The sequence below is a fragment of the Roseovarius sp. MBR-154 genome (genome assembly GCF_053628595.1).
The window spans coordinates 108,050-163,711 of record NZ_JBRJGR010000005.1; the positions used below are offsets into that span (position 1 = coordinate 108,050).

60 protein-coding genes (2 of these 60 only partly in view) are annotated in these 55,662 nt (G+C 63.9%); 33 read left to right on the top strand and 27 right to left on the bottom strand.

Annotated elements, in window-relative coordinates; translation table 11 throughout:
• The 3 genes from nirK to ACSSV4_RS08640 all read left to right on the top strand — a co-directional run.
• On the top strand, positions 1-51 hold the end of the coding sequence (gene nirK, locus ACSSV4_RS08630) for a copper-containing nitrite reductase (protein ID WP_454274731.1). 1,167 nt of this gene lie to the left of the window's left edge; only the last 51 of its 1,218 coding nucleotides appear in the window; the start codon falls outside the window, past its left edge; its stop codon occupies positions 49-51.
• A 14-nt stretch (positions 52-65) separates the two neighbouring features.
• Complete coding sequence (locus tag ACSSV4_RS08635; protein WP_454274732.1) at positions 66-818, top strand: SUMF1/EgtB/PvdO family nonheme iron enzyme; 753 nt, start codon at positions 66-68, stop codon at positions 816-818.
• A 154-nt stretch (positions 819-972) separates the two neighbouring features.
• The gene (locus ACSSV4_RS08640) at positions 973-1,557 is read left to right on the top strand and encodes an exopolysaccharide biosynthesis protein (RefSeq protein ID WP_454274734.1); all 585 of its coding nucleotides are present in this window, start codon (positions 973-975) and stop codon (positions 1,555-1,557) included.
• Positions 1,558-1,564: 7 nt separating this feature from the next.
• Here the strand turns inward: ACSSV4_RS08640 and ACSSV4_RS08645 are convergent, their stop codons facing one another.
• The 5 genes from ACSSV4_RS08645 to ACSSV4_RS08665 form a co-directional block, all read right to left on the bottom strand.
• Positions 1,565-1,750 carry a DUF3008 family protein gene (locus ACSSV4_RS08645; RefSeq protein WP_454274735.1) on the bottom strand — a complete coding sequence of 62 codons (186 nt, stop codon included), beginning with the start codon at positions 1,748-1,750 and terminating at the stop codon, positions 1,565-1,567.
• Between the two features lie 68 nt (positions 1,751-1,818).
• A complete protein-coding gene (locus ACSSV4_RS08650) occupies positions 1,819-1,959 on the bottom strand; it encodes an entericidin A/B family lipoprotein (RefSeq protein ID WP_454274736.1) in 141 nt (46 codons plus the stop codon).
• 82 nt (positions 1,960-2,041) lie between these two features.
• Complete coding sequence (locus ACSSV4_RS08655) at positions 2,042-3,793, bottom strand: sensor histidine kinase (RefSeq protein ID WP_454274738.1); 1,752 nt, start codon at positions 3,791-3,793, stop codon at positions 2,042-2,044.
• Entirely contained in the window at positions 3,790-4,344 is a 555-nt protein-coding gene (locus tag ACSSV4_RS08660; RefSeq protein WP_454274740.1) for an RNA polymerase sigma factor, read from the bottom strand. The genes ACSSV4_RS08655 and ACSSV4_RS08660 overlap by 4 nt, the downstream gene beginning before the upstream one ends.
• Positions 4,341-4,526, bottom strand: a complete 186-nt coding sequence (locus tag ACSSV4_RS08665) for a NepR family anti-sigma factor (protein WP_454274742.1) — start codon at positions 4,524-4,526, stop codon at positions 4,341-4,343. Before ACSSV4_RS08665 ends, ACSSV4_RS08660 begins: the two co-directional genes overlap by 4 nt.
• A 110-nt stretch (positions 4,527-4,636) precedes the next feature.
• On the opposite strand from ACSSV4_RS08665, the gene ACSSV4_RS08670 reads away from it, so the two are divergent.
• Complete coding sequence (locus tag ACSSV4_RS08670; protein WP_454274744.1) at positions 4,637-5,455, top strand: response regulator; 819 nt, start codon at positions 4,637-4,639, stop codon at positions 5,453-5,455.
• An 85-nt stretch (positions 5,456-5,540) separates the two neighbouring features.
• Here the strand turns inward: ACSSV4_RS08670 and ACSSV4_RS08675 are convergent, their stop codons facing one another.
• Positions 5,541-5,711: a DUF1328 domain-containing protein gene (locus ACSSV4_RS08675; RefSeq protein WP_454274746.1), complete on the bottom strand. Its 171-nt coding sequence runs from the start codon at positions 5,709-5,711 to the stop codon at positions 5,541-5,543.
• Between the two features lie 170 nt (positions 5,712-5,881).
• Between ACSSV4_RS08675 and ACSSV4_RS08680 the strand changes: the two genes are divergently transcribed.
• Together ACSSV4_RS08680 and ACSSV4_RS08685 are read left to right on the top strand one after the other, a co-directional pair.
• Positions 5,882-6,211, top strand: coding sequence for a DUF883 family protein (locus ACSSV4_RS08680; RefSeq protein WP_454274748.1), 330 nt, complete (start codon positions 5,882-5,884; stop codon positions 6,209-6,211).
• Between the two features lie 3 nt (positions 6,212-6,214).
• On the top strand, positions 6,215-6,586 hold the full coding sequence (locus ACSSV4_RS08685) for a phage holin family protein (RefSeq protein WP_454274749.1): 372 nt from the start codon (positions 6,215-6,217) through the stop codon (positions 6,584-6,586).
• Here the strand turns inward: ACSSV4_RS08685 and ACSSV4_RS08690 are convergent.
• Entirely contained in the window at positions 6,583-6,990 is a 408-nt protein-coding gene (locus tag ACSSV4_RS08690; RefSeq protein ID WP_454274750.1) for a hypothetical protein, read from the bottom strand. The two genes, ACSSV4_RS08685 and ACSSV4_RS08690, sit on opposite strands and share 4 nt — an antisense overlap.
• Before the next feature lie 69 nt (positions 6,991-7,059).
• Between ACSSV4_RS08690 and ACSSV4_RS08695 the strand changes: the two genes are divergently transcribed.
• Complete coding sequence (locus ACSSV4_RS08695) at positions 7,060-7,791, top strand: Crp/Fnr family transcriptional regulator (protein ID WP_454274751.1); 732 nt, start codon at positions 7,060-7,062, stop codon at positions 7,789-7,791.
• Here ACSSV4_RS08695 and ACSSV4_RS08700 read toward each other — a convergent pair.
• The 3 genes from ACSSV4_RS08700 to ACSSV4_RS08710 all read right to left on the bottom strand — a co-directional run bounded on the left by ACSSV4_RS08700 (position 7,772) and on the right by ACSSV4_RS08710 (position 10,208).
• Positions 7,772-9,451 carry a mechanosensitive ion channel family protein gene (locus tag ACSSV4_RS08700; protein WP_454274752.1) on the bottom strand — a complete coding sequence of 560 codons (1,680 nt, stop codon included), beginning with the start codon at positions 9,449-9,451 and terminating at the stop codon, positions 7,772-7,774. The two genes, ACSSV4_RS08695 and ACSSV4_RS08700, sit on opposite strands and share 20 nt — an antisense overlap.
• A 65-nt stretch (positions 9,452-9,516) precedes the next feature.
• Positions 9,517-10,008 carry a pyridoxamine 5'-phosphate oxidase family protein gene (locus ACSSV4_RS08705; protein ID WP_454274753.1) on the bottom strand — a complete coding sequence of 164 codons (492 nt, stop codon included), beginning with the start codon at positions 10,006-10,008 and terminating at the stop codon, positions 9,517-9,519.
• The gene (locus ACSSV4_RS08710) at positions 10,008-10,208 is read right to left on the bottom strand and encodes a CsbD family protein (protein ID WP_454274754.1); all 201 of its coding nucleotides are present in this window, start codon (positions 10,206-10,208) and stop codon (positions 10,008-10,010) included. The genes ACSSV4_RS08705 and ACSSV4_RS08710 overlap by 1 nt, the downstream gene beginning before the upstream one ends.
• 142 nt (positions 10,209-10,350) lie before the next feature.
• Between ACSSV4_RS08710 and ACSSV4_RS08715 the strand changes: the two genes are divergently transcribed.
• A complete protein-coding gene (locus tag ACSSV4_RS08715) occupies positions 10,351-11,406 on the top strand; it encodes an AI-2E family transporter (RefSeq protein WP_454274755.1) in 1,056 nt (351 codons plus the stop codon).
• A gap of 4 nt (positions 11,407-11,410) precedes the next feature.
• Here ACSSV4_RS08715 and ACSSV4_RS08720 read toward each other — a convergent pair whose 3' ends face one another.
• The 3 genes from ACSSV4_RS08720 to ACSSV4_RS08730 all read right to left on the bottom strand — a co-directional run bounded on the left by ACSSV4_RS08720 (position 11,411) and on the right by ACSSV4_RS08730 (position 14,453).
• Positions 11,411-13,003 carry a phospholipase D family protein gene (locus tag ACSSV4_RS08720; RefSeq protein ID WP_454274756.1) on the bottom strand — a complete coding sequence of 531 codons (1,593 nt, stop codon included), beginning with the start codon at positions 13,001-13,003 and terminating at the stop codon, positions 11,411-11,413.
• Between the two features lie 258 nt (positions 13,004-13,261).
• On the bottom strand, positions 13,262-14,263 hold the full coding sequence (locus tag ACSSV4_RS08725; RefSeq protein WP_454274757.1) for a YihY/virulence factor BrkB family protein: 1,002 nt from the start codon (positions 14,261-14,263) through the stop codon (positions 13,262-13,264).
• A gap of 10 nt (positions 14,264-14,273) precedes the next feature.
• A complete protein-coding gene (locus tag ACSSV4_RS08730; protein ID WP_454274758.1) occupies positions 14,274-14,453 on the bottom strand; it encodes a PLDc N-terminal domain-containing protein in 180 nt (59 codons plus the stop codon).
• Between the two features lie 236 nt (positions 14,454-14,689).
• On the opposite strand from ACSSV4_RS08730, the gene ACSSV4_RS08735 reads away from it, so the two are divergent.
• Positions 14,690-15,814, top strand: coding sequence for a PRC-barrel domain-containing protein (locus ACSSV4_RS08735; protein ID WP_454274759.1), 1,125 nt, complete (start codon positions 14,690-14,692; stop codon positions 15,812-15,814).
• A gap of 111 nt (positions 15,815-15,925) precedes the next feature.
• Here the strand turns inward: ACSSV4_RS08735 and ACSSV4_RS08740 are convergent, their stop codons facing one another.
• The 3 genes from ACSSV4_RS08740 to ACSSV4_RS08750 form a co-directional block, all read right to left on the bottom strand.
• Positions 15,926-17,584 (bottom strand): SLC13 family permease, encoded by a 1,659-nt coding sequence (locus ACSSV4_RS08740; RefSeq protein WP_454274760.1) that lies wholly within the window; start codon positions 17,582-17,584, stop codon positions 15,926-15,928.
• A 17-nt stretch (positions 17,585-17,601) separates the two neighbouring features.
• Complete coding sequence (locus tag ACSSV4_RS08745) at positions 17,602-17,772, bottom strand: hypothetical protein (RefSeq protein WP_454274761.1); 171 nt, start codon at positions 17,770-17,772, stop codon at positions 17,602-17,604.
• Positions 17,773-18,048: 276 nt separating this feature from the next.
• Positions 18,049-19,092: a LysR family transcriptional regulator gene (locus tag ACSSV4_RS08750; protein ID WP_454274762.1), complete on the bottom strand. Its 1,044-nt coding sequence runs from the start codon at positions 19,090-19,092 to the stop codon at positions 18,049-18,051.
• Between ACSSV4_RS08750 and ACSSV4_RS08755 the strand changes: the two genes are divergently transcribed.
• From ACSSV4_RS08755 to ACSSV4_RS08780, 6 genes are all read left to right on the top strand, one after another.
• On the top strand, positions 19,091-19,561 hold the full coding sequence (locus ACSSV4_RS08755) for a TRAP transporter small permease (protein WP_454274763.1): 471 nt from the start codon (positions 19,091-19,093) through the stop codon (positions 19,559-19,561). The genes ACSSV4_RS08750 and ACSSV4_RS08755 overlap by 2 nt on opposite strands.
• Positions 19,562-19,723: 162 nt before the next feature.
• Positions 19,724-20,839 (top strand): TRAP transporter large permease, encoded by a 1,116-nt coding sequence (locus ACSSV4_RS08760; RefSeq protein ID WP_454274764.1) that lies wholly within the window; start codon positions 19,724-19,726, stop codon positions 20,837-20,839.
• 39 nt (positions 20,840-20,878) lie between these two features.
• Positions 20,879-21,895, top strand: coding sequence for a TRAP transporter substrate-binding protein DctP (gene dctP, locus ACSSV4_RS08765; protein WP_454274765.1), 1,017 nt, complete (start codon positions 20,879-20,881; stop codon positions 21,893-21,895).
• Between the two features lie 59 nt (positions 21,896-21,954).
• The gene (locus ACSSV4_RS08770; protein WP_454274766.1) at positions 21,955-23,049 is read left to right on the top strand and encodes an NAD(P)/FAD-dependent oxidoreductase; all 1,095 of its coding nucleotides are present in this window, start codon (positions 21,955-21,957) and stop codon (positions 23,047-23,049) included.
• Positions 23,030-23,323 (top strand): 2Fe-2S iron-sulfur cluster-binding protein, encoded by a 294-nt coding sequence (locus ACSSV4_RS08775; protein ID WP_454274767.1) that lies wholly within the window; start codon positions 23,030-23,032, stop codon positions 23,321-23,323. The genes ACSSV4_RS08770 and ACSSV4_RS08775 overlap by 20 nt, the downstream gene beginning before the upstream one ends.
• Complete coding sequence (locus ACSSV4_RS08780; protein ID WP_454274768.1) at positions 23,320-24,726, top strand: FAD/NAD(P)-dependent oxidoreductase; 1,407 nt, start codon at positions 23,320-23,322, stop codon at positions 24,724-24,726. The genes ACSSV4_RS08775 and ACSSV4_RS08780 overlap by 4 nt, the downstream gene beginning before the upstream one ends.
• Positions 24,727-24,817: 91 nt before the next feature.
• Here the strand turns inward: ACSSV4_RS08780 and ACSSV4_RS08785 are convergent, their stop codons facing one another.
• Genes ACSSV4_RS08785 through ACSSV4_RS08800 form a run of 4 tightly spaced genes read right to left on the bottom strand, consistent with a single transcriptional unit; the run spans position 24,818 to position 29,095 of the window.
• The gene (locus ACSSV4_RS08785; protein ID WP_454274769.1) at positions 24,818-25,609 is read right to left on the bottom strand and encodes a dimethylarginine dimethylaminohydrolase family protein; all 792 of its coding nucleotides are present in this window, start codon (positions 25,607-25,609) and stop codon (positions 24,818-24,820) included.
• Between the two features lie 14 nt (positions 25,610-25,623).
• Positions 25,624-27,222 (bottom strand): 5-guanidino-2-oxopentanoate decarboxylase, encoded by a 1,599-nt coding sequence (locus ACSSV4_RS08790; protein WP_454274770.1) that lies wholly within the window; start codon positions 27,220-27,222, stop codon positions 25,624-25,626.
• Positions 27,219-28,406: a pyridoxal phosphate-dependent aminotransferase gene (locus ACSSV4_RS08795; protein ID WP_454274771.1), complete on the bottom strand. Its 1,188-nt coding sequence runs from the start codon at positions 28,404-28,406 to the stop codon at positions 27,219-27,221. Before ACSSV4_RS08795 ends, ACSSV4_RS08790 begins: the two co-directional genes overlap by 4 nt.
• Before the next feature lie 2 nt (positions 28,407-28,408).
• Positions 28,409-29,095 carry a TetR/AcrR family transcriptional regulator gene (locus ACSSV4_RS08800; protein ID WP_454274772.1) on the bottom strand — a complete coding sequence of 229 codons (687 nt, stop codon included), beginning with the start codon at positions 29,093-29,095 and terminating at the stop codon, positions 28,409-28,411.
• Between the two features lie 56 nt (positions 29,096-29,151).
• On the opposite strand from ACSSV4_RS08800, the gene ACSSV4_RS08805 reads away from it, so the two are divergent.
• From ACSSV4_RS08805 to ACSSV4_RS08885, 17 genes are all read left to right on the top strand, one after another.
• A complete protein-coding gene (locus tag ACSSV4_RS08805; protein ID WP_454274773.1) occupies positions 29,152-29,931 on the top strand; it encodes an ABC transporter ATP-binding protein in 780 nt (259 codons plus the stop codon).
• Between the two features lie 30 nt (positions 29,932-29,961).
• Positions 29,962-30,738 carry a transporter substrate-binding domain-containing protein gene (locus tag ACSSV4_RS08810; protein ID WP_454274774.1) on the top strand — a complete coding sequence of 259 codons (777 nt, stop codon included), beginning with the start codon at positions 29,962-29,964 and terminating at the stop codon, positions 30,736-30,738.
• A gap of 9 nt (positions 30,739-30,747) precedes the next feature.
• The gene (locus ACSSV4_RS08815; RefSeq protein WP_454274775.1) at positions 30,748-31,500 is read left to right on the top strand and encodes an ABC transporter permease; all 753 of its coding nucleotides are present in this window, start codon (positions 30,748-30,750) and stop codon (positions 31,498-31,500) included.
• On the top strand, positions 31,497-32,321 hold the full coding sequence (locus ACSSV4_RS08820; RefSeq protein WP_454274776.1) for an ABC transporter permease: 825 nt from the start codon (positions 31,497-31,499) through the stop codon (positions 32,319-32,321). The genes ACSSV4_RS08815 and ACSSV4_RS08820 overlap by 4 nt, the downstream gene beginning before the upstream one ends.
• Positions 32,322-32,564: 243 nt before the next feature.
• Positions 32,565-33,038 (top strand): 50S ribosomal protein L15, encoded by a 474-nt coding sequence (gene rplO / locus ACSSV4_RS08825; protein WP_454274777.1) that lies wholly within the window; start codon positions 32,565-32,567, stop codon positions 33,036-33,038.
• 112 nt (positions 33,039-33,150) lie between these two features.
• Positions 33,151-34,515: a preprotein translocase subunit SecY gene (gene secY / locus ACSSV4_RS08830; protein WP_454274778.1), complete on the top strand. Its 1,365-nt coding sequence runs from the start codon at positions 33,151-33,153 to the stop codon at positions 34,513-34,515.
• Positions 34,512-35,117 carry an adenylate kinase gene (locus tag ACSSV4_RS08835; protein WP_454274779.1) on the top strand — a complete coding sequence of 202 codons (606 nt, stop codon included), beginning with the start codon at positions 34,512-34,514 and terminating at the stop codon, positions 35,115-35,117. The genes secY and ACSSV4_RS08835 overlap by 4 nt, the downstream gene beginning before the upstream one ends.
• Positions 35,118-35,289: 172 nt before the next feature.
• A complete protein-coding gene (gene rpsM, locus ACSSV4_RS08840) occupies positions 35,290-35,658 on the top strand; it encodes a 30S ribosomal protein S13 (RefSeq protein ID WP_454274780.1) in 369 nt (122 codons plus the stop codon).
• Between the two features lie 15 nt (positions 35,659-35,673).
• Entirely contained in the window at positions 35,674-36,063 is a 390-nt protein-coding gene (rpsK, locus tag ACSSV4_RS08845) for a 30S ribosomal protein S11 (RefSeq protein ID WP_454274781.1), read from the top strand.
• Positions 36,064-36,177: 114 nt separating this feature from the next.
• Positions 36,178-37,194 carry a DNA-directed RNA polymerase subunit alpha gene (locus ACSSV4_RS08850; RefSeq protein WP_454274782.1) on the top strand — a complete coding sequence of 339 codons (1,017 nt, stop codon included), beginning with the start codon at positions 36,178-36,180 and terminating at the stop codon, positions 37,192-37,194.
• A gap of 136 nt (positions 37,195-37,330) precedes the next feature.
• Positions 37,331-37,750: a 50S ribosomal protein L17 gene (rplQ, locus tag ACSSV4_RS08855; RefSeq protein ID WP_454274783.1), complete on the top strand. Its 420-nt coding sequence runs from the start codon at positions 37,331-37,333 to the stop codon at positions 37,748-37,750.
• Positions 37,751-37,912: 162 nt separating this feature from the next.
• Positions 37,913-39,289: a trypsin-like peptidase domain-containing protein gene (locus tag ACSSV4_RS08860; protein ID WP_454274784.1), complete on the top strand. Its 1,377-nt coding sequence runs from the start codon at positions 37,913-37,915 to the stop codon at positions 39,287-39,289.
• Positions 39,286-40,596 carry a replication-associated recombination protein A gene (locus tag ACSSV4_RS08865; RefSeq protein ID WP_454274785.1) on the top strand — a complete coding sequence of 437 codons (1,311 nt, stop codon included), beginning with the start codon at positions 39,286-39,288 and terminating at the stop codon, positions 40,594-40,596. Before ACSSV4_RS08860 ends, ACSSV4_RS08865 begins: the two co-directional genes overlap by 4 nt.
• A 213-nt stretch (positions 40,597-40,809) precedes the next feature.
• Entirely contained in the window at positions 40,810-42,420 is a 1,611-nt protein-coding gene (locus ACSSV4_RS08870; RefSeq protein WP_454274786.1) for an ABC transporter substrate-binding protein, read from the top strand.
• Between the two features lie 205 nt (positions 42,421-42,625).
• Positions 42,626-43,582, top strand: coding sequence for an ABC transporter permease (locus ACSSV4_RS08875; protein ID WP_454274787.1), 957 nt, complete (start codon positions 42,626-42,628; stop codon positions 43,580-43,582).
• A gap of 12 nt (positions 43,583-43,594) precedes the next feature.
• Positions 43,595-44,833, top strand: coding sequence for an ABC transporter permease (locus ACSSV4_RS08880; protein WP_454274788.1), 1,239 nt, complete (start codon positions 43,595-43,597; stop codon positions 44,831-44,833).
• Positions 44,834-44,838: 5 nt separating this feature from the next.
• Positions 44,839-46,521, top strand: a complete 1,683-nt coding sequence (locus tag ACSSV4_RS08885) for an ABC transporter ATP-binding protein (RefSeq protein ID WP_454274789.1) — start codon at positions 44,839-44,841, stop codon at positions 46,519-46,521.
• A 588-nt stretch (positions 46,522-47,109) separates the two neighbouring features.
• Here the strand turns inward: ACSSV4_RS08885 and ACSSV4_RS08890 are convergent.
• The 7 genes from ACSSV4_RS08890 to ACSSV4_RS08920 form a co-directional block, all read right to left on the bottom strand.
• Positions 47,110-47,403, bottom strand: a complete 294-nt coding sequence (locus ACSSV4_RS08890) for a ribbon-helix-helix domain-containing protein (protein ID WP_417727901.1) — start codon at positions 47,401-47,403, stop codon at positions 47,110-47,112.
• 119 nt (positions 47,404-47,522) lie between these two features.
• Positions 47,523-47,912, bottom strand: a complete 390-nt coding sequence (locus ACSSV4_RS08895; RefSeq protein WP_454274790.1) for an MAPEG family protein — start codon at positions 47,910-47,912, stop codon at positions 47,523-47,525.
• 14 nt (positions 47,913-47,926) lie between these two features.
• Complete coding sequence (locus tag ACSSV4_RS08900) at positions 47,927-48,727, bottom strand: phosphodiesterase (RefSeq protein ID WP_454274791.1); 801 nt, start codon at positions 48,725-48,727, stop codon at positions 47,927-47,929.
• A gap of 177 nt (positions 48,728-48,904) precedes the next feature.
• Positions 48,905-52,345, bottom strand: coding sequence for a pyruvate carboxylase (locus ACSSV4_RS08905; protein ID WP_454274792.1), 3,441 nt, complete (start codon positions 52,343-52,345; stop codon positions 48,905-48,907).
• Positions 52,346-52,525: 180 nt separating this feature from the next.
• Positions 52,526-52,942, bottom strand: coding sequence for a helix-hairpin-helix domain-containing protein (locus ACSSV4_RS08910; protein WP_454274793.1), 417 nt, complete (start codon positions 52,940-52,942; stop codon positions 52,526-52,528).
• A gap of 147 nt (positions 52,943-53,089) precedes the next feature.
• Positions 53,090-53,389 (bottom strand): hypothetical protein, encoded by a 300-nt coding sequence (locus ACSSV4_RS08915; RefSeq protein WP_454274794.1) that lies wholly within the window; start codon positions 53,387-53,389, stop codon positions 53,090-53,092.
• A gap of 70 nt (positions 53,390-53,459) precedes the next feature.
• Positions 53,460-54,608 carry an alpha-hydroxy acid oxidase gene (locus ACSSV4_RS08920; protein ID WP_454274795.1) on the bottom strand — a complete coding sequence of 383 codons (1,149 nt, stop codon included), beginning with the start codon at positions 54,606-54,608 and terminating at the stop codon, positions 53,460-53,462.
• Positions 54,609-54,708: 100 nt separating this feature from the next.
• On the opposite strand from ACSSV4_RS08920, the gene ACSSV4_RS08925 reads away from it, so the two are divergent.
• A protein-coding gene (locus ACSSV4_RS08925) for an ATP-dependent helicase (RefSeq protein WP_454274796.1) crosses the window boundary here: on the top strand, positions 54,709-55,662 show its 5' end (the start). 1,467 nt of this gene lie beyond the right edge of the window; 954 of the gene's 2,421 nt are visible here — the first part of the coding sequence; its start codon is at positions 54,709-54,711; the stop codon falls past the right edge of the window.

The following is a 55,662-nucleotide window of genomic DNA, read 5'->3' on the forward strand; positions in this document are numbered from 1 at the left end:
GACAATCAACTGATGGAACAGGTTGTGCCGCCCCGACCCTTCGCTGCGTAACAGGAACGCATGTCATGACGACCGCCGCTGCCACCACTCACGCCTACCCGTTCGGACCCTCCCTTCGCCTTGCGGCTCTGGGTCTTATTGCGGCGGTCATCGTCGGGGGCGCGCTGTTGCAGCGCGCCCCCGATCCGATCTTTCTACCCCACATGGCCGATCGCCCGGTCCTGCTGGCCGACGGTCGCGCGCTTTATGTGCAACGCCATGAGGTCACGATCGCGGAATGGGCGCGCTGCGTCGCGCAGGACGCCTGCGCGCTGAGCGTCCGCGCCCGCGCCGATCAGGATCCCGCAACCACGCCCGCGACCGGGCTGAGTTATATCGACGTGCAGGAATACATAACCTGGATCAATGACGCCACAGGGCATGCGTTTCGCCTGCCCACGGCCGTGGAATGGCATGCCATGGCCGCCTCGGTGCTGCCGGACCAGCCGGACCCGATCTTCTCGGATCCGTCGATGACATGGGCCTCGAGCTATCTGACTGAGGGCAACGCCCCAAGGGCGCTCAAACCCCAGGGCAGTTTCACGGTCTCGCCCGAGGGCATCGCGGATCTTGACGGCAGTGTCTGGGAATGGACGCAGTCGTGTTACGTAGGGGTCAGCGAGGGCATGGACCCGTCGCGCTGTCCGGCGTTCTTCGTCGGCGGGGAACATGTCGCGGCGATGTCCTATCTGGAGCGTGATCCGGCGCGCGGCGGCTGCGCCGTCGGCACGCCGCCTGCGCATCTGGGCATGCGGCTGGTCGCGGATGACCCGTTCTGAGCCGGACGAACTGCCGAGGCGGCAACTTGCACCCATGTCCTGATGAACGGCGTTGCACAGGGCCTGTGATCGCCCGCCGGTCTGAACGGCAGGGAACCCGCTGGCGCGTGCTGCGTTGCGTTGTCAGGCGTTCACGACTGGACTGGAGAATGATGTGCGTTCCCTTGCCGAACCGCGCACCGCAAGTGATGTGGTCAAACAGGCGCGCAACGCGCTTGTTGGCGAGGTGTCAAGTGTCGGCGAGGTGATCGACGCGCTCGGAGTGGCAAGCTACACGCCGCTCCTGATCGTGCCATCGCTGGCGCTGGTCTCTCCTCTGAGCGGGGTGCCCGGACTTTCAAGCGCCTGCGGGGTGCTGATCGCGACTGTGTCGCTGCAACAGATCCTTGAACGCCCCCGACTTTGGCTGCCAGGATGGCTGCGCCGCGCAACCATAAGCACCGAGCGCGCACGCGGGGCGATGCGGTGGTTCACCCGGCCCGCGCGATGGCTCGACGCATTCACCAGACGGCGCCTGCATGGGCTTGTGACGCCGCCGCTGGCGCGGTTGCCGCAGGCGATTTGCCTGATATTCGGGATGGTGATGCCGCTGCTGGAATTGATCCCGTTCACCTCGTCCATCCTGGGTGCCATTATCGCCATCATGGCAACGGGCATGTTCATGGGGGACGGGTTACTGGTGTTGATCGGCCTGATGCTCGCGACCGGGGTGACGGGCGGACTTGTCGCGCTGCTCTGAGCCGCGCTCAGGTTTCCTTGCGCTCGGGCAGATCGTCATGCGACGTTGAGGCGAGATCCTCAAGCTCCGCCTCGGTCATCGTCTCGTACATCTCTTTCGAGGCGCCTTGCAGATCCGAAACGCGGGTCTCTCCGCGCTTGGCCGCGAGGGCGGCTCCGGCGGCTTTCTGTTGGGCTTCGGATCGGGCTGGCATTGACGGATCCCCTTGTTGCGTAACAGAAAAACGGCCCGCAGGGTGTGCCTGCGGGCCGGTCATGACTTTTAATCATCGGCATCTCTGGCGGTATCGGAAATCGCATCGCCGGTGCTCTGGATATCTTGCCCGGCCCCTTCTATCGTCTCGCAGGCGCTGACGGCCGCGAAGGCGATGAGCGAGAGAAGCGAAATGCGTGCGCGTATCATGGTGACCTCCACTGTCATTGCTGGGGAATAAACGCCGCACAGGCCCGGATGGTTCCCGGGGAACGCCCTGTTTTTCAGATGCTCAGATGTCCTCGTCGCGGTCTTCGTGCCAGGCAATCGGAAACACGGCATGCAGTTCGAAACGGTCGGGCAGGTCATGGGTTTCCAGCGTGCCGTTGAGTTGGGTGGCAAAGGATTTGATCAGGCGGGAGCCAAGCCCGGTGCTGCCGATCTCTTCACTCAAGGTGTCGCTACCTTCGGTTGCGCGTGAATTGACGATGCTCAGACACAGCATGCCATCGTCCTGCGCCTTCAGGGCGATGTTGATCCACGCTTCGCCATCCGCGCTGACGCCGCAATACTTGACCGCGTTCATTGCCGCCTCGGTCGCCAGCAGCGACAGCGGCACCGATTGATCAGGGTTGATCTCGACCGGGTCGAGTTCAGTCGTCACGTTGATCCGTTGTCCGCTTTCGGAGAGTGTGCCGACGATGACAAGTTGCTGGATGATATCCTCGAGCAGCTTGTCGGCCCGCAGGAGCGACAGTTTGCGCGCGAGATAGAGGTAACGGTGAATCGCCGAGAGCGCCATCACCCGGTCCTGCACCCGGCGCAACAGACGCTGCGCCTCGGCGCTGTCGGTTGCGCGGATCTGCATGTTCATCATGCTGGAAATCAGTTGCAGGTTGTTCTTGACCCGGTGATGCACCTCGCGCAGCAATACGGTCTTTTCCTGCAGATCCTCTTCGCGGCGGCGGTCCTGTTCCGACAGGCGCCGCGTCATCGCGCGGAACGCATCGGCCATGACCTCGAGTTCCTCTGGCGCATCATCGAGCCGCGCGTCGCCAAGATCGTCATACCCGCCGCTGGCATAGAGCCGCATCCACGAGCGCAGGCGCCGGACGTGGCGGATCACCAGACGGTGCACGCCGACATAGGCCACGGCGATGGTGATCGCCCACATCGCAAAGGGGAAATAGAGCGCCAGTGCCTGTTCCAAGATCGGCATCTGGATGCCACGCCCCTGCGGCATCCAGCTGCCGAGGACAAAGACCTGACCCGAGACGATGGACGAGACGGCGAAATCGCGGGTTTCGCCCTCTCGGCTCTCGCCGCGAAAGGTCTGACGCCCGGAGGCGGCAAGATCCTGAAGGCTCCGGTCGGCGGGCAGAACAGAGCGCCGATTCTCGGTGAAATCCTCGGTCGCGATGATATCGCCATTGGCCTTGAAGAGGACCAGATTGACGGTTTCGCCTGCCTGCGACAGCGCTCCGTTGAGCGCGGTGACCGGCACGGCCACCCAGACCGTGCCGACAAAACGGCCGTCGTCGATGACCGGCACGGTGACGCTGAACGTGGCGATTCCGCCGAGGAATTCGAGCGGGCGCAGCAGCACCGACTCGCTCTGTTGGTCGATTTCCGGAAGGGCGTCGAGAGGGCTTTCGGTGTTGGCGCTGACGTCCTTCGAGGCGCAGATCAGGCCGCGCACGTTGTCGCGGTAGCCGGCGAAGGCAAAATTGTCGGATCGTTCCACGACCTCGGACATGACCGCGCCACAGGTATCGCCAGAGGATTGCAGCGCCGAGATCTGAACCGCCAGCGTCTCGGCGGAACTGATCGCCGAGCGGATGACCTCGCGGCTTTCGTCGACCGCTTGCTGCGTGCGTTGCAGGAGGGCGGCCTCCGAGAGCGACTGACGCTCCTGCAGGACGTTGGTGGTCTGGTAGAGGGAAATCAGCCCGAGCGGCAGGATGGCGAGGCTCAGAACGAGGATCAGCTGTGTGGCGAGGCGGGGTTTGAGCGCGCGGCGGGGCAGCGCCGGGCGCGCGCTCATGCTGCGGGCTTTCCTTGCACGACGGCCAGCGTCGCCCGGTCGGTCATTTCAAGCTCGTCCTCGTCGTCGAGATGCATCAACTCGGCGAGACGCTTGCGGGCGCGGTTGGTGCGGCTCTTGATCGTGCCCACGGCACAGCCGCACATCTCGGCGGCATCCTCGTAGGAAAAGCCCTCGGCGCCGACCAGCACCAGCACCTCGCGCTGCTCGTCAGTGAGCTTGGCAAAGGCCGCGCGGAAATCGGTCATCGCGAGGTGTCCGTCATGGGCGGGTTTTTCCGACATCTGCCCGGCCAAGGTGCCGTCCGGGTCCTCGATCTCGCGGCGGCGCTTGCGATAGAGCGAATAATAGGTATTGCGCAGGATCGTGAAAAGCCAGGCGCGCAGGTTGGTGCCGGTCTGGAACTTGTCGAAATTGCCCCATGCCTTGACCACTGCATCCTGCACGAGATCATCCGCCGTCGCGGGATTGTGCGTCAGGCTCATCGCGAAGGCGCGCATGGCTGGCAAATGCTCGACCAGCTCGTTTCTGGGATCGGAACTGGAGGTCACGACTCATCCTTTGGGGATTGCCCGGAATGCTCTTGGGGTTCATCACTCTCCTGCGCGCGCAATTGGTCGAGCAGTTGCGAGAAACGGTCGGGCAACGGCTCTTTCACCGTGTCCGAATAGACGCGCCGGAGATTGTCATCGATCTGTTGTTGCAATCTTGAGGTCCTGCGTTTGTTTGTCATCGTGCTGCTTTTTCTGTCATGCTCGAGCGGGCAGTTTTTTTGCCCGCAGGGGAACCTAACACGCCAGAACGCGTTTGGTTCCATCAACGACAACTTTTTTTGAGGATGCCATGACGCAAACCCAGAGCCAGCCTTACCTCGCACAGCAGATCGCGGAAGAGCTTCCCTATCTGCGCCGCTATGCGCGGGCGCTGACCGGCAATCAAAAGACCGGCGATCACTATGCGGTGGCCACGCTTGAGGCGCTTCTGGCCGACAAGAGCCTGTTCGAGACGGGCCTGTCGCACAAGGTGGCGCTGTTTCGGGCCTTTCACCAGATCTGGGTCTCGTCCGGCGCCCCGGTGGAAGAGACTGGCGAGGCGCTTGATGCCGAAGCCCGGGCGCAACGGCGGCTCTCGCGTCTGACGCCCAACACACGCGAGGCGCTGTTGCTGCACAGCATCGAGGGGTTCCAGACGAGCGGTATCGCCAGCATTCTTGACGTCAGCCCCGACGAGGCGCGCGAGTTTCTTGCCATCGCGCATCGCGAAATGTCAGGCGACATTCGCGGGCGGATCATGGTGATCGAGGATGAGGCGATCATCGCCATGGACATCACCGCCATTGTCGAGAGCATGGGCCACGAGGTGACCGGCAATGCGCGCACCCGCGACGAGGCGGTGACGCTCGCACGGCGCGACCCGCCGGACATGATCCTTGCAGATATCCAGTTGGCCGACAGATCCTCGGGCATCGACGCGGTGAACCATATTCTCGAAGAAATCGGCGAGGTGCCGGTGGTGTTCATCACCGCCTTCCCCGAACGTCTGCTGACCGGCGAGCGGCCCGAACCGGCGTTTCTGATCACCAAGCCCTATTCCGAAGAACAGGTGCTGTCGGCGGTAAGCCAGGCAATGTTCTTTACCAGCACCGAGACGTTGCAGGGCTGATTGCCTGCGCACGAGAGTCTAGAAGGCCCCACACCAGCGAGGTGCGGGGCCTTTTTTATGGGTTTGGTCCATGAACCGATCCGGATCAGGGCGACCGTCCCTTGAGAGCGCGGACGACCATCGCTACGACGAAGAGCACGAGGAAGATCACGAAGAGGATTTGAGCGATGCCCGCCGAGGCCGAGGCGATCCCGCCAAAGCCGAAAAGGCCGGCGATAATTGCGACGACCAGAAAGATGAGTGCCCAGTAAAGCATGAATGTCTCCATTGTTGCTGTGTCGTTGCCTTGACAACCCGCGAGCGAGGCAAATGGTTCCGAGGAGTCCCCGGGATGAGCCCGCAGCCCGGATTCCCAATGGTTTTCGGGAACATCCCCGTCGCGAGCGCGTTGGCGAAGTAACGCAACACGAAACGGAGGGCCGCAGAATGGCACAATCGAGAACCACCGACGCATCGCCGCAAAAGGATATCGAACATCTCTCGGAGCAGATTGCGACGCTCAAGCAGGACATTGCCGATATCTCGCAGACGCTGTCGGGTCTTGGCAGGTCGTCACGCGACGCGGCCGCCGATCAGGCGCGCCAGAGCGCAGCCGACCTGCGCGATGCGGGCGAGCGGTACCTGCACAACGCGCAGTACCGGGCCGAGGAGATGGGACAACAGGCCGCCGATCAGGTGCGCAATCAGCCTGCGGCGGCGGTCGGACTGGCCGTTGGTCTGGGCTTTCTGGTTGGGTTCATGACCGGGCGGAAGTGACCAATGGCTGGTTTACTTTCGACCATGGGCGCGCGTCTGCGCAATGCGGCGCGCGCCACCGCCTTCAGCGTCATGGGCGTGATCTTTGGCTTGGTGGGGCTTGGGTTTCTGACCATGGCGCTTTGGATCGTGCTGGCGTTGCATGGAGGCGTGCTGATGGCCCATATGGTCATCGGCGCGTTTTACTTCATTCTTGGACTATGCCTGATGGTGCTTGGCGCGCAGGGGGGCGGCACAGCCGCGCCGCGCGAGCAGACGCGGTCGCGCGAGCAGACGCCGCCGCCAGAACCAGCCAAGGATCCGCTGGTGCAGCTTGCCGAGGGATTCGCAATGGGCATGCAGGCCGGACGGGCGATGCGCGAGCGGCGTGGCTAGCGCCACCGCCCGATCATGCCCATCAGCGCCTCGCGGAGCATCTCGTCGGTGAAGGGGCGCACAAGCATGCCCCAGCCAAGAGCCTGCGCGTGATCCGCATCATCCTCGCCGATGGTGAGGATGACATGCGCCCCATGCTCGGCCAGACGCCGGTCAAGGCCGAGTGCCGTCACCTGCTCCAGGCGCATTTCCAGAAACGCGGCGGAGATGCGCTGCTCTGCGCTCAGGAGCGGTGTGATTTCGGTCGCATCGCTTACATGGATGGTGCGGCACGGGCCCATATCGGCGAGCGAGCCGATAATATCCTCAGCAATCAGAGCATCACGCTCCATCACAAGAAAAACGGGTACTGCGGGATTGGGGGATTCGGGCATTGCTTTGTTCATCAGGTCAATATCTGTCATGTGCGGAGTGTGACACATAGATCGCCACTCCGCATTTAACTGTGACATACTGGAAGAGGAAAATTCTCGATGGCGACATCTTGCCGAAACTGCCCGCTGCGCAAGTTGCCGCTCTTCGACTCGATGAGCGACAACGAAGTGGATTTCATGGAGAATTTCAAGAGCGGAGAGTTGGCCGTCGAACCGGGAACGACGCTGATGCTGGAGGGCTCGAACAGCCCCCAGCTCTATACCGTGCTGGAGGGGATGGGCCTGCGCTACAAGACCATGGCATCCGGCGCCCGGCAGGTTCTGAACATCGTCCTGCCCGGCGATTTTGTCGGATTGCAGGCCGGCGTGATGAAGGAAATGCAGCATTCGGTCGAAGCCACGACGGCGATGACACTCTGTGTTTTCGAGCGCAAATCGCTCTGGTCCCTGTTTCGGGATCAACCGGCGCGGGCCTATGATCTGACATGGATCGCCGCCGTCGAGGAGCATTTTCTCGGCGAGAGCCTGGCGCTGCTCGGGCATATGAGCGGGATCGAGCGGGTCGCGCGCGCCTTGGTGCGGCTGCATGACCGGGGCGTGGCGCTCGGCCTTGCAGAGGGCGGGACCATGCCTCTGCCCTACCGGCAACAGGATCTTGCCGACGCGCTTGGCCTGTCGCTCGTTCATACCAACAAGACGCTCAAGCAATTGCGGGAGGATCGCGTGGTGGTGTGGCGGAACGGAACGCTGCGGATTCTCGACTATGAGCGCTTGTACGAGGTTGCCGGTGTTGAAGGCACGCGCGACGTGATCACGCGTCCGTTGATCTGACCGCCTGGTCCCCTGCCGCCACGTCGGCCGTGCCGCCTGCGATACGCTCTTGCGGCCACCATTCAGGGTGGCGCTCGCGGATGAAGCGCAACAGCCCCTCGCGCAGCCGCATTTGGGTCACCCAGCCGGTCGAGGGATCGGGCGACATCGCGTAGAACGACAATTCCATGCCTTGCACGGTGTGACCGGTGACATAGCAGGAGATCTGATCATGCTCGATGACGCCCTCGTCTTCTCGGGCCAGTTCCTGGAACCGGTCACGCAACACGTCGCTATCGGCACTGTGATCGAGCCGGAGGCGGACGGTATGCATGATCCGCGCATCCTTGACCGACCAGTTCTCGAACGGCTTGGAGACGAAATAGCGCACCGGCACGATGATCCGCCGCTCGTCCCATGTGCGCAGCCGCATGAAGGTGTAGAAGATGCTCTCGACATAGGCCCAATCGCCCTCGAAGAGTACGCTGTCGCCAATCCGCACCGGCTTGGCCAGCGCAATCTGGAGCGAGGCCAGAATATTGCCCAGCACCGCCTGCCCGGCGATGCCCAGAAGCACCGTCAGCACACCTGCCGAGGCCAGCAGGGTCATCCCGATGGATTCAAAGAGGTTGAGCTGGGACAGGACGTAAGCGGCTGCAAAACCCACCATCAAGAGCACGATGATTCGTCGCAGCGCGTAGATCGAGGTATAAAGCTCGCGCTGGTCGAGACTGCGTGTGTCGTCGATATCGCCCACATAGCGCAGCGTGACGCGATCAAGGATTGCATCGACAATGCGCAACGCCGCCACCCCCACGCCCCAGGCCATCATGATGACGAGCAAGGGTTGCACCACGCTTGTGACCGGGCCGGAGAACGAGACCGCGAGGCTGAGCACGCCCTGCGCCAGCACAGCCACCGCGAACAGCGCGAGCGGAAAGCCTGCGCGCGCGAACGCATGTTGCAAGAACCGGTAAGGCGCCTTGCGCGAGAGCGCGGTGATGATCGCGTTGACCGACCAGCCGATGCCGATGAGCAGGCCGAGCATGATCGGCAGGCCGATCCATTCCCAGATCCGCAGCCCACCCAGCTGTTCCTTCATCGGGTCGGGGATGTATTGCTCGAAGGCGCGCGGCCCGTAGGCGTCGTGCAGGGCTGCGACATCCTCGACGGTCTGCGGCGTGAAGAGCCAGACCGGCTCGGTGTCCTCGCCCGACTTGTAACGCGCAATGCGGATTTCGTAGGCGCGGCCGTTCAACTCGAAGAGCTTGATCCCCAGATCGCGGCGCACCTCGCCGGGGGCGTTGCCCTCGCCAGCGGATGGCTCAACCTTGGCATCGGGACGCGCGGGCAGGTCGGACCAGTCGACCCAGACACGGCGGTCGATCACCTGATAGAGGTGCTGTGCGACGCGTGCTGCCCGGTCGGGCTGACGCTCGGGGTCAATGCCCGAAAGATTGAGAACATGCGCCGCGACCGTAAAACGGTTGGCACCTGCGTTTGCGATAAAGGCGCGCATCGCCGCGCGCGGCGTCGAGCGATCGAGATCGTCAGGCACCGGGCCGAGGCCTTCGTTCAGTACCTCGGCGGAATACCAGGCGTCGGATTCGTCCTGCGCCACGGCAGCCGTGCAGAAGAGGGCCGTGGCGCAAAGGATCAGCAGGCGGAACAACGATACCATGAGAGCCAAACGCCCGGCCGGACGAATGGTTCCCTCCTGGTCGCGTGCCAGCCCGGCCTTGCCTGTCAGGGCAAGCCGACCACCTCATGGGTGCCCAGGTCGGGCCGTGCCTTGGGGCCAAAGGCGGAGCGTGCGATTTCGGCGGCGAATTGCATGCCGCTCGCCTCGACAGTCCAGATCTCAGCCTCTTGCGGCGTCAGTTCCAGAAGCACCGCGTCCGATTCCTCTGGCCCGCCCTCGAAAAACGCCGAGGCAAAGACACTCCACAACTCGTTGAGCTTGTCGCGATCGCGGCTGACCGCGACGGGGCCGCTAATCCAGGCGTAAAAGCGCTCGTCCGGAGTCTGGAAGGTGAACTGCGCACGGCCTGTCTCGGCCCCGGTCTGCGCCAACTGGTTGTCAGCGGCGCAGAGGAACCAGATCGAATTGCGCGCCGCGTCGGCATGGGGCGTCATCGGACGCATATGGAGCCCTGCCCCTTCGATACCCATCATGCCGGCGGTCTGGTCGTCCAGCCGCGTCCAGAGATCCTCTTTGAGCGCGCTTTGATCGCGCATCAGGACACCCTCCTGGACCAGTCGTCGATTTCTTCTTCGGCCTCTTCCTTGCTGCGCCCGTATTTCTCCTGGATGAGGCCGACAAGCTTTTCACGCTCGCCCTTGACCCGCTCCAGGTCCTCGTCGCTCAATCTTGCCCATTCGACGCGGGCATTGCCCTTCAGTTGGTTCCATTTGCCTTGGACTTGTTCCCAGTTCATGGCACTTTCCTTTCTGTTGCTGCGGTCTGTGCGGGGAACGCGGTCGTCCGGTGGTTTGTTCCGCGCGAATCTGCGGGAACAAGCTGCGCGCGGCGCGCGTTGGTCTCGCATGCTCAGTCCTCATTCCACTGGTGATCCGATCGTGCGGGTGGCCGTCATCGTGATCGCTGTGACGCTCGGGTTCGGGACCCTCAAGCTTGGGGCTGACATTTTTGCACCCATGGTTCTTGGGGTCGTGACAGGCGTGATTCTCGCGCCGATGACGGATGTCTTCGAGCGGTGGGGGCTGCCTGCCGGGCTTGCGTCGGCGATCATGCTCATCCTAGGCGTGTCGGTGATCGCGGTGATCGGGATTCTAGTGGAACCGCTGATCTGGCGGATGGTCGAGCATCTGCCAGTCATCCAATGGGAGTTGCGCGCCATCATCGGAGAGTTTCGCGGTCTCATCCGGGGTCTTGACGCGGTCAACCGCGAGGTCGAGGAGGCGCTCGGCACCCAATCCTCCGGCATTGGCGGCAACAAGGGCGCAGGCGAGTCGATGCCGACCCTGACCAGCACGCTGTTGCTGGCCCCGCTGGTTCTGGCGCAGGTGCTGATCTTTGGCGGGACGCTGTTCTTCTTCCTGCTTACGCGCAAGGGCATCTACCAGTGGCTGTCACGCTGGATCGGCACCTCTCGGGATACCGAGATCATTCAGTCCCGCTTTGCCACTGCCGAGCGATTGGTGGCGCGCTATTTCCTGACGATTACCATCATCAATACCGGCCTCGGCATAGCCCTCGGCACGGCGCTCGCGCTTATTGGCATGCCAGCGGCGATCATCTGGGGGATCGCGGCCGCGCTGCTGAATTTCATCCTTTATGCCGGACCGATGGTTGTGGTGGCCGGGCTCTTGCTTGCGGGGCTGATCGTCTTTGACGGGATCATGGTCGTGGCACCGGCGGCGATTTTCCTGATGATCAACATGATCGAGGCGCAGTTCGTGACGCCTGCCATGGTGGGCAAGCATATCTCGGTCAACCCGCTTCTGGTGTTCGTGTCGTTGGTGACCTGGCTCTGGATCTGGGGGCCGATCGGCGGGATCGTCGCGATCCCGGTTCTGGTGATGGTGCTGGTGATGCTCGACATTTTCGAGATCGACAACGAGATCGGGGCCGACACGGCGATGTCGCAGGGCACTGCCGAAGATACCGGTTGAGCGGTCAGACGACCTCTTCCGGCATGCCGGGGACCGGTGTGGCGATGTCGCGCGCCGCGTCCGAATCGTAGCGCACCAGAAAGCCCTGCCGCTGGCAGGGCGGCAGCGCACTGTTGCTTTCCACAAGCTGCCGCCAGTGGTCGAACGCGGTTTGCGGATCGAGACAGGCTGCGCTCGAATGTGGCGGCAGCCAGTGCCCCATGACGCGACGGCGCAACTCTTGCACATGCTCTGGCTGGTCGAGGTAGAGTCCGGCTTCGGTGTCCCACCGCATGCTGCGCCCGTTGAGATTGGCAGAGGACAGGATCGCCCCGAAATCGTCGAAGATCGATACCTTGGAATGCACGTAGATCAGCGGTGCGTCTTCCAGCGCGTCGCGCCCGTCGCTGTCGGTCTTGCGGGGCTGCACCGGGGAGACCACAAGAAACCGGTCCGAGCCGAACGCCCGTTGCAGCCGGGTCAGGCAGCGCACCTGCTGATATTCGCCATAGCGCAGGTCGAGGCCCTGATTGCTGTCAAAGGCGGCATCCTCTGGTGCGGCGGGCAGAACCACGATCAGCCGCAGGCCAGGACAGGCGCGGGCCCGCCGCTCCAGCGCGCGCGCCAGCGGCAGATGCCGCAGGAATTGCGTTTCCAGATAGATCAGATGACGTGACCGGTTGATCGCTTCGAGATGGCGGGTCTCGATCTCGCGCAGCATCGTTTTGGGGGCGAGACGCAGCGGCATGCCGCGCCGACGGCGCGACAACGTGCGCAGAAAGCCGGGCGCGGCGGGGGGGGGCGCCGACCGCCCCGCGACGCTGTCGAGAAAGCTCTCCAGATGCGCCTGCGCGGCCTGCGCAACGGGGCCCGTGGCCATTGCCTGGATGTCATGCCATGTGCGTTCGGCGGCGCGGCGGTGGCGCTTGGTGTCATAGCGCCGCTCATTCAGGTCGAGCCCGCCGATATAGAGCGTCTCACGGTCGAAGACGGCCATTTTCTGATGATGCGTCGCCGGATAGAGATCGACCGGGCGCAGTGGAAAGCAAAGCCGCCCGTTGCTGTCCTCGTAACAGATTTTCTGCAACCGGGGCGTTTCGATCCGGAAGCGTTGGCGCTCCGCCTCGCTCATCTCGGTCCATGTCCGGGCCAACTGGTTCATCTTGTGGCGAACGATCGGATAGAGAACCAGTCGCGGCAGGGTGCCGGTGCGCGCATCGTGCAGTGCCAGCGTGAAGTTGATCAGCGACGGATTGCGCGTCAGTTCACGCACTGCCGCGATCTGGCGCAGCGTGCGCCAGGCCACCTGATGCAGTTCCGGCGCGGCCACCGGATCGAAGTCAGAGGTCACCAGGCGCACCGCCACGCCGCGATCCAGCGTGTGCACCAGCAGGTCAATCCAGGTGGTGCCGATCTCTTGCGCCTCGGGAGAGCGTAGCCGGGTGGCAAGGTCAATCACCCGGAAACTGGCGATGATCTCGGTTCTGGCTTCAAGGAAGGCCCGCTCGAACGCCGGGTAGGCCTCTTCGGCGGTCACCAGAACATCGAACCGGTCGACGCTCGCTCTGGTGGCGGGCTTCGGATGGGCGTCTGGCGTGGTGTGCGATGCTTTTTCCATGTTCTCGCTACAAGGTGTTGCTTGCCTTCTGCACGTCCAGAAATCTTTTCTCACGCGGCCCGGACGATCCTGCTTTTAAAAAGCCCCCGTCCTGCTGGGGACGGGGGCCAGGCACCCGATGGTATCGGCGGGTGGCCCAGGCTCACCGGGAATGGGGACAGGGATGAGCCTGGACAAACCAGCGTATGTGGCGCTGGCTTCATTAGGCCAACTGCGCAGGGCGGAAAAAGTTCCCCGTGTGGCGCGGGTTTCCGGGCCTCAGGGCGTCGTGTTTCGCGGCTCAATGATTTCCGCCGGATGCAGTTTCCCCTCGCTGTCCGCCACATGATCGGCAACGAAGGCATCGCGTTGACCTGCCGGCCGGGGCTCACCGATAGTGGTGTCGCAAGCCGTCTCCAGCTCGATCTCGGCATTGAGCAGCGCGCCCAGAAGCACGACATAGGCGCTGAGATAGAACCACAAGAGCAACGCGATCACCGCCCCGATGGAGCCGTAGACCTCGTTCAACGATCCGAAATTGCGCAGGTAGATCGAAAACGCGAACGATCCTGCCGCCCAGGTGACAAGCGCGATGACCGCGCCCGGCGTGATCCAGGGCACCTGCGCGCCGCGCCGGTTCGGGGCGTGGCGATAGAGCAACCCGATGGAGAACAGCACCACCCCCAGCAGGATCAGCCATTTCAGCGCGCTGATCAGCGCCTCCACACCGAAGGGCAGCACCAGCAGCGACAGGACGATGGGCACCAGAATGACCGCGGCGAAGGCGATGATCGCGACGCCGATCAGCAACAGCGTGAGCCCGATGGCGACGAGATAGCGCGTGACCGGATTGCGGCGATGCTCTTCGCGGTAAACGGCGTTAAGCCCTCGCACCAGGGCCGCAACACCATTGCGCGCGGTCCATACCGCCAGCAGGAGAGAGATGATGCTGGTAAGTTGCAGCGTCGAGGCGGTCGAGCGGATCAGCGCCTCGATCTGATTCTCGACGATGCCATAGGCGGCCTCTGGCAGGAGCTGTTGCGCCATTCCGAGCTGGTTCGCGATGGTCTGCGGATCGGCGGCGATTCCCCAGATCGCGATCAGCGCCGCTATGGCGGGAAAGATCGACAGCATGATGTAGAACGCCACACCGGCGGAGATCAGACCCAGATTGCGGCTGTCGGAGGCATAGATCACCCGGCGCAGGATGCGCCACCAGGCGCGCCGATTCAACTGCTTGGGCCGGGTCGCGTCTCTTGAGCCGTCCGATGCTTCGCTCATCGCTGCGCGCCTATACCGAGCGCGGCCCGGCGACAAGCCAGATGAGGAAGCCCAGAAGCGGCAGCAGCAGGATCAAGAGCACCCAGAGCACCTTCTTGCCGGTACTCTCCGCCGATCCTACGACAGACACGATCGCCCAGACGTCGAGGATCAATAGAATGATCCCGCCAATTCCTGTCACTTCGAGCATGGTGTCTCCTTTTTTTGCGTTCCGATCATTCACGCGTCCTGGTTTGGGCCCTGTAGAACCGGGCGTATCCGCGTCGCGCGCCCATGGTCAACGCCCCTGGAACTGGTCTGGTTCCCTCAGAAAATCCGGAAAATTTTCGGAGGCGGATGAAACCTTTGGGGTCTCGCGAGGGTTGTAGTCCCGAAGCACCGGGCCGCACCGGTGTCGACGGAATACAACCCTGAAGGAGCAAGATCATGAAACGTTTTCTCGCAACCACAGCCATCGTGGCCCTCGCGGCCGCGCCCGTGATGGCCGAGACGCATTCGGCCAATGAGAGCGGTGCGAACACCGGCACATCTGCCGAAATGTCCCAAGGCCAAACCGACAGTGCTGCAAAAACCGACGTGAGCGCCAAGGTCGGTAATATGAATGTTCGCGCCTCCGACATGATCGGTCAGGCGGTCTATATCCGCAATGCCGAGGCGTCGGATCAAGAGATTCCGGACAGCGCCAGCCAACCCGCCGACAACTGGGAGCAGGTGGGCGAAATCGGTGATGTCATCCTGACCAAGGACGGCAAGATCGACTCCGTCACGCTTGACGCGGGCGGCTTCCTCGGGATCGGCGAAAAGCAGGTCAGCACAAGCATGGACGAGCTGAAGTTCGTCGCATCCGAAAACGGTGAGAATGCCGAAGCGGATGCCGAGGCACAACAGGAGTTTTTCGTCGTGTTCACCGGTGATCGCAGTGCGTTGGAGGACCGTAACGAAGTCGACGAGCAGAGCCTGCGCGACAGCGGCAACAGCTTCTGGAGCGACAGTTCCGACGAGCAGCAGCCCAACGAAAATTCCGACGCTCGCGCGAGCACTGAAAACACCGGCAACGCGACCGGCGAACAGGGCAGCACCAACGCCTCTGATCAGGCCACTCAGAACGCGTCTGACGATGCTGCAGTGACCGGTCAGGACGGCGCCGACAACACGGTCGGCGCCACTGGTTCGGATGCCGGTAACACTGCCGCCGAGCAGGGCACGCAGGGCGCGGCTGACAATGCCGAGATGACTGACGGCCAGGTCGGTGAACTGACCGCCGATCAGCGCGGTGCGCTGACCGCAGAGGATCTGCAAGGGCTTTCGGTCTATGGCACCGGTGATGAGAGCATCGGCGAAATCTCGGACTTGGTCGTCAACGACAATGGTGAAATCTCGCAGGTGATTATCGGCGTCGGCGGATTCCTCGGGATCGGTGAAAAGTCGGTCGCGATTCCCTTCGAAGAGATCACGCTGCATGAAGGTGGCGAAGAGATGACCGACACGCTGCGTGCAACGACGAATTACAGCAGCGAGGAACTTGAAGGCATGCAGGAGTGGGAAGGCTAAGGTCTTTTCAACTGTGGATCGAATTCAGGCCGGGCTCTGCAGAGCCCGGCCTTTTCGCCTGTCCAGGGACCGCGACCGCGATCAGCCGCACCCCCGGACAGGTCGGGCGGATCACAGCGGCCAGACGAACAGCAGCACCGGAACGCTGACCAGCAGGACCAGCCCTTCCAGCGGCAGGCCAAGTCGCCAGTAATCGCCAAACCGGAACCCGCCCGGGCCGAGGATCAGGGTGTTGTTCTGATGCCCGATCGGTGTCAGGAACGCGCAGGAGGCCCCGATCGCCACGGCCATCAGGAAGCTGTCGGGATTGACGCCCAATGTCCCCGAGATACCGAGCGCGATGGGACACAGAACAGCGGCCGTGGCCGCGTTGTTCATCACATCCGACAGGAACATCGTGGTGACCAGCACCACGACCAGCGCCGCGACGGCATTGCCCTGCGCGATGGTCTCGACCAGAAACCGCGCCAGCAGGTCGGCGGCCCCCGTGCTCTGCATCGCGCCCGCGACCGGAAGCAGCGCCGCCAGCAACACGATCACCGGCCAGTCGATGGCGGTATAGACCTGCCGCAGCGGCACCGTGCGCAGCACCATCGAGGCCAGCACCCCGAGCGCGAAGGCCACCGCTGCCGGCAGCAGCCCGAAGGTGACGATCCCGATCGCGCCTAGCATGATCGCGCCTGCAACAAGCGCCATGCGCTTGTCGGGAATGCGCAGGTCGCGTGCGCCCAGAGGCACGCAGCCGGTGTCATTGACAAAGCCCGACACCGCATCCGACGCGCCCTGCACCAGCAACAGGTCGCCAGATTTCAGTTTGAGCGTCCGCAACCGGGTGCGCGGCGCACGCCCGGCGCGCGACACGGCCAGCAGATTGAGCCCGTAACGCGTGCGCAGTTGGATAGCCCTCACGGAGCGCCCGACAATGGTCGAACCGGGCAGCACCGCCAGTTCACGCAGCACGATCTCATCGTCGCGTGTCGGGCTGTCCTCCTCCGCGTCTTCCGTGTCATCGGGGTCTTCGGATTTGGCCGTGGTCTCTTCTGCGCTGTCCTCTTCCTCCTCCGACGATGCATTCTGTTGCTCCAATTCGATGCCGAATACCGACACAGCCTCGGCCAGCGTATCGACATCGGCCTCCATCACCAAAATGTCTCCGGCGCGAATGCGCCGCCCACCATGCGGCGCGGTGATCCGAACCTCTTTGCGCACAAGCCCGACGATCTGTGAATCGCTTGTCTCGATCTCGCGCTCGAAGCCGCGCAGGGTCAGACCCACGGCCTTGCTTTTCGCAGGCACGCGCAGTTCCGTGAAATAGGCCCCGGTGTCGAAGCTCTCACCGGCTGCGGCGGTGCGCGTCGGCACCAGCCGCCAGCCGACAAGCCCGACGAAAGCGACCCCGGCCCCCGCAACTGCCGCCCCCACCGGACCAAAATCGAAGATCGCGAAATGCCCCAGCCCCGCTTCGGCCCGAAACCCCGAAACGATCAGGTTGGGCGGCGTGCCGATCAGCGTCGTCATTCCGCCCAGAATGGTGCCGAAGGCCAGCGGCATCAGCATCTGCCCAGGGGTCAGGTCGAGCCGGTCTGAAGACTGCACCGCGACTGGCATCAGGAGTGCCATCGCGCCGAAGTTGTTCATGAACCCCGACAGCGCGGCCCCCAGCCCCATCAGCGCCAGCATGCCGGTCAGCCGCCCTGCATCGCGCCGCAGCAGGCTGCGCGCCAGCCAGTCCACCGCACCGGTGTTCTGCAAACCCTGGCTGAGGATCAACACGCAGACCACTGAGATCACTGCGGGGTGGCCAAATCCCGAAAAGGCGTGTCCGTCGGAACCAGTCCGGCGATCACGCTTGCCAAAGGCGCCGCAAGCGCCACCGCGTCATGCCGAAGGCGGCCCCAGAGGAACAGCCCCATCGTCGCGCTGAGGATCGAGTAGATGAGCATCTGGTCAGGGGTCACGCGGGTAGCCCTTCACGAAATGTCGTGTCGCAGGGTCCATAGCCGCGGAACATATCCCGACCTGCAAACTCCACCGCGGATTCTCGTTGCCGCGTCAAATCCGCGTCGCGAATTGAAAATCCCGCACGCGAGTGCCGACACGAGCCTGCGCCCCGATTTGTGCCTTGGCCCGCGCTCGGTTCCGGGATTCAAGCAGACGGCGGACGAGACCAGCCACGCCGCACGGGTAAGCCCGCAGGAAGGCAGCGGGCGTCCATGCCAGGAGCGGGGGCACGGTTACAGCAAGGCGTCACCGATTTCAGACTGCATCTGGACGACGGCTGTCCTGAGTTCGGCGATAAACGCCTGGCTCACAATGGATTGCGCGGCATATCCCGGGGTGAGGATCGAGACACTGTTCGAGATCCGAGGCCGGAAACGCCGGATCGCCAGTCGTCCCGAGGACGGCGCTTGCAGGTTGCCATAGGCCGTGATCATGTCGCAGACCATCACGCAGACGCCAGCGGCGACAAACTGCAAACCGGGCAGAAAGGTGCGCAGCTCCAGCCGCTTGTTGAACCGGCATCCGGCATGACGAAAGGCGGCTTCGGTCTGCACCGCCGTGGTGTGGTCGTCGAAGAGCACCGCCATCGGGCGCCCCGCGAGGTCTTGGGGCGTGACCACATCGACCTGCGCCAGGGGGTCATCAACCGACAACACGCACACGCATTCCAGATCATAGTCGGTTTTCAGGATGGACGCGCGTGGTTGCGGCGTTTCGGAAAACCCGACGTCAAATTGCTGGGATGCGATCAGGTCCTCGATCACGTCCGAGGACCGCATGATGAGGGACATATCCAGGTCGTCCCGCCCCTTCAGGAATCGCGTCATCAGGCGGGGCAGGAAGACGCTGGAGGCCGCGGGATGGCAGGCAACCTGCAACTTGCCGGATTGCAGCGCGCTGATCCGTTCGAGCGTGCGTTCCGTGCGTTCGACACGCCCCAGGATTTCCTCGCATTCTTCGAGAAAGAAATGAGCCTCGGGGGTCGCTGACAGCTTGCCGTGGGTGCGCAGGAACAAGGGAAAGCCAAGCTGATCCTCAAGCGTCTTCACCATGGCCGAGACGGCAGGTTGGGTACGGCCGACGCTCCGGGCGGCTTCGCTGATCGAGCCGGAGCGCATGACCTCGCGGAAGGTGGCGAGCTGGCGGAGAGAGAGGTACATTTTACCCATAAAGCAGATTGATGGAATCAAAGATATAATCAAATTGAATTTATATATCTTGTCCAGTGTAATCGTTTGAAAGCCGGTGCGACGAGACACCGGAGAGGGGGACGCCATGGATACATTCGCGAAATACCTGCTCACGGCGCTGATCTGCGTGGTGGCGCTGGGTCAGTTCGTGCAGGTGGTCACGCGCTATGTGTTGCAGGTGCCGGTGATGGGGCTGGAAGAGACGATGCTCTATCCGGCGCTCTGGCTCTATATCCTGGGCTCGGTCAATGCCTCGCGCGAGAACACCCATATCCGCGCCAATGTGCTTGAAATCTTCGTCAAGACCGAGCGCGGGCATACGATCCTCGCCATCGTGGGCGAGGTGATCAGCCTGATCATTGGGCTGTGGCTGCTCAGTTGGGCGTGGGACTACACGCAATACGCCTGGCGCGTCTGGCGCGAGAGCCCGACGCTTTATATCCCGACCTTCTATTCCGACATCGCGCTGCTGGTCGGACTGGGGCTGATGATGGCCTATACGGCCTTGCATCTGGTGGCACATCTGCGCCGTCTGTCCCTGGGAGCGCCGTCATGATCGAGATCGCCCTTTTGGCCATTGCCCTCTTGGTGATCACGCTGACGCTGGGCGTGCCGCTGCCCTACTGTTTCGGCGCGGCGCTGATGGTGATGTATTTTTTCGGCGACGTGACCATGAAAGGCATGATGCTCTGGGGGGTTTCAGCAACTTGGCAACCCGGTGCTGCTGGCCATTCCGCTCTTTGTGCTTGCCGCCTCGCTGTTGCGCTTCGTCAACGCGTTCATCGGCCATGTGCGGGGCGGGCTTGGCGTGGTCGCCGCCGTCTCCTGCGCGGTGATCGGGGCGATTTCGGGTTCTGGCCTCACCGGCATTGCCGCCATCGGCCCGCTGCTGATCCCCGAGATGGAAAAGCGCGGCTATCCGCGCGAATACGCCACCGCGCTGATTGCCAATTCGTCGATCCTCGGGCTGCTCATTCCGCCGTCGGTGACGATGATCGTCTATGGCTGGGTGACCGACACCTCGATCCTCGCCTGTTTTCTGGCAACGCTCGGGCCGGGTCTGCTGATCATGGTGTCCTTTTCTGTGATCAACCTCGTCATGGCGCGCAAGTTCCCGCTGGTGCTCGACGACAAGCCGTCGTTTTCGGAGCTGTCGGGCGAGGTGGCGCGGCGCGGCTTTCATGCCTTTCCGGCGCTGCTGAGGCCGGTGATCATCCTTGGCGGCATTTATGGCGGGATCATGACGCCGACCGAGGCCGCCGCTGTCGCGGTGATCTACGCGGTGCCGGTGGGATTCCTGATCTACAAGGGTCTGCGTCTGGAAAACTTCCTGTCGGCGGGGCGCGAGGCCGCCACTGCCGTGGGTGCGATCATGATGATGATTCTTTTCTCGATGATTCTGTCCCAAATGTTCGTCTACGAGAGCATCCCGCAGCAACTGGTGCAGGGCATCTTCTCGATCACCGAGAACAAGGTGCTGCTGCTGATCATGATCAACATCCTGCTGCTTCTCGTCGGCATGGTCGTCAACGATGTGACCGCGATCATCCTGATCGCGCCGCTTCTGCTGCCCTTGATGAACGCCATCGGGGTGAGCCCGGTGCAATTTGCCGCGATCATGGGGGTCAACACTGCCATGGGAGGCGTCACGCCGCCCTATGCCTCGATCCTCTATCTCGGGGCGCGGATCGGCAAGGTGAAGGTGACGAAGGTGATCCCGCCCGCGATGAAGCTCATTCTCTTCGGCTACGTGCCGGTGGTGTTCCTCACCTCGCTCTGGCCGGACATGTCGCTCTTTCTGCCACGCTTCTTCGGATATGACGTGGCCCCCTGAAGCCAACCCGACACTGAAATCAACACGGAGGATTACCGAATGAAACATACCATGCTGGCCACCGCTGCCGCCGCGCTCATGGCATTCACGCCCATGGCCGAGGCGCAGAACCTCAAGATGAGCCATGTCCGCCCCCAAAGCGCGACCATTGACGTGGAACTCAACGCCTTTGCCAAGGCTGTGGGCGAGGCCACCGGCGGCGATGTAAGTGTCAATATCTTCGCCGCCTCGGCGCTTGGTGACTATACCACGGTGCAGGAGCGCATCAGCGTGGGTGCCATCGACATGGCCACACAGCCCGCTGCCACTGCCGCCGACCGGCGGATGCAGATCAGCTCCTTCCCCTATCTGGCGGGCAACTGGGAGCAGGCCCGCGCGGTTTACGGCCCCGGTGGCGTGGTGCGCGAGGTGATGGCCGGGCTTTATGCCGAGCAGGACATCACCATGCTGGCGGCCTATCCGGTCTATTTCGGGGGGATCTCGCTCAATGTTGGGAATCCGAATGCCGGGTCGGTCGAGCCCAACGGCATCAAGGTGCGCGTGCCCGGCATCAAGAGTTTTCAGCTGACCGGCGAGGCGCTGGGCTACATCCCGTCGCCCATTCCCTTCTCCGAGGCGTTCACCGCCGTGCAGACCGGCGTTGTAGACGGCGTGATCGGGTCGGGGGCCGAGGGCTATTACGCCTCGTTCCGCGACGTGACCAAGACCTATATCCCCGCCAACACCCATTTCGAGGTCTGGTACATGATCATCTCGAACGAGAGCCTTGCCGGGCTGTCAGATGAGGATCAGGCCGCGCTCAAGGAACAGGCGGCGGCGTTCGAGGAACAGGCGGCGGCGTTCGAGGCGACCCGCTGGGAAGTGGCCGAGGCCGATCAGGTGCGCAACGAACAGCGGCTGGTGGATGACCTGGGCGCGACCGTTGTTGAATTGAAAGACGATCAACTGGCCGCCATGGCCGCCAAGGCGCGCACCGATGTCTGGCCGCAGGTGCTCGAGGATGTGGTCGCCGACTGGGGTCAGTCGATCCTCGACAAGGTCGCGGCGAGCAACTGAGCCAAGAGACGACAGGGCGGCGCGGTCCGCTCTGTCAGCCCAAGCCGGGAAAGCAATCCATGAGCAGCGATTATGTCATCATTGGCGGCGGGGTCGTCGGCCTATCGACCGCGTGGGGCCTCTTGCGGCGCGGGCTGCGGGTGACGGTGCTGGATGGCGATGACGGCTCGTTCCGCGCCAGCCGGGGGAATTTCGGGCTGGTCTGGGTGCAATCCAAGGGCGTGAACCAGCCGCGCTATGCGCAATGGTCCCAGACCTCCGCCGCCGCCTGGGGCGATTTCGCCGCCGAGTTGGGCGACGCCACGGGGCAAGACCTCGGGCTGGAGCAGAAGGGCGGCTATGATTTCCATTTCTCCGAGGAGAGCCTTCAGGCGACGGTGGAGAAATACGAGGTGCTCAAGGAAAAACTGGGCGGCGATTATCCGTTCGAGGTGCTGGGCCACAATGCGCTCCGCAAGGAAGAGCCGCATATCGGGCCCAAGGTGGTGGGTGCGATTCTGCATCACCAGGACGGTCACGCCAATCCGCTGCGCCTGCTGCGCGCGCTGGCCGCCGATGTGCGGCGCATGGGCGGGCGGCTACTGACCGGCAAGACGGTAACGGATGTGATCAAGCCAGACGGCTTTCGCGTGACCTGCGACGATGGCACGGTGGTCGAGGCGGGCAAGCTGGTGCTCTCTGCCGGGCTGGGCGCGGCGCAGTTGGGGCCGAAGCTGGGCTTCAAGGCGCAGGTGAGGCCACAGCGCGGGCAGGTTCTGATCACCGAGAAGCTGCCGAAGATCATCAACCGCCTCTCGCTCATTGCGCGGCAGGTGGATGAGGGCGGCATTCAGAACGGGGCCACCAACGAGGAGGTGGGCCTTGATGACCGGGTGACGCAGCCGGGCCTCTCGGGCCTCGCCGCGGAGGCGATCGCGGCCTATCCCGCATTGGCAAAGGCGCAGCTTGTCCGGTCCTGGGGGGCGCTGCGGGTGCTCTCGCCCGACGGATTGCCGATCTATCAGGAAAGTGCCGAGATGCCCGGTGCCTATCTCGTGACCTGTCACAGCGGCATCACGCTGGCCGCAGCCCATGCGCGGATTTTGCCCGACTGGCTGGAGGGCACCAGTGATGCGCCTGATCTGGAGGTGTTCGGTGAAGCCCGCTTTTCTTGAGATTGACCCTGAGGGGCCCAGGGTGCCGGTGCGCTTTGCCGGTGAGATGCTGATGATGCCCGAAGGGGCCAATCTGGCCGCGGCCCTGCTGGCGGCCGGGGTGACGGTGCTGCGTCACACGCCAGTTTCGGGCGCGCCGCGTGCGCCCTATTGCATGATGGGGGCCTGTTTCGATTGCCTCATTGAGGTGGAGCGCACCGTGCGGCAGGCCTGCATGATGGAGGTGACCGAGGGGCTGGAGATCGCCCGCCCGCATGAGGGGGGGCACGCATGACGCGCTATGATCTGGCCGTGATCGGTGCGGGGCCTGCCGGAATGGCGGCGGCGGCCACTGCGGCGGAGGCGGGGCTGTCGGTCTGCGTGCTGGACGAACAGCCGCGCGCGGGCGGGCAGATCTATCGTGATGTGGAACGCGCGGCGGGGCCGCGTGGCGATATTCTGGGCAAGGATTATACGCAGGGCGCGTCGCTGGTGGCGGGCCTGCGCGCGGGTGGGATCACGCATCTTGCAGGCGCGGTGGTCTGGACCATCGAGGAGGATTTCAGAATTTCCTACACCCAGGGCGGGGCGGCGGCGCAGATCGAGGCGGGCCGCGTGCTGCTTGCGACGGGCGCGCTGGAGCGCCCCATGCCGCTGCCGGGCTGGACCTTGCCGGGGATGATGACCGCGGGCGCGGGACAGATCCTGCTCAAGCAATCGGGCGTGCTGGCGCGGCGCGCGGTGCTGGTGGGGGCGGGGCCGCTCCTTTACCTCATCGCCGCGCAGATGGTACGGGCGGGCACGCCGCCAATTGCGCTGATCGAGACGCAGACGCGCGCCGACCTAATCCGCGCCGCGCGGCATATGGGCGGTGCACTGCGCGGCTGGCGTTACCTGCTCAAGGGGCTGGGCCTGCTGTCCGAGATCATCCGCGCAGGCGTGCCGCGCTATACTGGCGCGACCGCGATCGCCATCGAGGGCGCGGGGCGGGCCGAGGCGGTGACGTTTGCCTGCCGGGGGCGCGCCCGCCGCATCGCCTGCGATACCGTCTTCCTGCATCACGGGGTGGTGCCCAACACGCAGGCGGCGCGGTCGCTGGATGTGCGCCATGTCTGGAACGCGGCGCAACACGGCTTCGTGCCGGTGCTCGACGAGTGGGGGCAGAGCGATGTGAAGGGGATTCTGATCGCGGGCGATGGCGCGGGGATCGGCGGCGCCAAGGTGGCCAAGATCGCCGGGCGGCTGGCCGCGCTGCAGGTGGCCGGGGAGTTGGAGCGTATCGACCGCGCCACCCGGGACCGGCGTGCCGTCCCGCTGCGCGCGGCCAAGGCGCGGGAACTGGCGGCGCGCCGCTTTCTCGACAGGGCCTATCCCCCGGCGGCGCAGGCGCTTGATCCGGCGGATGCCACCGTGATCTGCCGCTGCGAAGAGGTGACGGCGGGGGCGATCCGGGGCCATGCCAGGCTGGGGTGCCTCGGCCCGAACCAGGCCAAGGCGTTCGGGCGCGCCGGGATGGGGCCCTGTCAGGGCCGCTACTGCGGTTTGACCGTCACCGCGCTTCTGGCCGCAGCGCATGGCAGAACGCCTGACGAGACGGGCTACTACCGCGTCCGCCCTCCGCTCAAGCCGGTCACGCTGGGCGAACTGGCGGCCATGGACGCCCTTGACCGGGGCACGCCAGAGCAGGCGGGCGACTGAGCGAACCGATCGACACCGGTCAACGCGCCTGCGCCGAAAGATTCGCGCCCGCGTCGGGCAGGTTTGGCGGCCATCTCCGCCGCCGGGTCCGTCAAGCCGGATTGAACCTCAGCGACAGGCAGGACATTCCGCCATCGAGCTTCGCGCATTCGCTGTTGTTGATCTCGACCAGCGTATACCCGGCCCGATCAAGCCGCTCGGCGGTTCGGGGAAAGCCACCCGGCATCAGAACCACGTCGTTGAACCTGATCGTGTTGGCCGCGGCCTCTTCGCCCTCGGCGGTGTAGAACAGGCGACAGCCCTCGAAGCAGCCCGCCGCGGCGAGCCGTTCGGTGGTCAGGATGGTCTCGGCATCGAGAAGCGAGCAGTCGGTCTTGAAATGCAGGATATCGGCGGGCGTCTCGACCTCGCGCAGCCTGTGGCCCCAGTCCGCGACGATGCGCGCGAGTTCGGCCACGCCCGCCGCGTCGGTGCGCGCCGACCGGCCCACGAGAATTTCGCGCCCGGTCACCAAGATGTCCCCGCCCTCGACATATCCCGGCCCGTCGATGTGCCGCAGTTCGGTGAAATGCGTGACCAGTTCCGGCACCATCTCGGCGGCCTCGCCCAGGCGCGACGGGGCCCCGGGGCGCAGGATCACCACCCCCTGCGGCAGGCAGAGCGCGGTATCCTCGACGAACATTGCGTCGGGATAGCCGCTCAGCGGCGGCAGAACCGTGACCTCGGCCCCGGTGGCCCGCAGCGCCGCGACATAGGCGTCATGATCAGCCTGCAACCGGGCCATGTCCGGCGGTCCGATATCATGGGCGCGCAGTCCGTCCACGGCGCTTGCGGCGGGTTGCCGCGTGATGGCATGGCTGAAGTGACAGGTGGGATCGGTCATGGGCGTTGCTCCGGTTAGCGGGTCATCTTGGCGGTGCGGATCTCGATGATTGATGGCCCCCGAGTGTCGGCGGCGCGGCGCAGGGCCTCGGCCAGTGCGTCGGGTGTCTCGGCGCACAGGGTGTAGGGCATGCCGCAGGAGGCCGCCACCAGCGCGAAATCCGGCGGCGTCGGATCGCAGCCGACGACCTCGATCCCGGCACCCTCCATCGAGACCGCGATTTCGCCATAGCCGTGATTGTTCCAGATCAGGAAGATCACCGGCAGGTTTTCATCGGCGGCGGTCATCAGTTCGGGCAGGACGAACTGCGCCCCGCCGTCGCCGGTGATGCACAGCACCGGCGTGTCCGGGCAGGCCAGCGCCGCGCCGATGGCGGCGGGGATACCGTAGCCGAGGGCACCATAGCCGGTGGCGGCGTTGAACCAGCCGCCGGGCCGGTCATGGTCGTAATAGAGGTTGCCCGCATAGATCAGCTGCGTGGAATCCCCGACCATCAGGGCGTTCGGCAGCACCGCACGGGCCGCGTCCAGAAAACCCACCTGAGCCTGCTGTTCGGCGGTGAGGCTGGCAAAGGCCCGCGCGCGGATGTCCTGCGCGCGCTCGGCACCGCTCTGCCCTCGCGCCTTGTGGTCCTCGAGCGCCGCGAGCAGGGCCGCAACGCCCGGCGCGGCGGCACTGTGCAAGGTCAGGTCGGCGGGGTGCCGGGCAAGTTGCGTGCGGCAAATATCCATGCGGACAAGGCCCGGAAACCGTGGCAAGCTGCCGGTGAAGTCCATGTCGTAATCGGTCTGCCCGAGTTCCGTGCCGATGGCTAGCACGCAGTCGGCGGCTTCGATCAACTCCCGAACCGGCGGCAGGCTGGGGCTGGCGGGAATGACCAGCGGATGCCCGTGCATGTGGCCGCGCGCGTTGGTGGTCAGCACCACCGGCGCATCCAGCCGTTCGGCCAGCTTGCGCAGATCACCGGCCGCCGCCGTGGCCCCTCCGCCGACCACAATGACCGGCCGTTCGGCGCGGCGCAGGCGATCCGCCGCCGCCGCGATCCGGTCCGTCGACTCGCTCGGCTGTTGCGGGGCTGAGGGGGGCGGCATGGCGACGTCATGCGTCTGACCGGCCACATCCAGCGGCACCTCGATATGGGTTGGTCCCGGCCGCCCCTCGGCCATGCGGGCAAAGGCGCGATCCACGGCATCTGCAAGGCCGACGTCGGTTGTCACCCGGGCGCTGTCAAGCGCCACCGTGGCCGCGAGCGCCGACTGGTCGGGCAGTTCATGCAGATGGCCAAGCCCCTTGCCGAGACTGGACAGGACATTCACCCCGGATATGACAAGCATCGGCACGCTGTCGGCCCGGGCCTGCGCCATCGGGGTGAGCGTGTTGGTCAGCCCCGGGCCGGTGATCACCAGCGCCACGCCGGGCTTGCCAGAGGCGCGCGCATAGCCGTCGGCCATGAAACCCGCGCCCTGTTCGTGCCGTGGCGTGACATGGCGAATGGGTGAGGCGGCAAGCCCTCGGTAAAGCTCGACCGTATGCACACCGGGAATTCCAAACACCGTATCCACGCCATGCGCCTCAAGCCGCCGCACCAGCGCCTCGCCGATTGTCCGTGTCATGCCGAGGCTCCTGCGTGGTGGCGGGCATGCGCGACAATCCGGTCGCAGGCCGTGTCAAAGCGGGCGTCGTCCACGGTCAGCGCGACGCGAATCCAGTGATCGAGCCTTGCCCCGAAGGCGCTGCCCGGCATCACGGCCACGCCTGCACTCTCAAGCAGATCGAGGGCATAGGCATGGCCGCTCATCCCGGTCTTCTCGACATTGACCATGGCGAACATCCCGGCCTTGGGCGCGTGCACCTCCAGAGTCCGCTCCGCGCTCAGCCGGGCGTGCAGCCGTGCGGCGCGCGCGGCAAAGCGGGCGCGCATGCCCGCCGCCACCCCGGACTGCGTGCTGACCGCCGCCGCCGTCATGTCGGCGATGAAGGGCTGGTTGCCGAACAGCATCGTTTCCGACAGGGCCAGCAACCGCGCGCCAAATTCGGCCGGTCCGATCGCCCAGCCGCTGCGGAAGCCCGGCGCGGCATGCGACTTCGAGATCGACGACACCACAACCACCCGGTCGGCCAGTTCGGGGATCGACAGCGGGGAATGGAATGTCTCGCCGTCAAAGACCAGCTCTTCATAGACCTCGTCCGCGATGATCCACAGGTCATGCTCTTGCGCCAGCTTGCCGATTGCCCGCAGATCCGCGCGCGACAGGATCGCCCCGGTCGGATTGTGCGGCGTGTTCAGCAGGATTGCGCGGCTGCGCGGCGTGATCCGCGCCGCGATATCCTCGGGGCGGATGCGAAAGCCGTTTGACGACGACAGCGGCACCGGCACCATCGCCGCTCCGGTGGCGCGGATCACGCCCTCGTAGGTGGCATACATCGGGTCGCCGACCAGAACCTCGTCGCCGGTTTCGGCCAGCCCCATCAGGACCGCGAAAAGCGCCGTCTGGGTGCCGGGAAAGCACAGGACCCGGTCGGGTTCGATCCGGGTTGCGGTGCTCTGCGCATATCTTTGCGCAAGTGCGGCACGCAGATTGTCCTCGCCGCGACCGTCGGAATAGCCGGTGCGCCCGCGCCGCAGCGCGTCAACGGCCACATCGGTCAGCGCCTGCGGCGTCGCGACATCGGGTTCGCCGATTGTCAGTTCGATGATGTCACGGCCATGGGCGGCCAGTTCCCGGGCGCGGAAATGGACATCCCACTTGGCGCCCCCCAACCCCGCGAGGCGGTCGACGATGCCTGCATATTTCATCTTCACAAGTCCTCTGTATCTTCAAGCGGCAGCCCGACCAGCGCCCCGACCGAGCGCAGCCCGATGGCCGTCAATTCCCCTTGGGCGAACGCGTCCGGCAGTGCGCCGCCCTCGATCCACAGCCCGTCGATGACGGCGTTGCAGGCGATGGCCAGTCGGCGCGTTTCGGCCTCTGTATGCGGTCGCCCCGCATGCCGCAGCGCGTCCGCGATCAGCGATTCGAGACGGTCACGGAAATAGCAGTAGGTGCGCTCATGCGTCTTCACCAACTGCGGATCCTGCATCGCCCTGCCCAACAGCGCCGCCCAGAGCGAAACCCAGTCGCGGTTCAGCACCGGCGGCGACAGCGACGAGATCACGAAGGCCGCCAGACGCGCCCGGGGCCCGGGCTTGTCGCTCGCCTGCCAGACGGCATCGGTCATCCGGCTCATGTGATAATCATAGGCCGCCGCGACCAGGCTTTCCTTGGAGCCGAAGTAATGCCGGATCAGCCCCTGCGTGACTCCGGCCTCCTGCGCGATATCGCGCACCGTGGACGCGCGCACACCCTTCCGCGCAATCAGCGACAACACTGCAAGGATCAGCTGCTCGCGCCGCTGCGCGGGCAATTCGCGGGTGAACTTGCGCTGATCGGCACTCATGCGGGCGGCGGCCTTGTGATGGAAGATGACCAAACTATACACTTGCATAATTACGCGCCCTCTGCCTAACTACAAGCTGAAAATGCAACATCGGGACAGTTCCTTTGACTGCGAATCGCACCGCAGACGGCGAGCCAGCCGCAATACAGGTCATTGACCTGCGAAAGAATTTCGGCTCTGTCGAAGTCTTGAAGGGGGTGTCTCTCGACGCCCGCAAGGGGGATGTCGTCGCCATCATCGGGGGCAGCGGATCGGGCAAGTCGACCCTCTTGCGCTGCACCAATTTTCTGGAGACGCCGACCTCGGGACAGATCATCGTCGATGGCGAGGAAGTTGCCATGCGCGCGGATGGACGCCCCGCCAACCGGCGTCAGATCGAACGCATCCGCAGTCGGCTGGGCATGGTGTTCCAGAGCTTCAACCTCTGGACCCACCGCACATTGCTGGAAAACGTGATCGAGGTTCCGGTCCATATGCTGGGGATGCATCGCGACGCGGCGACGGCACGCGCCTTCGAACTGCTCGACCGTGTCGGGCTGCGCGACAAGGCCGACACCTATCCCGCCTACCTGTCCGGCGGCCAGCAACAGCGCGCCGCGATTGCCCGCGCGCTGGCGGTCGATCCGACGGTGATGCTCTTTGACGAACCCACCAGCGCGCTTGACCCCGAACTGGTGGGGGACGTGCTGCGCGTGATCCGCGATCTGGCGAACGAGGGCCGCACCATGTTGCTGGTCACCCACGAGATGAAATTCGCGCGCGAGGTCGCAAGCCATGTCGTCTACCTCTCCGAAGGCCGCATCGAAGAACAGGGGCCGCCGGAGCAGCTGTTTGCCAACCCGCGCTCCGAGCGGTTGCAGCAGTTCCTGCAAACAGTTCACTGAAAACCAACCAAACCAACAGGAGATAGCCAAATGAAACTCATGAAATCCCTCGCTGTCGCGACCCTTGCCGGGGCGCTTGGCGCTGGCGCTGCCGTGGCCGAAGAGGTCAAGATCGGCATCGCGGCCGAACCCTATCCGCCGTTCGCCTCGCTCGATGCCTCGGGCGAATGGGGCGGCTGGGAAGTCGAGATCATCAACGCCGTCTGTGACGCCGCCGAGCTTGACTGCGTGATCACCCCGGTCGCGTGGGACGGCATCATTCCCTCACTGACCGGCCAGCAGATCGACGCCATCATGGCCTCGATGTCGATCACCGACGAGCGCATGAAAACCATTGATTTCAGCGATCCCTACTACAACACCCCGGCAGTGATCGTCGCCGACAAGTCGATGGATATCGCACCAAGCGCCGCCTCGCTGGACGGCAAGATCCTCGGGGTTCAGGCCGCGACCACGCACCAGGCCTATGCTAACGCGCATTTCGCCGATGCCGCCGCCGAGATCCGCGTCTACCAGACCCAGGACGAGGCAAACCAGGATCTGGTCTCGGGCCGCATCGACGCGATCCAGGCCGACAGCATCGCGATGGGCGAATTCGTCAATTCCGACGCCGGCGCCTGCTGCGAGATCAAGGGCGCGGTGCCGAATGACGAAAGCATCCTCGGCAAGGGGGTCGGCGCCGGCCTGCGCAAGGGCGACGACGACCTGCGCGAGACGATCAACGCCGGTATCGCCAAGATCATCGAAAACGGAACGCACGACGAAATCACCGCGCGCTATTTCGATACGAGCATCCTGGCCGAGTAGAGCCCGGACTTGGATGCCCTGATCGACGCCCTCGGACTGACCGAAAGTCTGAAACTGCTGTCCCTGTCCCCGCCGGGCTGGGGCAGCAACCTTCTGCGCGGGTTGCTGCATTCGCTCCAGATCGCCTTCGGGGCGTTCGGCCTCGGCCTGATCATCGGGCTGTTCGGGGCCTGCGGCAAGCTTTACGGCGGTCCGATCCTGCGCGATCTGCTCGCCATCTATACCACGGTGATCCGGGCGGTGCCGGAGCTGGTGCTGATCCTGATCCTCTATTACGCGGGCTCCGACCTGATCAACAAGGCCGCCGAAGCCATGGGCTATGGCCGGGTCGAAATCAACGGTGTGGTCGCCGGGATCTGGGTGCTCGGGCTCGTTCAGGGCGCCTATGCGACCGAGGTGCTGCGCGGCGCGATCCAGGCGGTGCCGCCGGGCCAGATCGAGGCGGCGCGCGCCTTTGGCATGCCGCCGCTGCTGCTGATGCGCCGGGTGACGATCCCCGCGATGATGTCCTTTGCGACGCCGGGGCTCGCCAATCTCTGGCTGATCGCCACCAAGGACACGGCGCTTCTGGCCATCGTGGGCTTTAACGAACTGACCCTCGAAACCCGCCAGGCCGCCAGCAGCACGCGGGCCTATTTCACCTTCTTTCTCGCCGCCGGGGCGCTTTACCTGATGGTGACACTGGGCTCCGGCGTCGTCTTCGGCTGGATCGAGAAATGGTCCCGGCGCGGCCAGCCATCGCTGCGGGAGGGTCGGCGATGACCGCCCTGCGCCCGCTGTTGAAGCCGCACCGGCTGATCCTGATGGGGATCTTCGCGGCCTTCGTGATCTGGTGCGCCTTTGCCCTGCGGTGGGACTGGCTGCCAAAATATGCGCCGCTCGCGATTGAGGGGCTGTGGACGACGATCTGGCTGCTTGTCGTCACCTCGGTGCTGGGCATGCTGCTCGCCATACCGCTTGGCATGGCACAGGCGATCGGCCCCTGGTATCTGTCGGCACCGGCGAGGGGGTTCTGCACCATTATACGGGGCACGCCGCTGCTGTTGCAGATCTGGCTGTTCTATTACGGTCTGGGGTCACTGTTCCCGCAATTCCCCGAGATCCGCAACAGCGAGCTTTGGCCCTATCTGCGTCAGGCGTGGCCCTATGCGGTTCTGGCGCTGACCCTGTCCTATGCCGGGTATGAGGGCGAGGTCATGCGCGGGGCCTTCTCAGGCGTGGACAGGGGGCAGTTGGAGGCCGGGCGCGCCTTTGGCATGTCGCGCTTTACCATCTTCCGCCGGATCTGGCTGCCGCTGGCGGTGCGCAACGTGCTGCCTACGCTGGGCGGCGAGACCATCCTGCAACTCAAGGCCACCCCGCTGGTCGCGACGATCACGGTGATGGAGATCTACTCCGTCTCCTCGCGGGTGCGGGCGGAAACCTTCATCGTCTACGAGCCGCTGTTGCTGCTCGCAGTGGCCTACTTGCTGGTGGCGGGGGTCATAACCCTGCTGTTCAGCCGCTGGGAACGGCGCGGCACGCGTGCCGACCTTTCCGGAGCGACCACCGCCGTAGCCGAAAAAGCCGTCAGACAGCCATAAAGCGCCTCGGGCGTGCGGATAGCGCGCTGCCCGACGCCTCCATTTCGCCAGGCATTTCAGGAGTTGAGGGCACCGCGTTGACGGGGCGCAAGCCGCCAATGGGTTGGCAACTCGGCCCTTGATCCCGGGGCGGGCCGGGTCTATACGCCCACGGTGGCCATAAGGGCCCGACTCAATCTTTCACGCAAGCCGCGTTCGGCCGCTCCCGTCGCTGGGGGCCGCATCCGGCAAGGAGAAGCGACAATGAAACTGCATGAACTGCGCGACAATCCAGGCGCAACCAAGACCAAGAAGCGTATCGGCCGTGGCCCGGGCTCGGGCATGGGCAAGACCGGTGGCCGGGGCATCAAGGGTCAGAAATCCCGCTCGGGTGTGGCCATCAAGGGCTATGAGGGCGGCCAGATGCCGCTCTATCAGCGTCTGCCCAAGCGCGGCTTCAACAAGCCGAACCGCAAATCCTTTGCCGTGGTGAACCTCGGCCTGATCCAGAAATTCATCGAGGCGGGCAAGATCGACGGCTCGGCCCAGATCACTGAGGATGTGCTCGTAGCCTCGGGCCTCGTGCGGCGCAAGCTTGACGGTGTGCGCGTTCTGGCCAAGGGCGAAGTGACCGCGAAGCTCGATATCGCCGTGACCGGCGCCTCGAAGTCGGCCATCGACGCGGTCGAGAAAGCCGGGGGCACGCTTTCGGTCACAACAGCGCAGGCCGCTGAATAAGAGGTTGTGAGCGGGCCTGCGCCCGCTTACATAGTCCTCGAGTTTTCCTTTTGACGCCGCCTGAGCTGGAAAACAGCCCTAGGCGGCGTTGTCACATGAAAGAGACCCGCGAATGGTATCTGCAGCAGAGCAAATGGCGGCCAACACGAGCTGGTCCGCGCTTGGCAAGGCCACCGAGTTGCGCAAGCGCATCCTCTTCACGCTGGGGCTTTTGATCGTCTATCGGCTGGGCACCTTCATCCCGGTGCCGGGAATCGACGGCGCGGCGCTCCGCGAATTCATGGACGGCGCGCAGGCGACGATCGGCGGCATGCTTTCGATGTTCACCGGCGGCGCGCTTGGCCGAATGGGCATCTTTGCCCTGGGTATCATGCCCTATATCTCGGCCTCGATCATCGTGCAGCTTCTGACGGCGATGGTGCCGCAGTTGGAGCAGCTCAAGAAAGAGGGCGAGCAGGGCCGCAAGAAGATCAACCAGTATACGCGCTATGGCACTGTGGGTCTGGCCACATTGCAAAGTTACGGCCTCGCGGTCAGCCTGCAATCGGGCGACATGGTCACCAATCCAGGCCTCTTTTTCATCGCAAGCTGCATGATCACGCTGGTCGGCGGCACGATGTTCCTGATGTGGCTGGGCGAGCAGATTACCGCGCGCGGCGTCGGCAACGGTATCTCGCTGATCATCTTCGTCGGCATCATCGCCGAGATTCCGGCGGCCCTCGCGCAGTTCTTTGCCTCGGGGCGCTCGGGCGCGATCAGCCCGGCGGTGATCGTGGGCGTGATGCTCATGGTGGTCGCGGTGATCGCCTTCGTGGTGTTCATGGAGCGCTCTCTGCGCAAGATCCATATCCAGTATCCCAAACGCCAGGTGGGGATGAAGGTCTATGACGGCGGCTCGTCGCATCTGCCGGTCAAGGTCAACCCGGCGGGCGTGATCCCGGCGATCTTTGCCTCGTCGCTCTTGTTGCTGCCCGCCACCATCGGCACGTTCTCGGGCAATCAGACCAATCCGATCATGTCCACGATCATGGCCTATTTCGGCCCCGGTCAGCCGCTCTACCTGCTGTTCTTCGCGGGCATGATCATCTTCTTCACCTATTTCTACACGTTCAACGTGGCCTTCAAGCCCGATGACGTGGCCGAGAACCTGAAGAACCAGAACGGGTTCATTCCCGGCGTGCGCCCGGGCAAGCGGACCGAGGAATATATCGAATACGTGGTCAACCGCATCCTCGTGCTCGGCTCTGTCTATCTGACGGCGGTCTGTCTTCTGCCCGAGGTGCTGCGCAACCAGTTTGCCATTCCGTTCTATTTCGGCGGCACCTCGGTGCTGATCGTAGTCTCGGTGACGATGGACACGATCCAGCAAGTGCAAAGCCACCTGCTTGCGCATCAATACGAAGGGCTGATCGAGAAATCGCAGCTCAGCGGCAAAGGTCGCAAGAAAGGCCGTCGCAAGGGAGGGGCACGTCGATGAACATCATTCTGCTGGGGCCGCCGGGGGCGGGCAAGGGCACGCAGGCACAGATGCTGGTCGAGAGCCGCAGCATGATCCAGCTTTCCACCGGCGACATGCTGCGCGCGGCAAAGGACAGCGGAACCGAGATGGGCCGCATCGTGGCCGACGTGATGGCGCGCGGCGATCTGGTCACCGACGAGATCGTGATCGGCCTGATCCGCGAGAAGCTTCAGGGCGACAAGCGGGGCGGGTTCATCTTCGACGGCTTCCCGCGCACTCTGGCACAGGCCGATGCCCTTGGCGATCTTCTGGAAGAGCAGGGCGAGACACTTGACGCCGTGGTCGAGATGCGCGTCGATGACGAGACGCTGGTCAAGCGCATCGTGGGGCGTGCCGCCGAAGCGGCGGCTGCCGGGCAGCCGGTGCGCGCGGACGACAACGAGGACAGCGTGCGCCATCGCCTGATGGAATATTACAAGAAAACCGCGCCGCTGATTGGCTATTACCATGCCAAGGGGCAGCTTGCCTCGGTCGACGGGATGGGCAGTATGGATGAGGTCAAGGCGGCGATTGCGGCGGTACTTGACAAATCACCGAACGGGGGCTTGACGCCCCCTTAATTTCCCCATAACCAGCCCTATCTCGTGCGCGAGATTGATTCTCGCCGGGTCGGTCCCGGCCCCGAATCGACAATCCGAATTCAGCTGCGGCCCGGAGCGACAAGCGCCTCGGGCTTACGTTGTGAAAAAAGGTTCTGGAGCTACGGAACCGCAACGAAAAAGGAAAAGACACTTGGCACGTATCGCCGGCGTTAATATCCCGACTTCCAAACGGGTCCCGATCGCCCTTACCTACATCACCGGAATCGGCCACTCTTCGGCCAAGGCCATCTGCGATGCCGTGAACATCGACGCCTCGCGTCGCGTCAACGAGCTGTCGGATGCCGAAGCTCTGGCCCTGCGCGAGTACATCGACGCGAATTACACCGTCGAAGGCGACCTGCGTCGTGAGACGCAGATGAACGTCAAGCGCCTGATGGATCTCGGTTGCTACCGTGGCCTGCGTCACCGCCGCAACCTGCCGGTGCGTGGACAGCGGACCCACACCAATGCCCGCACCCGCAAGGGCCCGGCAAAAGCCATTGCCGGCAAGAAGAAATAAGGGAGGGCAGTCTAGATGGCACGCGACACCAAACGCACCAAGAAGAAGGTTTCCAAGAACATCGCCACCGGCGTTGCTCATGTGAACTCGTCCTTCAACAACACCAAGATCCTGATCTCCGACGTACAGGGCAACGCGATCGCATGGTCCTCTGCCGGGACTTGCGGGTTCAAGGGGTCGCGCAAATCGACGCCCTACGCCGCGCAGATGGCCGCAGAAGATGCGGGCAAGAAGGCACAGGAACATGGCATGCGCTCGCTTGAAGTCGAGGTTCAGGGGCCGGGCTCGGGCCGTGAATCGGCGCTGCGCGCGCTGGCGGCTGTCGGCTTCAACATCACGTCGATCCGTGACGTGACGCCGATCGCCCATAACGGCTGCCGCCCGCCGAAGCGCCGTCGGGTCTGATAAAACACCTCTCAAAGCGGGGCCGCGCAGTGGCGCGGTCCCCTTTTCGTCATTTTACATCCTCGGGCGTTCTGGACCTTTGGACATGAGGACAGGACAGGAATGGAGGGACGCATGATCCACAAGAATTGGGCTGAACTGATCAAGCCGACACAGCTTGACGTGAAACCGGGCAATGACCCGCTGCGTCAGGCGGTTCTGGTTGCCGAACCGCTGGAGCGCGGCTTTGGTCTGACCCTTGGCAATGCGCTGCGTCGCGTGCTTCTGTCGTCGCTGCAAGGTGCCGCGATCACTGCCGTACAGATCGACAACGTGCTGCACGAGTTTTCCTCGGTTGCCGGTGTGCGCGAAGACGTGACAGATATCGTGCTCAACCTCAAGGGTGTGGCGATCCGGATGGAAGTCGAGGGGCCCAAGCGCCTGTCGGTCAACGCCAAGGGTCCGGGTGTCGTGACCGCCGGCGACATTTCCGACAGCGCCGGGATCGAGATTCTGAACAAGGATCATGTGATCTGCCACCTCGACGAGGGCGCCGATCTTTACATGGAACTGACGGTCAACACCGGCAAGGGCTATGTCGCGGCGGACAAGAACAAGCCCGAGGATGCACCCATCGGCCTGATTCCGATCGACGCGATCTATTCGCCGATCACCCGCGTCAGCTATGACGTGCAGCCGACGCGTGAGGGCCAGGTGCTCGACTATGACAAGCTGACCATGAAGATCGAGACCGACGGTTCGATCACGCCCGACGATGCCGTGGCTTTCGCCGCGCGCATCCTTCAGGATCAGCTGTCGATCTTCGTCAACTTCGACGAGCCGGAGTCGGCGGGCCGCGAGGCCGAGGATGACGGGCTGGAATTTAACCCGCTCCTGCTCAAGAAAGTGGATGAGCTGGAACTCAGCGTTCGGTCGGCCAACTGCCTCAAGAACGACAATATCGTCTATATAGGCGATCTGATCCAGAAGACCGAGGCGGAAATGCTGCGCACGCCGAACTTCGGCCGCAAGTCGCTCAACGAGATCAAGGAAGTGCTCTCGGGCATGGGCCTGCATCTCGGCATGGATGTCGAGGACTGGCCGCCCGACGATATCGAGGACCTCGCCAAGAAATTCGACGAGGCCTTTTAAGCCGCATGTTTCAGCCATCCTGCCGATCGCGTGCAGGGTGGGTGAAACTCCGCGACCCCGGGCAATCCCGCCCCAAGGAGAGCGGCTGACACGCATCAGACCGCCGGACAAAGCAAAAACGCTTAGGAGATAGAAAATGCGTCACGCAAGAGGATACCGCCGCCTGAACCGTACCCACGAGCACCGCAAGGCGCTGTGGGCGAACATGGCCGGCTCGCTCATCGAACATGAGCAGATCAAGACCACCCTGCCCAAGGCCAAGGAACTGCGCCGGATCATCGAGAAGATGGTCACGCTCGGCAAGCGCGGCGATCTGCACGCGCGCCGTCAGGCCGCTGCACAGCTCAAGCAGGACATCCACGTTGCCAAGCTCTTCGACGTGCTCGGTCCTCGTTACAAGGAGCGCCAGGGCGGCTATGTCCGGGTGCTCAAGGCCGGGTTCCGCTATGGTGACATGGCGCCGATGGCGATCATCGAATTCGTCGACCGTGACGTCGATGCCAAGGGGGCCGCTGACCGCGCCCGCGTTGCCGCCGAAGAGGCCGCAGAAGAATAAGCCACGCCAGATTTGGCCCGGCCCTGACCCCCGCCCTCACCGGCGGGGGTTTTGCGTCTGTGGGATTGAGTATTTGGACCAAGAAGAAACGCAGCGGGCTTGCATCGCCCGGGCGTGCCGCGCATATCTCGGGCGACCCGCCGACACCCAGGGAGGCCCCTCTTGATCCGCATCCTGTCTCTCGTCCTGACCCTGCTCGCGGCCCCGCTTGCCGCCGAGATGCGCGTGCCGATGTCACAGGCCGAGATCCAGACCGGGTTTGTGCCGGTGGTGAAGCAGGCCGCCCCGGCGGTGGTCAACATCTATGCGAGCCGTATCGTCGAAGGCCGGCGCAGCCCGTTCCGCAACGATCCGTTCTTCGGGCGGTTCTTCAACGATTTCGGGGCGTCGCGGCCGCGTGTGCAGAACTCGCTCGGGTCGGGCGTGGTGCTTGGGGCGGATGGCATCGTAGTGTCGAATTACCATGTGGTCGGCGAGGCAACAGATATCCGCGTGGTGCTGAATGACGGGCGCGAATATGCCGCGCGGGTGCTGCTGGGCGATGAGGAGGCGGATCTGGCGGTGTTGCAGGTCGAGGAGGCCCCGGATCTGCCCGCGCTGCGGCTGCGCGACAGCGACAGCGTGCAGGTCGGCGAGTTGGTGCTGGCGATTGGCAATCCGTTCGGCGTGGGCCAGACGGTGAGCAGTGGCATCGTGTCGGGGCTGGCGCGGTCGGGCACGGCTTCGGGCAATGCGCGGGGCTATTTCATCCAGACCGATGCGCCGATCAACCCGGGCAATTCGGGCGGTGCGCTGGTCGATGTGAACGGGGATCTGATCGGGATCAATACGGCGATCCTGTCGCGCTCGGGTGGCTCGAACGGGATCGGATTTGCCATCCCTTCTGCCCTGGTGGCGCAGTTCGTCGAACAGGCGCGCGCCGGGCATGACGCCTTTCAACGGCCCTGGGCCGGGCTGGGCGGGCAGCCGGTGACGCCCGACATGGCCGAGGGGTTGGGCCTGACCCGGCCCGAGGGGATCGTGATCTCGCAGGTGCATCCCGCGAGCAGCTTTGTCGGTGCGGTCGAGCCGGGCGACGTGATCGCCGCGGTCGACGGGCAGCCGGTGAACAGCCCCGCCGAGATGGTGTTTCGCATGTCGCTTGCGGGGATCGGTGACAGCGCGCGCCTCACCCGGCTGCGGGATGGCGAGGCGGAAGAGGTTGACGTGCCGATGATCACTGCGCCCGAGGTGCCGCCGCGCAACCGGCTGGAAACGGGCCGTCATGCTGCCCTGCCGGAGATGGCGCTCTCGACCATCAACCCGGCGGTGATCGACGCTTACGGCCTGCCGCTGATGGCCGAGGGGGTGATCGTCGACGACCCCGGGCCCTATGGCGCGCGGGCGGGGCTGCGCCCCGGTGACATCCTGCGCGAGATCAACGGCATCGCCGTCAGTGACAGCGCCACGGCGGTCGAGGCGCTGGAGCGGGCCTCGCGCACGCTCAGCATCGAGGTAATGCGCAACGGGCGGCGCATGGCGCTGCGGTTGCGGCTGTGAGCGATCTGTTCGATACCGGCGACACGCCTGCCCCCAAGGGGGCGCCGCGCCCGCTGGCGGACCGGCTGCGCCCGCGTGCCCTGTCGGAGGTGATCGGGCAGGATCAGGTGCTGGGGCCCGACGCGCCGCTTGGCGTGATGCTCGCGTCGGGCAGTCTGACCTCGTTGATTTTCTGGGGCCCGCCCGGTGTGGGCAAGACCACCATCGCGCGGCTGCTGGCGGATGAGACCGACCTGCATTTCGTGCAGATCAGCGCGATCTTTACCGGCGTGCCGGAGTTGCGCAAGGTGTTCGAGGAGGCCAAGCACCGGCGCGCGAACGGGCAGGGCACGCTGCTCTTCGTCGACGAGATCCACCGGTTCAACAAGGCGCAGCAGGACGGGTTCCTGCCGCATATGGAGGATGGCACGATCCTTCTGGTCGGGGCCACGACCGAAAACCCGTCGTTTGAGTTGAACGCGGCGCTGCTCAGCCGGTCGCAGGTGCTGGTATTGACGCGGCTCGATCTGGCGGAGCTCGAACGCCTTGCGCAGCGGGCCGAGAAGGATCTGGGCCGGGCGCTGCCGCTTGACGGTCCGGCGCGTGAGTGCCTGCTGGAAATGGCCGATGGCGACGGGCGCGCGCTGCTCAATCTGATCGAGCAGGTGGCGGCGTGGAAGACTGACGGGAAACTGGGGCGCGAGGCGCTGGCCGCGCGGCTGATGAAGCGGGCGGCGAAATACGACAAGTCGGGCGATGAGCATTACAACCTCATCTCGGCGCTGCACAAATCGGTGCGCGGCTCTGATCCCGACGCGGCGCTCTACTGGCTGGCGCGGATGCTGACCGGGGGCGAGAACCCGCGATACCTGGCGCGGCGCATCACCCGGATGGCGGTGGAGGATATCGGCCTTGCCGACCCGCAGGCGCAAACGGTCTGCCTGCATGCCTGGGAACTCTATGAACGCCTCGGCAGTCCCGAGGGCGAGTTGGCGCTGGCGCAGGCGGTGACGTATCTCGCGCTGGCGCCGAAATCGAACGCGGGCTATGCCGCCTACAAGGCCGCGATGCGCGAAGCCAAGAAGAGCGGCAGCGAGCCGCCGCCCAAGCATATCCTGAACGCCCCGACCAAGCTCATGCGCGACGAGGGATATGGCGCGGGCTATGCCTATGACCACGATGCCGAGGACGCGTTTTCGGGGCAGAACTACTTTCCCGAGACGATGAAACGTCCGGTTCTCTATCAGCCCGTGGAGCGTGGTTTTGAGCGCGAACTCAAGAAAAGACTCGATTACTTCTCACGTCTGCGCGAGCGGCGCGGGGGGTAAAACCGGATAGCTTCTGAAAAAGCCTCAGAATTACTGACCTTTAAAACTTCGCCGTTTTTCGGATTAGAGTCTGGAAAGCCGAGGGATTTCGTGTTTTCTTTTCAACATGTCGTATTTGAGCATCCTGACCAAGGGTCAGCAAAGGAAGCTTTCGGAGAGGGCCGCAGTTGTGGTCGCTCCAAAGACAGATCAACAACAAAACAGGGAAATCTCATGACAAAGAAAACCGACAAGGTCCTTCTGGACAGGCTGGCCGACGCCGCGCGCAGCGGCGATATCTCGCGCCGGTCGTTCATGCATTTCGCCGCCGCCGCCGGGATGACCGCCTCGGCCGCGACCGGGCTTTGGGGCACATCGGCCGCCGCGCAACCCAGCCGGGGCGGCACATTCCGCTGGGGCGTGCATGACGGCAACAGTTCCGACACGCATGATCCGGGCACCTATGTGACCCGGCAGATGATCTTTCTGGCCCATACGCATCGCAGCTATCTGACGCTGATCGAGCCCGACAACTCGCTCGGGCCGGATCTGGCGACAAGCTGGGAAGCGACGCCGGACGCCAAGGAGTGGACGTTCGAGCTCAATCCCGATGCGTCCTTCCACAGCGGCAAGCCGGTGACGGCGCAGGACGTGATCGACAGCCTCAACCACCATCGCGGCGATGCGTCCACCTCGGCGGCCAAGGCGCTGTTGACGGATGTGACCGATATCAAGGCCGATGGCGAGAATGCCGTTGTCATCTCTCTGGCGCGCGGCAATGCCGATCTGCCCTGGCTGATGACCGACTATCACTTTGCCATCTGCCCGTCGAACGGCGATGGCTCGATCGACTGGAAATCCGGTGACGGCTCTGGTCCCTACAAGATCGAGTCGGGCGAGTTCGGCATTCAATGGGCGCTGAGCCGACATGACGGCTGGCATCTGGACGGGGCCTATTTCGACGCGGTCGAGATGCTCATTCTCAACGATCCGAACGCGCGTCAGACGGCACTTGTGACGGGCGATGTGAACTGCGTCTCGCTGATCGAGCTCAAGACGCTGGCGCTGCTGGAGCGCAACCCCGACATCAAGGTCGATAACATCCCGTCGGGTGGCGCGATCACGATGCCGATGCATTGCGACACGGCCCCGTTTGATGACGTCAATGTGCGCAACGCGCTGAAGCTCGCGATGAACCGTGACGAGATCATTGAGAAGATCTCGTTCGGGGCGGCGACCAAGGGCAACGACTTCCATCTCTCGCCGGTGCAGCCCTATTGGCCCGACGATATCCCGCAGCGCGAATACGATCCGGACCAGGCGAAATCGCTGCTCAAGAAGGCCGGGCATGAGGGGCTCAAGGTCAACATGTCGGTGGCCGACAGCGTCTATACCGGCGCGGTGGACATGTGCGTCCTTTATGCCGAGCAGGCCAAGGCGGCGGGTATCAACATCAATGTCGTGCGCGAGCCGAACGATGGCTACTATTCGGACGTGTGGTTGAAAAAGCCGTTCTGTGCCGTGTCCTGGGGCGCGCGCCCGACGCCGGACGTGATGTTCACGCTGGCCTACAAGGATGACGCCGCCTGGAACGAGAGCCGCTGGCAGAACGAGCGCTTCAACGAGTTGCTGCTTCAGGCCAAGGGCGAGCTTGACGACAGCCTGCGCGCCGAGATGTATCGCGAGATGTGCATGCTGATGCGCGATGATGGCGGCACGCTGATCCCGTTCTTCAACAACTGGGTCTATGCCCGTGGCAAGGGCGTGGAGCGCAACGAGGATGTCGCGGCGAGCTGGAGTTGTGACGGTGCCCGGGCCGCGAGCCGCTGGTGGTTCTCGACATAACGTCCTGATTTGACCCGGTCCCCGGAAAAGGGGGCCGGGTCTTTCACTGCCGGTGGCGGGTCTGCCCTGCCTCCGGTTTCGTCAATCCGGTTGCATCCGAAAATCCTAAAGAACAAACCGCGACCGCAGACACAGAACACTGTGCGCCTGAGCCGAAAACGGCCCGCCGGAACAAGGTGGCAGGCAGAAACAGCAGGAGGGAAAGATGGGGGACATCCTAGGGCTCGTTGCGAAACGGCTCGGTCTCGGACTGATCATCCTATTGGTCATATCCGTCATCATATTTTTCATGGTCGAGCTTTTGCCCGGTGACATCGCCGAGGCGGTGCTGGGGCAGGGGGCGACGCCGGAGAACCTGGCCGCGTTGCGTCGCGAGATGGGCCTCGATCAACCAGCCGTCGTGCGCTATCTCGACTGGTTGTCGGGTGCGGTGATGCTCGATTTCGGCAATTCCATCGTGACCGGTACCAGCGTGTCCGAGACCATCGGCGAACGGTTTGCCAACACGCTGTTCCTCGCGACCTATGCGGCGGCGATCGCGGTGCCGATCTCGATCGTTCTGGGGATCATCGTGGCGCTACTGCGCAATTCGATCTTCGACCGGGTCGCCAACGTGGCGACGCTCACCTCGATCTCGAGCCCGGAATTCTTTCTGGGCTATATCCTGATCCTCTATCTTGCGGTCAAGACGGGCATGTTTCCGGCGATTGCCAGCCTGAGCTCTGACATGGATTTCGGCGATCTGCTCTACCGCACCTTCCTGCCGGCGCTGACGCTGGTGCTGGTGGTGACGGCGCATATGATGCGCATGACCCGCGCGGCGATCATCAATCTTCTGGCCTCGCCCTATATCGAGATGGCCCGGCTCAAGGGCACACCGCCCTGGAAGGTGATCGTCAAGCACGCCCTGCCCAATGCCTGGGCCCCGATCATCAACGTGGTGGCACTGAACCTTGCCTATCTGATCACCGGCGTGGTGCTGGTCGAGGTGGTGTTCGTCTATCCCGGCATCGGACAGGCCCTTGTGGACGCGGTCAGCAAACGCGACTTCCCGGTGGTTCAGGCCTGCTGCCTGATCTTCGCGGCGACCTTCATCCTGCTCAATCTTGCGGCGGATGTGGGCGCGATCCTGACCAACCCGCGCCTGCGGCATCCGAAATAAGGGGGCAGAGACATGAGTGTTTTCGTCATTATCTACTATACTCTGCTTCTGGGCGCGTCCTGCCTTGCGGCTTACTTCAACAAGCGGTCGGCGTTTCTGCTGATCTTCTCGCTCACGCTGGTGTCCTTCGTCCTAGGCATCGTCGGCGGAGTGGGCGCACTGCGCGGCGTGGCGATTGCAGCGGGGCTTCTGGCGTTGGCGGCGATGGTCTCCTACGCCTTCCGCGAGTTCCTGATCGCCATCACCTCGGTCAACCTGGCCAAGGAGTTGCGCACGGCGCCGCTCACGGCGGCGTTCGGGATGTTCGTGATCTTCACCTACGCGATCGCGGGCATCTTCGCGCCGGTGATCGCGCCCTTCGGCGAGGCCGAGATCATTTCCTCGGCCTTTGCGCCGGCGGATGAGACGATGCTTCTCGGGGCGGACCAATTGGGCCGCGACATGTTCAGCCGCATCATCTACGGCGCGCGCAATACCGTGGCACTGGCGCTTGCCGGTACGGTGCTGGCCTTCCTTCTGGGCGCGCTCGCCGGTCTGCTGGCGGCGGTCAATGGCGGCTGGTTCGATCAGCTCATCGCGCGAACTTCGGACGTGATCATGTCGATTCCGTCGCTGATCTTCGCGCTGCTGATGCTGTCGATCTTCGGCGGCGAGCTGGCCAATGACACGACGAGTTTCTGGCTCTTGACCGGGTTCATGATGGTGACCGGTCTGCTGGTCGTGACGGCGGTGTTCGAGAACAACATCCTCGGCTGGGCCATCGGGCTGGCGGCGCTGGTCGGGGTCTCGGTGGTGTTTGCGGGCTTCATGCTGATCGTCTTCAACCCGTCCGAGATCATTCTCGTTCTGGTGGTCGCGGTGATCTACAGCCCGCGCGTCTTCCGCCTGACGCGGGCGGTGGCGGGCAATGTGGTGGTGATGGACTATATCGAGGCGGCCAAGCTGCGCGGGGAAAAGACATGGTATCTGATCCGGCGGGAAATCCTGCCCAACTCCACCGCACCTCTGATCGCGGAATTCGGGCTGGAATTCTGCTTCGTGTTCCTGCTGATCGCCGGTCTGTCGTTCCTCGGCCTAGGTATCCAGCCGCCGACAGCGGATTGGGGCTCGATGGTGCGCGAGAACGCGACGCTGGTCTCTTTCGGTGAGATCACACCGCTCATTCCCGCGGCGGCCATCGCGCTTCTGACCGTTGCGATCAACTTCGTGGTGGACTGGATGCTCTACCGCTCCTCTGGCCTGAAGGTGTAACCGTCATGACCAAGAAAAAAGACGTATTGCTGAAGATCCGTGACCTCAAGATCCAGGGCTATTCGGATGAAACCTGGGTCGACATCATCAAGGGTGTCGACCTGACCCTGCATCGCGGCGAAGTGATGGGCCTGATTGGCGAATCGGGCGCGGGCAAGTCCACCATCGGCGCGGCCTGCATGGGCTATGCCCGCGACGGCACCCGCATCTCCAACGGCTCGATCGAGTTCGACGGGATGGAACTGACCACCGCAACCGAGGCCGACCGGCGCATGCTGCGCGGATCGCGTATCGCCTATGTGGCGCAATCGGCGGCGGCGTCGTTCAACCCGGCGCACAAGATCATCGACCAGCATACCGAGGCACCGCTGCAATACCGGCTCAAGAAACGGCTGGAGGCGCAGGAGGATGCGATGCAGCTTTATGAGAAGCTGCGTTTGCCCAATCCGCAGGAGATCGGCTTTCGCTATCCGCATCAGGTGTCGGGCGGGCAGTTGCAGCGGGCGATGACCGCGATGGCGATGTCGTGTCGCCCGGACCTGATCATCTTTGACGAGCCGACCACCGCGCTCGATGTGACCACGCAGATCGAGGTTCTGGCCGCGATCCGCGATATCGTGGACGAATACAACACCGCCGCGATCTACATCACGCATGATCTGGCGGTGGTGGCGCAGATGGCCGACACGATCAAGGTGCTGCTCAAAGGCGAACAAGTGGAAGAGGCACCTACGCGCGAGATGCTCGAAAACCCCAAGGAGGATTATACCAAATCGCTCTGGGCAGTGCGCGGGTTCAAAAGCCCGCAGCGACGCAGGCCCACCGATGGCACGCCGCCGCTGATTTCGGTCAGAAATGTGGATGCCTCCTATACGGGCGGCGAAAAGGTGCTCGATGATGTAAGTTTCGACATCTACGAGGGCATGACCGTGGCCGTGGTGGGGGAATCCGGTTCGGGAAAGTCCACCACCGCGCGGGTGATCACCGGCCTTTTGCCACCCTCAAAGGGCGAGGTGCTGTTCAAGGGAGAGCCGTTCCCGCCGAACTATCGCAACCGCACCAAGGACCAGCTGCGCCAGTGCCAGATGATCTATCAGATGGCCGACACGGCGCTCAATCCCAAGGTGAAGATTTCCGAGATCATCGGGCGCCCGGCGGCGTTCTATTCCGGGCTCAAGGGGGTTGCGCTCAAGAACCGGGTGGACGAGTTGCTCGACCTGATCGAGCTGGAGCCGTCGCAATATTACAATCGCTACCCGCCGGAACTCTCGGGCGGGCAGAAGCAGCGTATCGGCATCGCCCGCGCGCTTGCGGCGGAGCCCACGTTCATCGTCTGCGACGAGGTGACATCGGCGCTCGATCAGCTGGTGGCCGAAGGGATTTTGCGGCTGCTTGACCGGCTCCAGAACGAATTGAACCTCGCCTATATGTTCATCACCCATGACCTTGCGACGGTGCGCTCGATCGCCGACGAGGTGGTGGTGATGCAGCATGGCAAGGTGGTCGAACAGGGGCCCAAGGACGACATGTTCACCCCGCCGCACCACCCCTATACCGACCTGCTGCTCAGCTCGGTGCCCGAGATGGACCCCGACTGGCTGACCACGCTGCTGGAAGAACGCGGCGTCGATAACGTGGGCGATGCGGCCGCAGCCAGGATCGACCCGAAAGACGAAAAGGTCTCCTGACCGGCGGCGACATAATAGGACACGGCGGGGGCATGCCTCCGCCGTTTTTCATGTCGGGGTCTGCGTTACCTGGTGGGCTTAGAGGACCGCCATGGCCGACAGCACGAAGGTGCCAATGATCGCGCCATAGACGGTCAGCACGGCCTGCCAAGAGGCAGAGTGCATACGCAGTTCGCGGTTCAGTTCGTCGCGTGTCATGGGCTTGCCTCCTGCCTCGGGGTTGCGCTTGCGAACGGCGCGCCGCTCACAACGCGCACATAAGCGATAAATATGGCCACGCAATGATAAAAGTGCTCGAAATCCATGCGATTTCGACAACCCACATGCGCGTTTTGGACATATCGAGCGAATGCGAAGATCCGCAGCCTGAAAGCGACGTCGCTTTTGGGGTTTCGTCTCGGAGCACAGGCTACTGCTGGTCACCCCGATGATGCAAGCCGCTCGATGCCGCCGGATCATGCGGGCGCGGTTTCGCGACATCGGGGGCCAATGGCGTCCTCTACTGTCAGCGCACTACACCGGCCTGCGCCCACCCTCCTCAAAGGCATCGTGCGCGTCAGTGGCGGTTTGCTCCCGCGCGAATGCCCCTCACTCTGCCGCGATCTGCCGTGTCTCCGCCTCCAGCGGGTTTTCGCGATGCACAAGGCAGGTACAGCGTAAAAGCGAGGTGAAATTGGCGGGCTCGCCATGCAGTTCGAGCACCTCCGCATGCAGCTTCGAGACGAAACCGGGCGTGCTCAGCCCCTCGCTCTCGGCGATTTCATCCAGAATGCCCCAGAACGATTTCTCGAGCCGGATGCTTGTGCTCTGGCCATTCAGGCGCATGCGGCGGGTTTCCAGCGTGTAGCGGTCCGGGTCCTGCCCGGCGAATATTCGGCACATGTCTCAATCCTCCCTCGTCCGGCAGGCGGGCAGGTCCGCCCCGGACCTCAGTACGAACTAGGATCATGGCCGATTTTTTCCACATGGGAAAGCCCGCAGAGCGCCGTGCGGCAATGGTATCAGAACAGGGCATGGCCGATACTGGCCAGCGCGGCAAGGATCAGCATCGCGAAGGTCAATGCCATTCCGCCCCGGCGAAAGAGGATGATCTGCGGTGTGTGTCCCAGGCCGACCGCATGCAGCACGCGCCCGGCAAGCAGCATCAGCCCGAGCAGATGCACTACCCAGCGTGGCGCGCCCTGAAGCTCTGTCATCGCCAGTAGGATCAGCCCCATCGGCGCGTACTCGGCACAATTGCCCTGCACGCGGATGCGCTTGATCAAGAGCGTATCACCGCCGTCGCTAAGCGACACCTGCGCGGTGGAACGGGCGGCGATGACCCGGAGGCTGAGGATGACGAACAACAGGCCGAGAAGACCCGCATCGAGCGGCGTGACGCTGAGTGACATCCGCGGTCCCCTTCTCAGGTGTAAATCTGCGCCTCGCGCGGCGGCAGGCTGAAATCCTCGCTATGCATGATCACGCCGGCATCTGTGAGCAGCAAGAGACCATATGCACCGGGCTCGTCGATCGACAGGCTGGGGTCCTGATCACCCAAGGCCATGGGCATCTGGTGACAGGGGCTCTTGAGGATCGCCACCGGGATACCGCCCGCCGATCCCTGGATGTTGCGGTGGATATGCCCCGAGACGATCTGCGCCACGTTGCCCGCCGCCCTGAGCCGCGCGATCAGCGCGTCGCGGTTCTTCAGCCCGATCCGGTCCATCCCCTCGAACCCGGTCTCGATGGGGGGATGGTGGGTAAAGACGATCACCTGCCGCTCGCCCGCCTCGGCCAAGTGCCGGTCCAGCCAGCCCAGCCGCGCCTCGCAGAGCCAGCCGGAATGGGTGTCCTCGGCCGCTTCATTGAGCGTATCCAGGCAGATCAGGCGATAGCCCCCGAGATCGGTAACGTGCTGGATATGGCCGCTCTCCATCCGCTCGGCCTCGGGAAAGGCCGCAAGGAAGGGCGCGCGCCGGTCATGATTGCCCAGCATCATCGAGACGGGCAGGGGGCAGGTGGTGAGCGCCGCCCGCAGCCGGGCATATTCCGGCGGGTCGGCGTTATGGGATAGATCCCCACACAGCACCACGCGCGCGGCATCGGGATGGTTGTCGAGCGCATGGGCAAGCCCCTGCATGAACCGCGCGAACGGGTCGAGCCCGATGATCGTCTCGCCCTCGCGCACGAGGTGGATATCGGTGAAGACGATGATTTTCTGCATGGGGCTGCCTGCGACAGAGAAGACCTGTGCGCAGAATGGCCGAAATTTTCTCCCGGGCAAAGTCATTCCGTCACCGGGTGCGGGCCGTCATCCTCCGGCTTGACCGGAGGATCTCTTGTGGCGGACAGACCCACGGATCAGGCGCGAGGGGGCGGTGACGGATCGGTGACCGGCGCGTTACTCGAACTCCACCAGCAAATCCTTGGCGTCGATCTGGCTGCCGGGCTGGACATGCACCGCCTTGACCACCGCGTCGCGGTCGGCGTGGAGGCCGGTTTCCATCTTCATCGCCTCGATGGTCAGCAGCAGGTCGCCCGCGCCGACCTTGCCCCCCACCTTGGCGGCCACGTTGGCCACCACGCCGGGCATCGGCGCGCCGATATGGGCGGGGTTTCCGCTCTCGGCCTTGGGCCGGGCGGCAGCGGTGGATTTCACCTTGCGGTCAGGCACGCGGATCACGCGGGGCTGGCCGTTCAGCTCGAAAAAGACCTTCACGTCGCCTTCCTCGTTGGTTTCGGACAGGGCCTGCAGGCGGATTTCGAGGATCTTGCCGGGGTCGATCTCGACGCTGATTTCCTCGCCCGGCTGCATCCCGTAGAAGAAGGTGCGTGTGGGCAGGGTGCGCACCGGGCCGTATATCGCGTGGCGCTCCATGTACTCGGCGAAGACCTTGGGATACATCAGGCTGCCCATCAGATCCTCGCTGTCGATGCTCTCGCCGAACCGCTCCACCAGCTCTGCGCGGCGCGCGTCGAGATCCTCGGCGGGCAACAGCGTGCCGGGGCGCACGGTGATGGGCTCTTCGCCCTTGAGCACCTTCTTGACGATGGCGGGGGGGAAGCCGCCTGGCGCCTGTCCCACATAGCCCTTCATCAGTGTGATCACCGAGTCGGGAAAGCTAACCTCGGTCGCGGGGTCGAGCACGTCCTCACAAGTCAGGCCTTGGCTCACCATCATCAACGCCAGATCGCCCACCGTCTTGGCGATCGGTGTCACCTTGATGACATCGCCGAACATCTGGTTCACATCGGCATAGGTACGCGCGATGTCGTGCCAGCGGTCCTCCATCCCCATCGAGCGTGCCTGCGCCTTGAGGTTGGTGAATTGCCCGCCGGGCATCTCGTGCAGATAGACCTCGGAAGTGGGCGACTGCATCCCGCTCTCGAAAGCGGCGTAATGGTTGCGCACCGATTCCCAATAGTTCGAGATGTGCCGGATGGCGGTAATATCGAGGCCCGTGTCGCGCGGCGTGTGGCGCAGCGCCTCAATGATCGTGCCAATCGTCGCCTGAGAGGTATTGCCCGAGAGCGAGTCCATCGCGCAATCCACTGCATCCACACCGGCCTCGGACGCCGCAAGGATCGTGGCCCCGGCAAGGCCCGCCGTGTCATGGGTATGGAAGTGCAGCGGTAGCCCCACCTCTTCCTTGAGCGCCTTGAAGAGCACGCTCGCCGTGGCCGGTTTCATCAAGCCGCCCATATCTTTGATGCACAGGATATGAGTGCCTGCCGCCTTCAGCTCCTGCGCCATCGACAGGTAATATTTCAGATCATACTTCGAGCGCGCCGGATCGAGCATGTCGCCGGTATAGCAGATCGCGGCCTCCAGCACCTTGCCGGACGCGAGCACCGCATCCATCGACACGCGCATGTTCTCGGCCCAGTTCAGCGGATCGAACACGCGGAAGATGTCAACGCCGCTCTCGGCGGCCTGCTTGACAAAGGCCGCGACCACATTGTCGGGATAGTTGGTATAGCCCACCCCGTTGGAGCCGCGCAGCAGCATCTGCGTGAGCAGGTTCGGCATGGCCGCGCGGATGTCGCGCAGGCGTTGCCAGGGGCATTCGTCAAGGAACCGGTAGGCCACGTCAAACGTCGCCCCGCCCCAGCATTCGACCGAGAAAAGGCCGGGCAGGTCATGGGCATAATTGGGCGCGATGCCGATCATGTCGATGGAGCGCATCCGCGTGGCCAACAGCGACTGATGGCTGTCGCGCATCGTGGTGTCGGTGATCAGCAGATGCTTTTGCTCGGCCATCCAGTCGGCCACGGCCTGCGCGCCGTCGCGCTCGAGGATCTGTTTCGGGCCGTCGGTGATGGTGACATTGGCCGGACGCGGCGCGCGCGGCAGTTTGAGGTCGACGGGTGGGCGCGCGCGCCCCTCGACCTCGGGATGACCGTTCACGGTGATGTCGGCGATATAGGTCAGCACCTTGGTGCCGCGATCCTGGCGCTTCTTGAACTCGAAAAGCTCGGGCGTCGTGTCGATGAACTTGGTGGTGTATTCGTTGTTCAGGAACGTCGGGTGCTTCAGCAGGTTCTCGACAAAGGCGATGTTGGTGCTGACGCCGCGAATGCGGAACTCGCGCAGGGCGCGGTCCATCCGGGCGATGGCGGCCTCGGGGGTAGGGGCCCAGGCGGTGACCTTGGTCAGCAGGCTGTCATAATAGCGGGTGATGACGCCGCCCGAATAGGCGGTGCCGCCATCGAGGCGGATGCCCATGCCGGTGGCCGAACGATAGGCGGTGATGCGGCCGTAATCGGGGATGAAGTTGTTGAGCGGGTCTTCGGTGGTGATCCGGGTCTGCAGCGCGTGGCCGTTGAGCGTGATGTCGTATTGCGACGCCTTGCCGGTGGCCTCGGTCAGGGTCTTGCCCTCGGCGATCTTGATCTGCGCCTGCACGATGTCGATGCCGGTGACCTCTTCGGTCACGGTATGCTCGACCTGCACGCGCGGGTTGACCTCGATGAAATAGAAAGCGCCGGTGTCCATATCCATCAGGAACTCGACCGTGCCCGCGCATTCGTAATCGACATGCTTGCAGATGCGATGGCCAAGCTGGCAGATCTCCTCGCGCTGCGCCTCGCTCAGATAGGGGGCAGGGGCGCGCTCCACCACCTTCTGATTGCGCCGCTGCACCGAGCAGTCGCGCTCGTAGAGGTGATACATGTTGCCATGCTTGTCGCCGAGGATCTGCACCTCGACATGGCGCGCGCGCAGGATCATCTTTTCCAGATAGCCCTCGCCATTGCCAAAGGCCGCCTCGGCCTCGCGCCGGCCCTCCAGCACCTTTTCCTCCAACTCCTCCTCGGAGTTGATCGGGCGCATGCCGCGCCCGCCACCGCCCCAGGACGCCTTGAGCATGAGCGGATAGCCGACCTCGGCGGCCTCGCGCCGGATGGCGTCCATGTCATCGCCCAGAACCTCGGTCGCGGGGATCACGGGCACGCCCGCCTCGATGGCTACGCGCCGCGCGCTCGCCTTGTCGCCAAGCGCGCGCATGATCTCGGCGCGCGGGCCGATAAAGGTGATGCCCGCCGCGTCGCAGGCATCGACAAAGGCCGGGTTCTCGGACAGAAGGCCGTAGCCGGGATGGATCGCGTCGGCGCCGCAGTCGCGAGCCACGCGGATGATCTCCTCGATCGACAGATAGGCCGCGACCGGTCCCATCCCTTCGCCGATGCGATAGGCCTCATCGGCTTTGAACCGGTGTAGGCTCAGCTTGTCCTCGTCGGCAAAGACCGCGACGGTGCGTTTGCCCAGCTCGTTGGCGGCGCGCATGATGCGGATTGCGATCTCGCCCCGGTTGGCGATCAGGATTTTCTTGAAGTCGGCCATGGCCTCTACCCCCGGTTGGTCACGTCTCGGGCCACCCGCGGCGATGCCGCGCTGCGGCGCTGTGACCTTGTAGGATTTGTGAAAGCTTTGCGCAATCCGCCATTCCGGGGATTCGCCGGGTGGGGGAATTTCCTGTCCCGAAGGGTGGGCACCCCTACCCGGCGGGGATAGGGTGCGGCCTCACTTCTTGGATTTGCCGGATTTCTTCTTTTTCTTCGACTTGTCCTTGGCCGCCTTGCCGGATTTTTTCTTGGCCTTGGCAGAGGATTTGTCGTCTTTCTTCAGCTTTTTCTTGTCGGCCTTTTTCGTCTTCGATGCCTTTTCGGCCTTTTTCTTGTCGGCCTTCGCCTTGGCCTTGGCGGGCTTGGCTCCGGCTTCAGAGTTCGGGGGCGCTGCGGGCGTCCCTGAACCACCCTCCGCACCAAGCGCCGCGGCGGCCTCGATGAAACCCTGCGCGCGGTCCGTTGAGATGCCGCGCACCTGCATCAGCGCCGACGGGTCGGCGCGTGCCAACAGTTCGGGGCTTGTGATGCCAAGGGCTCCGAGTGCCTTGGCAAGGGCGGGCCCGATCCCGCGAATATCTGTCAATGACGACAAGGGTGTCTCCTTTTCTGAGGACAAAGAGAAATGGTGGGCGCATCATTGCCCCCGCCGCGTGACGGCCCGGTCAGGCCGCTTTCTTGAGCGCCTTGCGCGCCGATTTCAGCTTGGATTTCTGGCGCTCCACCTTGGCTTCGCGCTGCTTCACTTCTTTTTTGAGGTCTTTGATTTTCGCTTTTTTGGCCATGGGTCAAGCTCCTTGTGTTTGGGTTGTGTCGATGCGCCGCTCGCGTCGCAGGCATCCTGATGCGACAGGGTGAACTCTCGGATAAAGCGCCTGATCTCGCGCGCCGCACTCGTGTCGAGGGTCTCGCACAGGTCGACAAAGGCATCGCGATCCGCCTTGTTGATGCGAATGATCAACTGGCTGTCCTTGCGATCCTGTTTCTTGCGTCCGTCGGCTGGCAACCATTGGCCTCCATGTTGATTGGCATCCTGCCACAATGCATATATTTTGTATATACATTGTAATGCATTTTCTGTAGCGCTATGAATTTTCGCAGAAAATTCTCGCTCATCCTGACCCGATCAACCGGCTCGGGGCGTCTGAGACCCGGTGCAGACCCAACTGCCCCATATTGGCCTTCAGATCCTCGCGCAGGATGTCGGCCAGATGCGCGAGGCCCTCCGCCCCAAGCGCGCCAAGTGCGAAATGCCACGCACGCCCCATCATCACGAAATCCGCGCCAAGCGCGATGGCGCGCAGGATATCGAGGCCGCCCTCAATGCCGCCATCCATGATCACCGGCAGCGTGGTGGCCGCGCGCACCTCCGGCAGCGCCTCGATTGTGGCGGGTGCGGCGTCGAACTGCCGCCCCGCGTGGTTCGACACCCAGATCGCATCGACCCCCGCTTTCTCCAGTGCCGCCGCATCTTCGCCGCGCAGCACGCCCTTCACCACCAGCGGCCCGTCCCACGCCTCGCGCAGCCAGCGCAGATAGTCCCAGTCCGGTGAGGTGCGCAGCAGATAGCCCGCGTGCTTGTTCGACGGCAGCCCCTTGGTCTGCCCGGCATAATCGTCGATCAGTCGCATCCGGGGCATCCCCAGCCGCGCCATGCCGCTCGCCCAGGCGGGGCAGCGCGCCACCTGCGCCATCAGCCGGGGCGTCAGGCGCGGCGGTTGTGTCAGGCCCGAGCGCACCTGCCGTTCACGGCGCGACCCCACCGGCACATCCACCGTCAGCACCAGCACCCCGAACCCGGCCTTGCGCGCGCGCGCCAGCATATCGCGGCGAATCTCCGGATCGCGCGGCGGATAAAGCTGAAACCAGCCGCGCCCCCCAAGGTGTGGCCCGACATCCTCGGGCATTTGGCTCGCAACGGTCGACAACGTATAAGGCACCCCCTCCGCCGTCGCCGCCCGCGCCAGATGCCGCTCTGCATCCGGCCAGATCAGCCCCGACATGCCCACCGGCGCGATCCCCACCGGCAGGGCATAGGTCTCACCCAGCAGGGTCGTGGAAAGGTCCGGCGCGATCTCGCCATGCAGGATCGACGGGCTCAGCCGCACCTGATCCAGCATCATCCGGTTGCGCGCCTTGGTGGCCTCCACCCCGGTGCCGCTGTCGAGATACTCCCAGACGAAACGCGGGATACGGGCGCGCGCACGGGCGCGCAGGTCAGTCAGGGCGGGGTATTGTGCATGCAGGTCCATGCCCCGCATTTGCGCGGGTTTTCAGGGGCTTGTCCAGTGCCACGCCGCGCGCGGAACAATCCCCGAACATCTCTTTATCTCCAACACGCCCCGCGCTATTGTCGCCCGCATGAGCACATTCGACGAATCCGACGCCTTTGAAGGCGCCAGCCTCGCCGCCCGCGCCATGGCCGCGCGGCCCGCACCCTATCTCGACGATCTGAACCCCGAGCAACGCCGCGCCGCCGAAACACTCGACGGCCCGGTGCTGATGCTCGCGGGGGCAGGCACCGGCAAGACCAAGGCGCTGACCACCCGCATCGTGCATCTGCTCAATACCGGCCGTGCGCATCCCAACGAAATCCTCGCCGTGACCTTTACCAACAAGGCCGCGCGTGAGATGAAGGAACGCGTCGGCCGCCTGATGGGCGAGCGGGTTGAAGGGATGCCGTGGCTCGGCACCTTCCATTCGATCTGCGTCAAGCTGCTGCGCCGTCACGCCGAGCTGGCTGATCTCAAATCGAATTTCACCATCCTCGACACTGATGACCAGCTGCGCCTGCTCAAGCAACTCGTGCAGGCCGCCAACATAGACGACAAACGCTGGCCCGCCCGGATGCTCGCCGGGATCATTGACAACTGGAAAAACCGCGCCTGGACGCCCGACAACCTGCCCGGCAGTGAGGCCAGCGCCTATGACGGCAAGGGCCCCGCGCTCTACCGCCAGTATCAGACCCGGCTGAGAGAACTGAACGCCGTCGATTTCGGCGATCTGCTCTTGCATGTGGTGACGATCTTTCAGCGTCACGACGATGTGCTTGCGCAGTATCAGCGCTGGTTCAAATACATCCTCGTGGACGAATATCAGGACACCAACGTCGCGCAATATCTCTGGCTGCGCCTGCTCGCGGGCGGGCATCGCAACATCTGCTGCGTGGGCGACGACGATCAGTCGATCTATGGCTGGCGTGGTGCCGAGGTGGGCAATATCCTGCGGTTTGAAAAGGATTTTCCCGGTGCGGCGGTGATCCGGCTGGAACAGAATTACCGCTCCACCCCGCATATCCTCGCCGCCGCCGGTGGC

Coding starts and splice junctions, on each gene's coding strand:
- ACSSV4_RS08675 (WP_454274746.1), bottom strand. CDS start 5,711: ATGCTTTACTGGGCACTCATCTTTCTGGTCGTCGCAATTATCGCCGGC.
- dctP (WP_454274765.1), top strand. CDS start 20,879: ATGAAACATACCATGCTGGCCACCGCTGCCGCCGCGCTCATGGCATTC.
- ACSSV4_RS08810 (WP_454274774.1), top strand. CDS start 29,962: ATGAAACTCATGAAATCCCTCGCTGTCGCGACCCTTGCCGGGGCGCTT.
- ACSSV4_RS08790 (WP_454274770.1), bottom strand. CDS start 27,222: ATGACACGGACAATCGGCGAGGCGCTGGTGCGGCGGCTTGAGGCGCAT.
- ACSSV4_RS08785 (WP_454274769.1), bottom strand. CDS start 25,609: ATGACCGATCCCACCTGTCACTTCAGCCATGCCATCACGCGGCAACCC.
- ACSSV4_RS08680 (WP_454274748.1), top strand. CDS start 5,882: ATGGCACAATCGAGAACCACCGACGCATCGCCGCAAAAGGATATCGAA.
- ACSSV4_RS08770 (WP_454274766.1), top strand. CDS start 21,955: ATGAGCAGCGATTATGTCATCATTGGCGGCGGGGTCGTCGGCCTATCG.
- secY (WP_454274778.1), top strand. CDS start 33,151: ATGGTATCTGCAGCAGAGCAAATGGCGGCCAACACGAGCTGGTCCGCG.
- ACSSV4_RS08920 (WP_454274795.1), bottom strand. CDS start 54,608: ATGCGGGGCATGGACCTGCATGCACAATACCCCGCCCTGACTGACCTG.
- ACSSV4_RS08685 (WP_454274749.1), top strand. CDS start 6,215: ATGGCTGGTTTACTTTCGACCATGGGCGCGCGTCTGCGCAATGCGGCG.
- ACSSV4_RS08655 (WP_454274738.1), bottom strand. CDS start 3,793: ATGAGCGCGCGCCCGGCGCTGCCCCGCCGCGCGCTCAAACCCCGCCTC.
- ACSSV4_RS08650 (WP_454274736.1), bottom strand. CDS start 1,959: ATGATACGCGCACGCATTTCGCTTCTCTCGCTCATCGCCTTCGCGGCC.
- ACSSV4_RS08850 (WP_454274782.1), top strand. CDS start 36,178: ATGATCCACAAGAATTGGGCTGAACTGATCAAGCCGACACAGCTTGAC.
- ACSSV4_RS08705 (WP_454274753.1), bottom strand. CDS start 10,008: ATGCGCGATCAAAGCGCGCTCAAAGAGGATCTCTGGACGCGGCTGGAC.
- ACSSV4_RS08780 (WP_454274768.1), top strand. CDS start 23,320: ATGACGCGCTATGATCTGGCCGTGATCGGTGCGGGGCCTGCCGGAATG.
- ACSSV4_RS08665 (WP_454274742.1), bottom strand. CDS start 4,526: ATGACAAACAAACGCAGGACCTCAAGATTGCAACAACAGATCGATGAC.
- ACSSV4_RS08725 (WP_454274757.1), bottom strand. CDS start 14,263: ATGAGCGAAGCATCGGACGGCTCAAGAGACGCGACCCGGCCCAAGCAG.
- ACSSV4_RS08820 (WP_454274776.1), top strand. CDS start 31,497: ATGACCGCCCTGCGCCCGCTGTTGAAGCCGCACCGGCTGATCCTGATG.
- ACSSV4_RS08880 (WP_454274788.1), top strand. CDS start 43,595: ATGAGTGTTTTCGTCATTATCTACTATACTCTGCTTCTGGGCGCGTCC.
- ACSSV4_RS08710 (WP_454274754.1), bottom strand. CDS start 10,208: ATGAACTGGGAACAAGTCCAAGGCAAATGGAACCAACTGAAGGGCAAT.
- ACSSV4_RS08890 (WP_417727901.1), bottom strand. CDS start 47,403: ATGTGCCGAATATTCGCCGGGCAGGACCCGGACCGCTACACGCTGGAA.
- rpsK (WP_454274781.1), top strand. CDS start 35,674: ATGGCACGCGACACCAAACGCACCAAGAAGAAGGTTTCCAAGAACATC.
- ACSSV4_RS08755 (WP_454274763.1), top strand. CDS start 19,091: ATGGATACATTCGCGAAATACCTGCTCACGGCGCTGATCTGCGTGGTG.
- ACSSV4_RS08835 (WP_454274779.1), top strand. CDS start 34,512: ATGAACATCATTCTGCTGGGGCCGCCGGGGGCGGGCAAGGGCACGCAG.
- ACSSV4_RS08695 (WP_454274751.1), top strand. CDS start 7,060: ATGGCGACATCTTGCCGAAACTGCCCGCTGCGCAAGTTGCCGCTCTTC.
- ACSSV4_RS08875 (WP_454274787.1), top strand. CDS start 42,626: ATGGGGGACATCCTAGGGCTCGTTGCGAAACGGCTCGGTCTCGGACTG.
- ACSSV4_RS08720 (WP_454274756.1), bottom strand. CDS start 13,003: ATGGAAAAAGCATCGCACACCACGCCAGACGCCCATCCGAAGCCCGCC.
- ACSSV4_RS08730 (WP_454274758.1), bottom strand. CDS start 14,453: ATGCTCGAAGTGACAGGAATTGGCGGGATCATTCTATTGATCCTCGAC.
- rplO (WP_454274777.1), top strand. CDS start 32,565: ATGAAACTGCATGAACTGCGCGACAATCCAGGCGCAACCAAGACCAAG.
- ACSSV4_RS08870 (WP_454274786.1), top strand. CDS start 40,810: ATGACAAAGAAAACCGACAAGGTCCTTCTGGACAGGCTGGCCGACGCC.
- ACSSV4_RS08795 (WP_454274771.1), bottom strand. CDS start 28,406: ATGAAATATGCAGGCATCGTCGACCGCCTCGCGGGGTTGGGGGGCGCC.
- ACSSV4_RS08895 (WP_454274790.1), bottom strand. CDS start 47,912: ATGTCACTCAGCGTCACGCCGCTCGATGCGGGTCTTCTCGGCCTGTTG.
- ACSSV4_RS08885 (WP_454274789.1), top strand. CDS start 44,839: ATGACCAAGAAAAAAGACGTATTGCTGAAGATCCGTGACCTCAAGATC.
- rplQ (WP_454274783.1), top strand. CDS start 37,331: ATGCGTCACGCAAGAGGATACCGCCGCCTGAACCGTACCCACGAGCAC.
- ACSSV4_RS08700 (WP_454274752.1), bottom strand. CDS start 9,451: ATGGTATCGTTGTTCCGCCTGCTGATCCTTTGCGCCACGGCCCTCTTC.
- ACSSV4_RS08645 (WP_454274735.1), bottom strand. CDS start 1,750: ATGCCAGCCCGATCCGAAGCCCAACAGAAAGCCGCCGGAGCCGCCCTC.
- ACSSV4_RS08635 (WP_454274732.1), top strand. CDS start 66: ATGACGACCGCCGCTGCCACCACTCACGCCTACCCGTTCGGACCCTCC.
- ACSSV4_RS08900 (WP_454274791.1), bottom strand. CDS start 48,727: ATGCAGAAAATCATCGTCTTCACCGATATCCACCTCGTGCGCGAGGGC.
- ACSSV4_RS08735 (WP_454274759.1), top strand. CDS start 14,690: ATGAAACGTTTTCTCGCAACCACAGCCATCGTGGCCCTCGCGGCCGCG.
- ACSSV4_RS08800 (WP_454274772.1), bottom strand. CDS start 29,095: ATGCAAGTGTATAGTTTGGTCATCTTCCATCACAAGGCCGCCGCCCGC.
- ACSSV4_RS08670 (WP_454274744.1), top strand. CDS start 4,637: ATGACGCAAACCCAGAGCCAGCCTTACCTCGCACAGCAGATCGCGGAA.
- ACSSV4_RS08905 (WP_454274792.1), bottom strand. CDS start 52,345: ATGGCCGACTTCAAGAAAATCCTGATCGCCAACCGGGGCGAGATCGCA.
- ACSSV4_RS08750 (WP_454274762.1), bottom strand. CDS start 19,092: ATGGCGTCCCCCTCTCCGGTGTCTCGTCGCACCGGCTTTCAAACGATT.
- ACSSV4_RS08690 (WP_454274750.1), bottom strand. CDS start 6,990: ATGACAGATATTGACCTGATGAACAAAGCAATGCCCGAATCCCCCAAT.